The 57,671-nt window shown below is 61.7% G+C and carries 49 protein-coding genes (1 of these 49 running past the window's edge); 40 read left to right on the top strand and 9 right to left on the bottom strand.

All coding sequences use genetic code 11. From position 1 onward, the window contains the following. The 10 genes from AC1DS6_RS20140 to AC1DS6_RS20095 form a co-directional block, all read left to right on the top strand. Positions 1-1,467, top strand: partial view of a molybdopterin-dependent oxidoreductase gene (locus AC1DS6_RS20140; protein WP_441625002.1) — the final stretch only. It extends 1,551 nt beyond the left edge of the window; the window shows 1,467 of its 3,018 coding nt (coding positions 1,552-3,018); its start codon lies beyond the left edge, outside the window; the stop codon is at positions 1,465-1,467. A gap of 37 nt (positions 1,468-1,504) precedes the next feature. Next, the gene (gene fdh3B / locus AC1DS6_RS20135) at positions 1,505-2,173 is read left to right on the top strand and encodes a formate dehydrogenase FDH3 subunit beta (protein ID WP_441625000.1); all 669 of its coding nucleotides are present in this window, start codon (positions 1,505-1,507) and stop codon (positions 2,171-2,173) included. Next, positions 2,170-2,403, top strand: a complete 234-nt coding sequence (locus AC1DS6_RS20130) for a hypothetical protein (RefSeq protein ID WP_441624998.1) — start codon at positions 2,170-2,172, stop codon at positions 2,401-2,403. The genes fdh3B and AC1DS6_RS20130 overlap by 4 nt, the downstream gene beginning before the upstream one ends. A 40-nt stretch (positions 2,404-2,443) precedes the next feature. After that, entirely contained in the window at positions 2,444-3,652 is a 1,209-nt protein-coding gene (locus tag AC1DS6_RS20125) for a formate dehydrogenase subunit gamma (RefSeq protein WP_441624996.1), read from the top strand. Between the two features lie 48 nt (positions 3,653-3,700). Beyond that, entirely contained in the window at positions 3,701-4,102 is a 402-nt protein-coding gene (locus AC1DS6_RS20120; RefSeq protein ID WP_441624994.1) for a hypothetical protein, read from the top strand. 13 nt (positions 4,103-4,115) lie between these two features. After that, positions 4,116-4,658 carry a superoxide dismutase family protein gene (locus AC1DS6_RS20115; protein ID WP_441624992.1) on the top strand — a complete coding sequence of 181 codons (543 nt, stop codon included), beginning with the start codon at positions 4,116-4,118 and terminating at the stop codon, positions 4,656-4,658. 57 nt (positions 4,659-4,715) lie between these two features. Beyond that, a complete protein-coding gene (locus AC1DS6_RS20110) occupies positions 4,716-5,546 on the top strand; it encodes a formate dehydrogenase accessory sulfurtransferase FdhD (RefSeq protein WP_441624990.1) in 831 nt (276 codons plus the stop codon). Between the two features lie 203 nt (positions 5,547-5,749). Continuing rightward, entirely contained in the window at positions 5,750-6,316 is a 567-nt protein-coding gene (dcd, locus tag AC1DS6_RS20105; RefSeq protein WP_017230746.1) for a dCTP deaminase, read from the top strand. 152 nt (positions 6,317-6,468) lie between these two features. After that, entirely contained in the window at positions 6,469-8,733 is a 2,265-nt protein-coding gene (locus AC1DS6_RS20100) for an arginine/lysine/ornithine decarboxylase (RefSeq protein WP_045235955.1), read from the top strand. Positions 8,734-8,910: 177 nt separating this feature from the next. Beyond that, positions 8,911-9,891, top strand: a complete 981-nt coding sequence (locus AC1DS6_RS20095) for a quinone oxidoreductase family protein (protein ID WP_441624987.1) — start codon at positions 8,911-8,913, stop codon at positions 9,889-9,891. An 82-nt stretch (positions 9,892-9,973) separates the two neighbouring features. Here the strand turns inward: AC1DS6_RS20095 and AC1DS6_RS20090 are convergent, their stop codons facing one another. The 5 genes from AC1DS6_RS20090 to AC1DS6_RS20070 all read right to left on the bottom strand — a co-directional run bounded on the left by AC1DS6_RS20090 (position 9,974) and on the right by AC1DS6_RS20070 (position 15,380). After that, positions 9,974-11,713, bottom strand: a complete 1,740-nt coding sequence (locus tag AC1DS6_RS20090) for a TRAP transporter large permease (protein WP_441624985.1) — start codon at positions 11,711-11,713, stop codon at positions 9,974-9,976. Next, positions 11,710-12,252: a TRAP transporter small permease subunit gene (locus tag AC1DS6_RS20085; RefSeq protein ID WP_035863770.1), complete on the bottom strand. Its 543-nt coding sequence runs from the start codon at positions 12,250-12,252 to the stop codon at positions 11,710-11,712. Before AC1DS6_RS20085 ends, AC1DS6_RS20090 begins: the two co-directional genes overlap by 4 nt. Positions 12,253-12,457: 205 nt before the next feature. After that, positions 12,458-13,867 (bottom strand): argininosuccinate lyase, encoded by a 1,410-nt coding sequence (gene argH, locus AC1DS6_RS20080; RefSeq protein WP_441624983.1) that lies wholly within the window; start codon positions 13,865-13,867, stop codon positions 12,458-12,460. 107 nt (positions 13,868-13,974) lie between these two features. Beyond that, positions 13,975-14,712, bottom strand: a complete 738-nt coding sequence (locus AC1DS6_RS20075; RefSeq protein ID WP_441624981.1) for an anti-sigma factor — start codon at positions 14,710-14,712, stop codon at positions 13,975-13,977. Continuing rightward, on the bottom strand, positions 14,709-15,380 hold the full coding sequence (locus AC1DS6_RS20070; protein WP_441624979.1) for a sigma-70 family RNA polymerase sigma factor: 672 nt from the start codon (positions 15,378-15,380) through the stop codon (positions 14,709-14,711). Before AC1DS6_RS20070 ends, AC1DS6_RS20075 begins: the two co-directional genes overlap by 4 nt. 155 nt (positions 15,381-15,535) lie before the next feature. Between AC1DS6_RS20070 and AC1DS6_RS20065 the strand changes: the two genes are divergently transcribed. Continuing rightward, complete coding sequence (locus AC1DS6_RS20065; protein ID WP_428177847.1) at positions 15,536-16,153, top strand: ferritin-like domain-containing protein; 618 nt, start codon at positions 15,536-15,538, stop codon at positions 16,151-16,153. A gap of 167 nt (positions 16,154-16,320) precedes the next feature. Here the strand turns inward: AC1DS6_RS20065 and ppc are convergent, their stop codons facing one another. Further along, positions 16,321-19,326, bottom strand: coding sequence for a phosphoenolpyruvate carboxylase (ppc, locus tag AC1DS6_RS20060; protein WP_441624977.1), 3,006 nt, complete (start codon positions 19,324-19,326; stop codon positions 16,321-16,323). 79 nt (positions 19,327-19,405) lie between these two features. On the opposite strand from ppc, the gene hemC reads away from it, so the two are divergent. Genes hemC through AC1DS6_RS20045 form a run of 3 tightly spaced genes read left to right on the top strand, consistent with a single transcriptional unit; the run spans position 19,406 to position 23,797 of the window. Beyond that, positions 19,406-20,410 carry a hydroxymethylbilane synthase gene (hemC, locus tag AC1DS6_RS20055; protein WP_441624975.1) on the top strand — a complete coding sequence of 335 codons (1,005 nt, stop codon included), beginning with the start codon at positions 19,406-19,408 and terminating at the stop codon, positions 20,408-20,410. 9 nt (positions 20,411-20,419) lie between these two features. After that, positions 20,420-22,603 carry a fused uroporphyrinogen-III synthase HemD/membrane protein HemX gene (gene hemDX, locus AC1DS6_RS20050; RefSeq protein ID WP_441624973.1) on the top strand — a complete coding sequence of 728 codons (2,184 nt, stop codon included), beginning with the start codon at positions 20,420-20,422 and terminating at the stop codon, positions 22,601-22,603. 3 nt (positions 22,604-22,606) lie between these two features. Next, positions 22,607-23,797 (top strand): heme biosynthesis protein HemY, encoded by a 1,191-nt coding sequence (locus AC1DS6_RS20045; protein WP_045235965.1) that lies wholly within the window; start codon positions 22,607-22,609, stop codon positions 23,795-23,797. Positions 23,798-23,911: 114 nt separating this feature from the next. Here the strand turns inward: AC1DS6_RS20045 and AC1DS6_RS20040 are convergent, their stop codons facing one another. After that, positions 23,912-25,426: a cryptochrome/photolyase family protein gene (locus AC1DS6_RS20040; RefSeq protein ID WP_441625020.1), complete on the bottom strand. Its 1,515-nt coding sequence runs from the start codon at positions 25,424-25,426 to the stop codon at positions 23,912-23,914. 184 nt (positions 25,427-25,610) lie between these two features. Between AC1DS6_RS20040 and AC1DS6_RS20035 the strand changes: the two genes are divergently transcribed. The 7 genes from AC1DS6_RS20035 to AC1DS6_RS20005 all read left to right on the top strand — a co-directional run bounded on the left by AC1DS6_RS20035 (position 25,611) and on the right by AC1DS6_RS20005 (position 31,282). Continuing rightward, positions 25,611-26,318 (top strand): pseudouridine synthase, encoded by a 708-nt coding sequence (locus tag AC1DS6_RS20035; protein ID WP_441625018.1) that lies wholly within the window; start codon positions 25,611-25,613, stop codon positions 26,316-26,318. 105 nt (positions 26,319-26,423) lie between these two features. After that, positions 26,424-26,996: a YqgE/AlgH family protein gene (locus AC1DS6_RS20030; protein ID WP_035863791.1), complete on the top strand. Its 573-nt coding sequence runs from the start codon at positions 26,424-26,426 to the stop codon at positions 26,994-26,996. Further along, complete coding sequence (gene ruvX, locus AC1DS6_RS20025; protein ID WP_441624971.1) at positions 26,989-27,426, top strand: Holliday junction resolvase RuvX; 438 nt, start codon at positions 26,989-26,991, stop codon at positions 27,424-27,426. The genes AC1DS6_RS20030 and ruvX overlap by 8 nt, the downstream gene beginning before the upstream one ends. Continuing rightward, positions 27,423-27,950 (top strand): bifunctional pyr operon transcriptional regulator/uracil phosphoribosyltransferase PyrR, encoded by a 528-nt coding sequence (gene pyrR / locus AC1DS6_RS20020; protein ID WP_441624969.1) that lies wholly within the window; start codon positions 27,423-27,425, stop codon positions 27,948-27,950. The genes ruvX and pyrR overlap by 4 nt, the downstream gene beginning before the upstream one ends. Positions 27,951-28,051: 101 nt before the next feature. Further along, a complete protein-coding gene (locus tag AC1DS6_RS20015; RefSeq protein WP_276286380.1) occupies positions 28,052-29,023 on the top strand; it encodes an aspartate carbamoyltransferase catalytic subunit in 972 nt (323 codons plus the stop codon). 71 nt (positions 29,024-29,094) lie between these two features. Beyond that, entirely contained in the window at positions 29,095-30,369 is a 1,275-nt protein-coding gene (locus AC1DS6_RS20010) for a dihydroorotase (protein ID WP_441624967.1), read from the top strand. Positions 30,370-30,433: 64 nt separating this feature from the next. Further along, the gene (locus AC1DS6_RS20005; RefSeq protein ID WP_441624965.1) at positions 30,434-31,282 is read left to right on the top strand and encodes a lysophospholipid acyltransferase family protein; all 849 of its coding nucleotides are present in this window, start codon (positions 30,434-30,436) and stop codon (positions 31,280-31,282) included. Positions 31,283-31,306: 24 nt separating this feature from the next. Here AC1DS6_RS20005 and AC1DS6_RS20000 read toward each other — a convergent pair whose 3' ends face one another. After that, positions 31,307-32,143 carry a symmetrical bis(5'-nucleosyl)-tetraphosphatase gene (locus AC1DS6_RS20000; RefSeq protein WP_441624963.1) on the bottom strand — a complete coding sequence of 279 codons (837 nt, stop codon included), beginning with the start codon at positions 32,141-32,143 and terminating at the stop codon, positions 31,307-31,309. Between the two features lie 251 nt (positions 32,144-32,394). Here AC1DS6_RS20000 and rfbB point away from each other — a divergent pair, with 251 nt between their 5' ends. The 19 genes from rfbB to AC1DS6_RS19905 all read left to right on the top strand — a co-directional run bounded on the left by rfbB (position 32,395) and on the right by AC1DS6_RS19905 (position 56,071). Continuing rightward, a complete protein-coding gene (rfbB, locus tag AC1DS6_RS19995; protein WP_441624961.1) occupies positions 32,395-33,459 on the top strand; it encodes a dTDP-glucose 4,6-dehydratase in 1,065 nt (354 codons plus the stop codon). After that, on the top strand, positions 33,449-34,366 hold the full coding sequence (gene rfbD / locus AC1DS6_RS19990; RefSeq protein ID WP_441624959.1) for a dTDP-4-dehydrorhamnose reductase: 918 nt from the start codon (positions 33,449-33,451) through the stop codon (positions 34,364-34,366). Before rfbB ends, rfbD begins: the two co-directional genes overlap by 11 nt. Positions 34,367-34,376: 10 nt before the next feature. Continuing rightward, positions 34,377-35,255 carry a glucose-1-phosphate thymidylyltransferase RfbA gene (gene rfbA / locus AC1DS6_RS19985; protein ID WP_441624957.1) on the top strand — a complete coding sequence of 293 codons (879 nt, stop codon included), beginning with the start codon at positions 34,377-34,379 and terminating at the stop codon, positions 35,253-35,255. An 8-nt stretch (positions 35,256-35,263) separates the two neighbouring features. Continuing rightward, a complete protein-coding gene (gene rfbC / locus AC1DS6_RS19980) occupies positions 35,264-35,815 on the top strand; it encodes a dTDP-4-dehydrorhamnose 3,5-epimerase (RefSeq protein ID WP_477102992.1) in 552 nt (183 codons plus the stop codon). 82 nt (positions 35,816-35,897) lie between these two features. Next, the gene (locus AC1DS6_RS19975; protein ID WP_477102991.1) at positions 35,898-36,701 is read left to right on the top strand and encodes an ABC transporter permease; all 804 of its coding nucleotides are present in this window, start codon (positions 35,898-35,900) and stop codon (positions 36,699-36,701) included. Then, the gene (locus AC1DS6_RS19970; RefSeq protein WP_477102990.1) at positions 36,691-38,067 is read left to right on the top strand and encodes an ABC transporter ATP-binding protein; all 1,377 of its coding nucleotides are present in this window, start codon (positions 36,691-36,693) and stop codon (positions 38,065-38,067) included. Before AC1DS6_RS19975 ends, AC1DS6_RS19970 begins: the two co-directional genes overlap by 11 nt. A 3-nt stretch (positions 38,068-38,070) precedes the next feature. Continuing rightward, a complete protein-coding gene (locus tag AC1DS6_RS19965) occupies positions 38,071-41,703 on the top strand; it encodes a glycosyltransferase (RefSeq protein ID WP_477102989.1) in 3,633 nt (1,210 codons plus the stop codon). A gap of 4 nt (positions 41,704-41,707) precedes the next feature. Beyond that, entirely contained in the window at positions 41,708-42,673 is a 966-nt protein-coding gene (locus AC1DS6_RS19960) for a GDP-mannose 4,6-dehydratase (RefSeq protein ID WP_477102988.1), read from the top strand. Continuing rightward, entirely contained in the window at positions 42,670-43,695 is a 1,026-nt protein-coding gene (locus AC1DS6_RS19955; protein WP_477102987.1) for a GHMP family kinase ATP-binding protein, read from the top strand. Before AC1DS6_RS19960 ends, AC1DS6_RS19955 begins: the two co-directional genes overlap by 4 nt. Continuing rightward, positions 43,650-44,273, top strand: coding sequence for a D-sedoheptulose-7-phosphate isomerase (locus tag AC1DS6_RS19950; protein WP_477102986.1), 624 nt, complete (start codon positions 43,650-43,652; stop codon positions 44,271-44,273). Before AC1DS6_RS19955 ends, AC1DS6_RS19950 begins: the two co-directional genes overlap by 46 nt. Continuing rightward, positions 44,270-44,980, top strand: coding sequence for a nucleotidyltransferase family protein (locus AC1DS6_RS19945; protein WP_477102985.1), 711 nt, complete (start codon positions 44,270-44,272; stop codon positions 44,978-44,980). The genes AC1DS6_RS19950 and AC1DS6_RS19945 overlap by 4 nt, the downstream gene beginning before the upstream one ends. Continuing rightward, the gene (gmhB, locus tag AC1DS6_RS19940; protein WP_477102984.1) at positions 44,977-45,543 is read left to right on the top strand and encodes a D-glycero-beta-D-manno-heptose 1,7-bisphosphate 7-phosphatase; all 567 of its coding nucleotides are present in this window, start codon (positions 44,977-44,979) and stop codon (positions 45,541-45,543) included. Before AC1DS6_RS19945 ends, gmhB begins: the two co-directional genes overlap by 4 nt. A 106-nt stretch (positions 45,544-45,649) precedes the next feature. Then, complete coding sequence (locus tag AC1DS6_RS19935) at positions 45,650-46,405, top strand: glycosyltransferase (RefSeq protein WP_477102983.1); 756 nt, start codon at positions 45,650-45,652, stop codon at positions 46,403-46,405. Positions 46,406-46,418: 13 nt separating this feature from the next. After that, positions 46,419-47,501 (top strand): MraY family glycosyltransferase, encoded by a 1,083-nt coding sequence (locus AC1DS6_RS19930; RefSeq protein ID WP_477102982.1) that lies wholly within the window; start codon positions 46,419-46,421, stop codon positions 47,499-47,501. Between the two features lie 60 nt (positions 47,502-47,561). Beyond that, a complete protein-coding gene (locus AC1DS6_RS19925; protein WP_477102981.1) occupies positions 47,562-48,593 on the top strand; it encodes an acyltransferase family protein in 1,032 nt (343 codons plus the stop codon). A gap of 191 nt (positions 48,594-48,784) precedes the next feature. Next, a complete protein-coding gene (locus AC1DS6_RS19920) occupies positions 48,785-49,816 on the top strand; it encodes a glycosyltransferase family 2 protein (RefSeq protein ID WP_477102980.1) in 1,032 nt (343 codons plus the stop codon). 6 nt (positions 49,817-49,822) lie between these two features. Further along, positions 49,823-51,289, top strand: a complete 1,467-nt coding sequence (locus tag AC1DS6_RS19915; RefSeq protein WP_477102979.1) for a hypothetical protein — start codon at positions 49,823-49,825, stop codon at positions 51,287-51,289. A gap of 1,386 nt (positions 51,290-52,675) precedes the next feature. Further along, a complete protein-coding gene (locus AC1DS6_RS19910) occupies positions 52,676-54,421 on the top strand; it encodes an LTA synthase family protein (protein WP_477102978.1) in 1,746 nt (581 codons plus the stop codon). Between the two features lie 804 nt (positions 54,422-55,225). Then, positions 55,226-56,071: a class I SAM-dependent methyltransferase gene (locus AC1DS6_RS19905; protein ID WP_477102977.1), complete on the top strand. Its 846-nt coding sequence runs from the start codon at positions 55,226-55,228 to the stop codon at positions 56,069-56,071. A gap of 594 nt (positions 56,072-56,665) precedes the next feature. Here AC1DS6_RS19905 and AC1DS6_RS19900 read toward each other — a convergent pair. Beyond that, the gene (locus tag AC1DS6_RS19900) at positions 56,666-57,361 is read right to left on the bottom strand and encodes a methyltransferase domain-containing protein (RefSeq protein WP_477102976.1); all 696 of its coding nucleotides are present in this window, start codon (positions 57,359-57,361) and stop codon (positions 56,666-56,668) included. Positions 57,362-57,671: the final 310 nt, after the last annotated feature.

Below are 57,671 nucleotides of genomic sequence, written 5' to 3'. Positions count from 1 at the left end.
GACAAGCTCGACCTGCTGGTGATCATCGACCCCTATCCGTCGGCCACCGCGGCGATGGCCAATATGCCGCCGGCCGAAGGCGACAAGGTCAACCCGAACCGAGCGGTCTACCTGCTCCCGGCCTGCACGCAATTCGAGACCTCCGGGACCTGCACGGCCTCCAACCGCTCGCTGCAATGGCGCGAGAAGGTGATCGAGCCGCTGTTCGAGTCCATGCCGGACCACACCATCATGCAGGCCTTCGCCGATCGCCTGGGGTTTGGCAAGGAATTGTCGAAGAACTTCAAGCTGCTCGAGGTCAAGCGCGCGGGGCGTACCTGGATGGAGCCGGAGCCCGAGTCCATCCTGCGCGAGATCAACGCCAGCAACTGGACCATCGGCTATACCGGGCAATCGCCCGAGCGGCTCAAGTCGCATATGCGCAATATGCAGATGTTCGATGTGCGCACGCTGCGCTGCAAGGGCGGCAAGGATCCGGTGACCGGCTACGACCTGACGGGCGATTATTTCGGCCTGCCGTGGCCCTGCTACGGCACGCCGGAGCTTAAGCACCCGGGATCGCCCAACCTGTACGACACCAGCAAGCACGTCATGGACGGCGGCGGCAACTTCCGCGCCAACTTTGGCGTGGAGCGCGATGGCGTCAGCCTGCTTGCCGAGGATGGCTCATGCTCTAAGGGCGCGGACATCACCACCGGCTATCCCGAGTTCGATCATGTGCTGCTGAAGAAGCTGGGCTGGTGGGATGAGCTGACCGACGCCGAGAAGCAGAAGGCCGAGGGCAAGAACTGGAAGACCGACCTGTCCGGCGGCATCCAGCGCGTGGTGCTGAAGAACCATGGCTGCCACCCCTTTGGCAACGCCAAGGCGCGCGCGATCGTGTGGAACTTCCCCGACCCGATCCCGCAGCACCGCGAGCCGCTGTATTCCACGCGGCCCGACATGGTCGCCAAGTACCCGACGCATGACGACAAGATGGCGTTCTGGCGGCTGCCCACGCTGTACAAGTCACTGCAGCAGCGCAATATCGATAACAAGCTCTATGAGAAGTTTCCCATCATCCTCACCTCGGGCCGCCTGGTCGAGTACGAGGGCGGTGGCGAGGAAACTCGTTCCAATCCGTGGCTGGCCGAACTGCAGCAGGAGAACTTCGTCGAGATCAACCCGCGCGCGGCTTCCGAGCGAGGCATTCGCAATGGCGACTTCTGCTGGGTCAGCACACCCCCCGGCGCGCGCATCAAGGTGCGTGCCCTGGTGACGGAGCGCGTCGGCGTGGATACCGCCTTCATCCCGTTCCACTTCTCGGGCTGGTGGCAGGGCAAGGACCTCAAGGACTACTACCCCGAGGGCGCGATGCCGATCGTGCGCGGCGAGGCGGTCAACACCGCCACCACCTATGGCTATGACGCGGTGACGATGATGCAGGAAACCAAGACCACGATCTGCCAGATCGAACGGTTCGCCTGATTGCGACAGAGACTGAGATCAAGGGCAAGGAACGACCATGGCACGCATGAAATTCATCTGTGACGCCGAGCGATGCATCGAATGCAATAGCTGCGTCACCGCCTGCAAGAACGAGCACGAAGTGCCGTGGGGCGTCAACCGGCGCCGCGTGGTGACCGTCAACGACGGCATCGTCGGCGCCGAGAAGTCCATCTCGGTGGCCTGCATGCATTGCTCGGACGCGCCCTGCATGGCGGTCTGCCCGGTCGACTGCTTCTACCGCACCGACGACGGCGTGGTGCTGCACGACAAGGACGTCTGCATCGGCTGCGGCTACTGCTCCTACGCCTGCCCGTTCGGCGCGCCCCAGTTCCCCAGCGCCGGGACTTTCGGCGTGCGCGGCAAGATGGACAAGTGCACCTTCTGCGCGGGCGGCCCGGAGAAGAACGGCAGCGAGGAAGAGTTCGAGAAGTACGGCCGCAACCGCCTGGCCGAAGGCAAGCTGCCGCTGTGCGCGGAAATGTGCTCGACCAAGGCCCTGCTGGGCGGCGATGGCGACGTGATCGCCGACATCCTGCGCAACCGCGTGATCAAGCGCGGCAAGGGCGGCGATGTGTTCGGCTGGGGGACGGCCTATGGCAACAAGGGCGCCGCGCAGGGAGCCCCGGGCGCGCCCGCGGCACCGCCGCCTGTCGCACCAGCCGCGTCCGGAGCGCAGCCATCATGACCCGCTTGCTCATGATCCTGCTGGCCGCCGGCAGCACCGTGCTGGCCGCCTGCGGCGAACGCCCGCAGACATCCACCGCGGCGCACAAGAAATCCGACGCGCCGGCTTACGAGGGCGCGCCGGGCGATCCCTTCGTGGCCAAGGGCTGGACGCCGGGCGACAAGACCAGCTGGCAGAACCAGATCCACGAGCGCAACCAGAACCAGAACGAATACAACCGCACGCCATGACCCCGGCAACGCGAACCCCGGCCGAGCCGATGGAGGGCAAATGAAGCCGACGCTCAATCCTGGCTGGTTCCGCTACCTGGCGGGAGTGGCCTGCGCGCTGGCCTTGCTGGCGCCGCTTGGCGCCGCGCGGGCCCAGGCATCGTCGCCACAGGCCACGCCCGCCACGCCTGCCGCCGCGGTGACTGCCGACGCGAACAATCCGGCCACGCACCCGGTCCAGCCCTTCGCGGGCATCGCGTCGGAGAACATCTTCAATGTGCCCAAGCGCGATATCGCCGCCGAGGCGCAGGCCCAGCAGGCGCGCACGCAATCGCAGCCCGGCAATAACGCGCCGGTGTGGCGCGAGGTGAATTCCGACCAGGCGCACTACAGCAGCCTGCCCGCCAAGGAGGCCGGCGTGCTGATCCAGCGCACCGGCCAGAAGTGGCGGCTGTTCCGCAACGGCGTGATCACGGTCTGGGGTGGCTGGCTGATCGTCGCCGTGCCCGCCGCGATCCTGGCCTTCTTTTTCTGGCGCGGCACCATCCCGCTCAAGACGCCGCGTACCGGCCGCATGATCCAGCGCTTCACGCCGCTGGAGCGCGTGGTGCACTGGACCATGGCGATCTCATTCGTCACGCTGGCGGTTTCGGGCATCGTCATGTTGTTCGGCAAGCATTTTCTGCTGCCGCTGATGGGCCACACCTTGTTCGGCTGGCTGACCTACCTGCTGAAGAACGTCCACAACATCGTCGGGCCGGTCTTCACGCTGGCCGTGATCGTCGGCTTTGTGATCTTCGTGCGCGACAACCTGCCTGCCCGCGAGGACTGGCAGTGGCTCGCCAAGCTGGGTGGGCTCGTTTCCGGCAAGCATGTGCCAAGCGGGCGCTTCAACGCCGGCGAAAAGGCATGGTTCTGGGGTGGGCTGGTGCTGTTCGGCCTGATCCTGTCCGCTTCCGGCTGGGTGCTCGACATGATCGTGCCTGGCATGGATTTCTACCGTGCCACCATGCAGATCGCCAATGTGATCCATGGCATCGCGGCGGTGCTGATGATGGCGATGGCCTGCGGTCATATCTACATGGGCACCATCGGCATGGAAGGCGCCTACCGCGCCATGCGCGACGGCTGGGTCGACGAAGCCTGGGCCAAGGAGCATCACGAACTCTGGTACGACGATATCAAGTCCGGCAAGATCCCGGCGCAGCGGGCGGCCGAGCCGCAACCCGGCGAGCGTGCCGGTGGCCGGGCCAGCACCGGCGAAGCCTGAGCGAACGCGGCGCCGCGCCACAGATCCCGAGGAAGAGGAATCAGACCAATGAAACGCATCCTGCTGCTGCTCGCCCTCGCACTTGGCGGCACGGGCGCCCTGGCCAAGCTGCCGCCCCCTACCGAAGCGCAAAAGCTCAAGGCCGACGAGGCCAAGGCACGTGCAGCCTGGGCCGACAAGGTGGCCGCCTACCAGCTCTGCCGTTCACAAGACAAGACGGCTGCGTACTATTTCAACGATATGAAAGCCAAGGGCAAAGAAGTACCGGCCGGCGCGGCAGCCCCGCCGTGTGCCGATCCGGGACCATTTGTGGCGGCGGCGCCCGCCACCGGGGAGGCCGCCGCTACCGCCGGCGGCCCGTCCACCGCCCCTGTCGCGGCACCTTCGGATCACAAACCGGCCGCAGCGCCGGGCACCGGAGCGGTACAATCGCCCCGGACATCACCGTGAGAGGAGGTTCGGCATGAAGCATGTACGCGTACTTTTCGGCCTGGCGGTAGCGGGAACCCTGGCAGGCGGCCTGGCCGGCTGCGCCGGTACGGGAATGGGAGATGGTTCGGACACCGCTGTCGCCGCGCTGGCATCCAAGAGCGGCACCGCGACGCAGGGCAGCGTGACATTCACCCAGCGCGCCAACACGGTGCTGGTCAAAGCCGATGTGACGGGCTTGCCACCCAATACCGAGCATGGTTTCCACGTGCACGAGAAGGGTGACTGCTCCACGCCCGACGCCATGAGCGCCGGCGGTCACTTCAACCCGACGGCCAAGCCGCACGGATCGATGTCGATGCCCGACCATCATGCCGGCGATATCAACAACCTCAAGGCCGACGCCAGCGGGCGCGCCCAGGCCAGCTTCGAGCTGGCCGACGTGACCGTGGCCCCCGGCCCGAACAGCGTGGTGGGCCGCGCGGTGGTCGTGCATAAGGACCCGGACGACTACAAGACCCAGCCTACCGGCAACTCCGGCGGCCGCATCGCCTGCGGCGTGATCGCCAAGTCCTGACGGACGGGGCAGGGCAGCGCCGCCCGGTCGCGCTGCCCATCCATTTTTCCCCTACCCATGCCCCTGCGTCCCGAACTCACCCATGCTTGCGTTCCCCTGATCGAAGAAGTCGAGGTGGTCGATGAGCAGGGGCGCGTGCGGCCGGCCTTCCTGCCGGGCGAGCGTCCGCTCACGGTCTACCTGGACAAGCGGGAGCTGGTGACGCTGATGACGCTGGGCGGTGCGCCCGAGGCACTCGTGCTGGGCTACCTGCGCAACCAGCGCCTGGTCGAGTCGATCGAGGATATCGCCGCGATCCAGGTCGACTGGGAAACCGAATCCGCCGCCGTCACGACCCGCACGGGCGTGGACCGTATCGAGGAGCGTACCTCCCGCCGCGTGGTGACCACCGGCTGCGGCCAGGGCACGGTGTTCGGCTCGCTGCTGGACGAGGTCGACAATATCCGCCTGCCGGACGACGCCACCCTGGACCAGGAAACGCTCTACAGCATCGTCGATACCATCCGGCTGCAGCAGTCGGTCTACAAGCAGGCCGGCTCGGTACATGGCTGTGCGCTGTTCCGCGGGCGCGAGCTGTTGATGTTCATCGAGGACGTGGGCCGGCACAACGCCGTGGATGCCATCGCCGGCCTGATGTGGCTGGAGGATATGAGTGGCGCCGACAAGGTTTTCTACACCACCGGCCGGCTGACCTCCGAGATGGTGATCAAGGGCGCCCAGATGGGCATTCCCTTCCTGCTGTCGCGCTCGGGCGTGACCCAGATGGGCTACCAGATGGCCCGGCGCGTCAACCTGGCCCTGTTCGCGCGGTGCACCGGACGTCATTTCCTGCTCTATACCGGCCGCGGGCGCTTCCGGCACCAGTTACCGGAGCAGGCTACCGCCTGAGGCGGGGCTCCGGGCCGCCTGTCCCAGCCATGTGCCGCAGGGACGGGTGCTATTGCGGCGGGGGCGCCGGTTTTTGGTTGTACAATGCGGCCCATCGCAAGGCCCCGGCAGGTCCGGCGCGCCTGTGAGCAAATGCGAGCAGTGTTCCCGGTCAGTCCTGACCGCGCCCGAGCCTGCCCTCATTTGTTCATCCCGATACCCCTATGAGCATCAAATCCGATAAGTGGATCCGCCGCATGGCGGAACAGCACGGCATGATCGAGCCGTTCGAGCCCGGCCAGGTACGGGAGGAAGACGGCCGCAAGATCGTGTCGTACGGCACCTCGAGCTACGGCTACGATATCCGCTGCGCCGACGAATTCAAGATATTCACCAATATCAACAGCACCATCGTCGATCCCAAGAACTTCGACGAGAAGTCCTTTGTCGACTTCAAGGGCGATGTCTGCATCATCCCGCCGAACTCCTTCGCGCTGGCCCGCACGATGGAGTATTTCCGCATTCCGCGCAGCGTGCTGACCATCTGCCTGGGCAAGAGCACCTACGCGCGTTGCGGCATCATCGTCAACGTGACCCCGTTCGAACCGGAATGGGAAGGATATGTGACGCTGGAGTTCTCCAACACCACGCCGCTACCCGCCAAGATCTACGCCGGCGAAGGCTGTGCGCAGGTGCTGTTCTTCGAAAGCGATGAGATCTGCGAGACTTCCTACCGCGATCGCGGCGGGAAGTACCAGGGTCAGCAGGGTGTCACACTGCCGAAAACCTGATCGCATACAATGCGCGCGTTGCGGCACGACCGGTAGCACAGCAGGCGAGCCGGGCCGCGCGCGAAGCCTGAACGTCGAGCCACATGCCGACCCAGGGGGATGAGTCCCCGGGCCATGTGGCTCAAGTCCTTCTTGCCGTCCAAGGATGCCAAATGAAATTCCGCTTCCCCGTCATCATCATCGATGAAGACTTCCGCTCCGAGAACATTTCCGGCTCGGGCATTCGCGCGCTGGCGCAGGCCATCGAGCAAGAAGGCATGGAGGTGATGGGCCTGACCAGCTATGGCGACCTGACCTCGTTCGCGCAGCAGTCCAGCCGTGCCTCCTCGTTCATCGTGTCGATCGACGACGATGAGTTCGTCAGCGAGGACGACCGGCCCGAAGCCGCGGCCATCGAGAAACTGCGTGCCTTCGTCAACGAAGTGCGCCGCCGCAATACCGACCTGCCCATTTTCCTGTACGGCGAGACCCGTACTTCGCGGCATATCCCCAACGATATCCTGCGCGAGCTGCACGGCTTCATCCACATGTTCGAGGACACGCCGGAATTCGTCGCGCGCCACATCATCCGTGAAGCCAGGGTCTACCTGGATTCGCTGGCACCGCCGTTCTTCAAGGCGCTGATCGCCTACGCGCAGGACAGCTCCTACTCGTGGCACTGCCCGGGGCACTCCGGCGGCGTGGCGTTCCTGAAGAGCCCGGTCGGCCAGGTGTTCCACCAGTTCTTCGGCGAGAACATGCTGCGCGCCGACGTCTGCAACGCCGTCGATGAACTCGGCCAGTTGCTTGACCACACCGGCCCGGTGGCGGCATCGGAGCGCAATGCCGCGCGCATCTTCAACTCCGACCACATGTACTTTGTCACCAACGGCACGTCCACCTCGAACAAGATGGTGTGGCATGCCAACGTGGCGCCGGGCGACATCGTGGTGGTGGACCGCAACTGCCACAAGTCGATCCTGCACGCGATCATGATGACGGGCGCGATTCCGGTGTTCCTGATGCCCACGCGCAATCACTACGGCATCATCGGCCCGATCCCGAAGAGCGAGTTCGATCCGGAAACCATCCGCCGCAAGATTGCCGCGCACCCGTTCGCCAGCCAGGCCAAGAACCAGAAGCCGCGCATCCTGACCATCACCCAGGGCACCTACGACGGCGTGCTGTACAACGCCGAGCAGATCAAGGAGATGCTGGCCACCGAGATCGACACGCTGCACTTCGATGAAGCCTGGCTGCCGCACGCGGCATTCCACGACTTCTATCGCAACATGCACGCGATCGGTAAAGACCGCCCGCGCAGCAAGGACGCGCTGGTCTTTGCCACGCAATCCACGCACAAGCTGCTGGCCGGCCTGTCGCAGGCCTCGCAGATCCTCGTGCAGGATTCGGACACGCGCAAGCTGGACCGCTATCGGTTCAACGAGGCGTACCTGATGCATACGTCCACCAGCCCGCAGTACTCGATCATCGCCTCGTGCGACGTGGCGGCGGCGATGATGGAAGCGCCGGGCGGCACCGCGCTGGTGGAGGAAAGCATCCAGGAAGCGATGGACTTCCGCCGCGCCATGCGCAAGGTGGAAGGCGACTACGATGCCGGCAACAACGGCGACTGGTGGTTCAAGGTGTGGGGCCCCGAGGCGCTGGTCGAGGACGACATCGGCGACCGCGAAGAGTGGATGCTCAAGGCCAACGAACGCTGGCACGGCTTCGGCGACCTGGCCGATGGCTTCAACCTGCTCGACCCGATCAAGGCCACCATCATCACCCCGGGCCTGGACGTGGACGGCGAGTTCAGCGATCGCGGCATTCCGGCGGCCATCGTCACCAAGTACCTGGCCGAGCACGGCATCATCATCGAGAAGACCGGGTTGTACTCGTTCTTCATCATGTTCACCATCGGCATCACCAAGGGCCGCTGGAACTCGCTGGTAACGGAGCTGCAGCAGTTCAAGGACGACTACGACCAGAACCAGCCGCTGTGGCGCGTGCTGCCGGAATTCGTCGGCAAGCATCCGCAGTATGAGAAGCTCGGCCTGCGCGACCTGTGCGACGCCATCCACAGCGTCTACAAGGCCAACGACGTGGCACGCGTGACCACCGAGATGTACCTGTCGGATATGGAGCCGGCGATGAAGCCCTCGGACGCCTGGGCCATGATGGCCCACCGCGAGATCGAACGCGTGGCGGTCGACGAACTGGAAGGCCGCGTCACCGCCATCCTGCTCACGCCGTACCCGCCGGGCATCCCGCTGCTGATCCCGGGCGAACGCTTCAACCGCATCATCGTGCAGTACCTGAAGTTCGCGCGCGACTTCAACAAGCTGTTCCCCGGTTTCGAAACCGACATCCACGGCCTGGTCGAGGAAGAGGTCGAAGGCGGCGGCAAGGCGTACTTCGTGGATTGCGTGAAGTAAGGCAAGTCGATGGAAAAAGGGCCTCGCATGCGCGAGGCCCTTTTTCTTTTCCCCGGCCTCGGCGGGCAGGCCGGCGCCACGCGCGAGATTGCGATAGAGTTGCGCTCTGTATCCTGGCTCGTGCCCCGCGGTAGTGGCCGGGACTGGACCTATCCAAGCAACTTCGACGGAGCGGAAATGGCATCAGCACGTGCGGTGGAATTGACAGAGTTCGGTGGTCCTGAAGTGATGCGCCTGGTGACGTCGGTGCTGCCGGCGCCGTCGGCCGGCCAGGTGCAACTGCGCCAGACCGCGATCGGTTTCAACTACATCGACATCTACCAGCGTGCGGGCAAGTATCCCTTGCCGTCGCCCACGGGGCTGGGCCACGAAGCCGCCGGCGTGGTCGAGGCCGTGGGCGAGGGCGTGACCGGCCTGCGCGAAGGCGACCGCGTGGTCTACATGCATGCCGGCATCGGCGCCTATGCCGACCGGCGCAACGTGCCGGCCGACAAGCTGGTCAAGTTGCCCGACGGCATTGACGACGTCACGGCGGCGGCAGTCTTCTTCAAGGCAATGACAGCGCAATACCTCGTCAGGAAGACGCATCGCGTGGCGGCCGGCGACATCGTGCTGGTGCATGCCGCCGCGGGTGGCGTGGGGCAGATTCTCAGCAGCTGGGCCAAGGCGCTCGGCGCCACGGTGATCGGCACCGCGGGCTCGCCGGCAAAATGCGAAGTCGCGCTGGCGGCAGGGTGCGATATCGCCATCGACTATTCGCAGCCGGACTGGGTGCGCCAGGTGATTGACGCCAGCGGCGGACGCAAGGCGCGCGTGGTCTACGACTCCGTGGGCAAGCACACCTTCATGGGTTCGCTGGACTGCGCGGCGCCGTTCGGACTGGTGGCGCTGTATGGCGCGGCCTCGGGGCCGGCGCCGGCCATCGAGCCCGAACTGCTCAACAAGAAGGGCTGCCTGTTCCTGACGCGGCCGTCGGTGTTCCCGCACAACGCCGATGCGCAGACCTTCCGCGCCAACGCGGCGGACGTATTCCAGGCCATCGGGCAGGGTGCGATCCGGGCAGCCGTCGGCGCGCGGTATCCGCTTGGGCAGGTGGCCGAAGCGCACCGTGCAGCGGAGGCGCGTGCTACCACCGGCGCTATCGTATTGCTGCCCTGATATTCGTGTCACGGCAGCAAGAAGGCCCCGACTCGCGGGGCCTTCTTGCTGCCGGCGGCCACGGCCGCCGGCGATTCCACTGCTATTTCTTCTTGTCGAACTCGAACTGCGGTGCGGCGGGTTCGCTCTCGGCCGGTGCTGCCGGCAACTCCAGCGTGCCACTGCCAGGACTGCGGGCAGGCAATGGCGCCGAGGCTGGCCCGCTACTCTCACCGCCCAGCGGGATCGTGACCTCCGCCGCGTTGGTATGGTGCAGCGACCCCTTGTCGAGGAACATCGTCACCATGCCCGGCCAGAACATCACCAGCGCCACCATGATCATCTGCAGGCCGACCCAGGGCAGCGCGCCCCAGTAGATGTCGGAGCTCTTCACTTCCTTGGGCGCGATGCCACGCAGGTAGAACAGCGCGAAACCGAAGGGCGGGTGCATGAAGGAGGTCTGCATGTTCACGCACAGCATCACGCCGAACCACACCAGCGCCGCGGTGGCCGCCGCTTCCGGGTTGCCGCCCATCGAGTCGGCGACGACCGGGGCCAGTACCTTGACCGCAACCGGCGCCAGCATCGGCACCACGATGAATGCGATCTCGAAGAAGTCCAGGAAGAAGGCCAGGAAGAAGATGAACAGGTTGACCACCAGGAGGAAGCCGATCCAGCCACCGGGCAGCGAGGTGAACATATGCTCCACCCAGGCGCCGCCGTCCACGCCCTGGAACACCACGGAGAAGCAGGTGGAGCCGATCAGGATGAACACCACCATGGCCGTGATGCGCGCCGTGGACTGGTAGGCATCGATGATCAGCGCGCGCAGCGCGCTTAGTTGTCCGGCACGCAGCAGCAGCCAGGCAATCACCAGGTAGACCACCGCCAGCGGGATGCGGAAGGCGTGCGAGCCAAAGGCGACGGTGCCGACGATGATGGCCACGCCGGTGGCGGCAAGGCCGATGCGGTAGATGGTGCGGTCGAGCTTGCCGAAACCGGGGTCGCGCAGCACCGCCAGCACCAGCGCGCCGACCGCGCCCATGGCGCCGGATTCGGTCGGCGTGGCGATGCCCAGCATGATCGTGCCCAGCACCAGGAAGATCAGCACCGCGCAGGGGATGATGCCGCGCAGGCATTTGCGCCACAGGGGCCAGCCGCGCAGCGTGCGTTCTTCCACCGGCACTGGCGGCAGCCAGTCAGGCTTGATGCGGGTCAGCACGAAGGTGTAGAGCGCGAACAGCGCGATCTGGATCACCGACGGGCCCCAGGCGCCAAGGTACATGCTGCCCACGTCGGCGCTGCCCATCGGGGTCTTGAGCTGGTCGGCCAGCACCACCAGCACCAGCGACGGCGGCACCAGCTGCGTGATGGTGCCCGACGCCGCCAGCACGCCGGTGGCGTACTTCATGTTGTAGCGGTAGCGCATCATCACCGGCAGCGAGATCATTGCCATGGCGATCACCTGGGCCGCCACGGTGCCGGTAATGGCTCCGAGGATAAAGCCCACGATGATGACCGAGTAGCCCAGGCCGCCGCGCACCGGGCCGAACAACTGGCCCATGGAGTCGAGCATATCCTCGGCCAGCCCGCACTTCTCCAGGATCGCCCCCATGAAGGTGAAGAACGGGATGGCCAGCAGCAGCTCGTTGGCCAGCACGCTGCCGAACACGCGGCTCGGCACCGCCTGCAGGAAGCTGACCGGGAAGTAACCAAACTGGATGGACAGGATGCCGAAGGCAAGACCCACGGCCGACAGCGAAAATGCGACCGGGAAACCGATCAGCATGAATACCACCAGGCCGCCGAACATCAGCGGCGGCATATATTCCAATGGAATCATTGCACCGGCCTCTCGTATTTCGATTCGATGCGCACCAGGCCCTTGAGGGCGGCAACGCGCTTGATCAGCTCGGATACGCCCTGCAAGGCAAGCAGGCCGAAGCCGAGGGGCACCACCAGCTTGATCGGGTAACGCGGCAGACCGCCGGAATTACCGGATTGCTCGAGGATGCGCCACGAGGGCAGGAACAGCGATTCCCACGACAGCCACATGAACAGCACGCAGGAAGGCAGCAGGAAGAAAATAATGCCGAAGATATCGATCCAGTGTTGCGCGCGCTCCGATACGTTGCCGTAGATCAGGTCCACGCGCACATGCTCGTTGCGCTGGAAGGTATAGGAGGCGCCGAACATCACCGCGATGGCGAACATATACCACTGCAGTTCAAGCGGCCAGTTGTCACTAAGGTTGAAGCCGTAACGCAGCAGGGCGTTGCCTGCGCTGATCAGGCACGACAGCAGGATCATGATGTTTGCAAGCCTGCCCGTGTGCTGATTCAACCTGTCGATCTGTCGTGACAGACCAAGCAAGTAATACATGGGTTGTCTCCCCTGTTTTTGCGGCAATTAGTTTATCTGTAACAATATGCTTCGGCGCTTGGGGCTAATACCTACCGCATTGCGCAAAAATAGAACCAGATAAAAAAAAGCCACCGGGCATGCGCCCTGGCGGCTTTTTTTCAAAGCATTACTTACGTGAAACTTACATTGGCATGCTGCGCTGCAGTGTCGCCAGTGCGTCCGCTTAAAGCGTCGCGCGTACAGCGGCAATGGCTGCGCGAACCTGCGCCGGCGCGGTGCCGCCGATGTGGTTGCGTGCCGCGACCGAGCCTTCCAGCGTCAGCACCTCGTGCACGTCGTCGCCGATCAGCGCCGCCTTGTCGCCCAGGCCGGTGACTTCGCGCAGCTCGGTCACGGTGAGGTCGGCCAGGTCGCAGCGGCGGTCGTCGCAGGCGCGCACCGCGTGGGCCACGGCTTCGTGGGCATCGCGGAAGGGCAGGCCGCGCTTGACCAGGTAGTCGGCCAGGTCCGTGGCGGTGGCGTAGCCCTGCAGCGCGGCGGCGCGCATGGCTTCCGGCTTGACGGAGATGCCCGGCACCATGTCGGCGAAGATGCGCAGCGTGTCGGCCACGGTGTCCACCGTGTCGAACAGCGGCTCCTTGTCTTCCTGGTTATCCTTGTTGTAGGCCAGCGGCTGGCCTTTCATCAGGGTCAGCAGGCCGATCAGGTGGCCGTTGACGCGGCCGGTCTTGCCGCGCGCCAGCTCGGGCACGTCCGGGTTCTTCTTCTGCGGCATGATCGAGCTGCCGGTGCAGAAGCGGTCGGCGATGTCGATAAAGCCCACGCGCGGGCTCATCCAGATCACCAGCTCCTCGGAGAAGCGCGAGATGTGGGTCATCACCAGCGCGGCGGCGGCGCAGAACTCGATGGCGAAGTCGCGGTCGGAGACGGCGTCCAGCGAGTTGCGGCATACGCCGTCGAAACCGAGCTGCTGCGCGACGAATTCACGGTCGATCGGGTAGCTGGTGCCGGCCAGCGCGGCGGCGCCCAGCGGCAGGCGGTTGACGCGGCGGCGGCAGTCGGCCATGCGCTCTGCGTCGCGCGTGAACATTTCCACGTAAGCCAGCAGATGGTGGCCGAAGGTGACCGGCTGGGCCACCTGCAGGTGGGTGAAGCCCGGCAGGATGGTGTCGGCGTTCTTCTCGGCCAGGTCCAGCAGCGCGCCGCGCAGCGCGCCCAGCAGGCCGATGATGGTATCGATTTCGCTGCGCAGCCACAGGCGGATATCGGTGGCGACCTGGTCGTTGCGCGAGCGGCCGGTGTGCAGGCGCTTGCCGGCGTCGCCGACCAGGGCGGTCAGGCGCGCTTCGATATTCAGGTGGACGTCTTCCAGGTCGAGCTTCCACTCGAAGTTGCCCGCCTCGATCTCGCCGCGGATCTGCGTCATGCCGCGCTCGATCTCGGCGCGGTCGGCTTCGGCGATGATCCCTTGCTTGGCCAGCATGGCGGCGTGCGCCAGAGAGCCCTGGATATCGAACAGGGCCAGGCGCTTGTCGAAGAACACCGAAGCGGTGTAGCGCTTCACCAGGTCGGACATCGGTTCGGAGAAGCGGGCGGACCAGGCTTCGCCTTTCTTGGCAAGTTGGGAGGTCATGGGCGGTAAGGCTGGGTTGGCTCGCAAGCCGGCGGCAGGCCGCGGGGCAAACGAGAAAAATCGGCGAAACCGGGATTATATCGCTGCCGGGCGTCTCCCAGCCTTGCCTAAAGCGTGTTGTCGATGACGCGGCCCTTGAATACCACGGGCCCGGTCGGCCCGTTGGGGTCGGGCGAGCCACCCGGCGGCTCCACGCTGATGGCCAGCGCCGGCACCTTGCCCACCGCCTGCGCCACCGCGAGGCGCAATTGCCGCTGGTGTCCGAGCACGCCGAGGGATTGCGGCTTGCCACCGTCCGGCAAGGCCCAGAGCTGCAATACCTGCTCGTCGCTCAGCGGCAGGTGATCCAGGCGGCGCAACGTCAGCGAATGCGAGCGGGCATCCCACGTCACAAGCACGGCGGCTTCGGCGCGGTCGTCGTTCAGCACGGCCACGGCGTTGACCAGGGGCGTGGTATCCAGCTGGCGCGCCATGCGCATATTGAGCCCGATCGCCACCGCGGCCACGGCAGCCGTCGCCAGGGTGACGCCGCGCCAGAAGCCTGGCACGTTCCACAGGCGCCGCCACCAGTGCTCCGGTATGCCAGCCTTGGCGGCCGCGTCGGGCATGGGCTGCCAGCCCAGCCGCTGCTCGATGCCGCACCACACCTTGTCGACCGGTTCGGCGGCGGGCTGCAGCTCCGCGATGCCGGACAGCCGCGCCTGCCAGTGCCCGATCGCGTCGCGGATGGCGGGTTCCTGCCGCGCCAGTTGCTCGAGCCGGCGGCGCGCGCCGCCGCGCAACACGCCCAGCGCGTACTGCGCGGCGAGGCGGTCGATCAGGTCGGGGTGGCGGCTGAGATTCATGACAGGCTTTCCAGGCACATGCGCAGCCGTTCCAGGCCGCGCCGTATCCATGACTTGATGGTGCCCAGCGGTACCTGCAACTGTTCGGACAGTTCGCTATGGCTCATGTCCTTCAGGTAGGCCAGCGAGATCGCCTGCCGTTGCGGCTGCTCCAGCCGTTGCAGGCACTGGTTCAACGCCCGCGCTTCCTGGCTGGCGAGCGCCAGTTCGGCCGGGCCGGCCGCATCGTCGGCCATCCACTCGCCCAGGCTGTCGTCCAGTTCCACGGTCTGGCTGGCGCGCGCTGCCGCCTGCCGGCGCAGGCAGTCCAGCGCCCGGTTGCGTACGATGGCCGTCATCCAGGTCATCGGGGCAGCCAGGTGCGGCCGGTAATCGCCGGCGTGATGCCAGATGCTGACGAAACTCTCTTGCACTACGTCCTCGGCCCAGTCATGTCTGTTGGTGATACGCAGCGCGAGGCCAAACAGTTTCGTGGCTGTTTCGTCGTAGAGCTGGCGCAGGGCTTGCCGGTCGCCCAGTGCCGCGGCTTGCAGCAAGGCAGCGAGCCGGTCGGCATCGGCCGGCCTGGGGGCAAAGGACGCGTTGGCGGAGGAGGACACCGTGGGGGATCCCTGGTGAAAAGAGGCAAGTGACGTTTCCGGATTATAGGCACGGCTTGCCGGCGGCATGGCATCGATCGCACCGGTTGTTGCATCCGATCGCGATGCCAGTGCGTAGAAGTGAAAGGCGCCGGCATTTCAACGGATTGCCCTTCGATAACGCAACGCAATCGAGGCGCCACTTCACCCCAAGACAGGAGAACACCATGGAACGCATGCAGTCGATGACCGAGGCGGCGAAGCGCCAGGCAAGCGAGGACACGGAGAGCCGCATCCTTGTTGCGCCGGATGCGCGCCGGCGCGGCCTGCTCAAAGTCCCCGGCCTATTTGCGCTTGGATCGCTGGCGGTGATGAGCCTGGGCGAGTCGATGCCCGCCTGGGCACAGGCCCAGTCCGGCAGCACCAAGGACGATATCGCCATTCTGAATGTAGCCCTCGGGCTGGAATACCAGGCCATCGCGGCTTATCAGGTCGGCGCGGAGAGCGGCCTGCTGCAAAAGCCGGTGCTGGATACCGCGGTCAAGTTCCAGACGCACCACAAGGCGCACGCGCAAGTGCTGGCGGGCACCGTGTCCAAGCTGGGCGGCAGCCCGGTGATGGCGAAGAAGCCGGCCGAGTACAGCTTCCCGACCGACCAGCTCAAGACGCAGGCCGATGTGCTGCGCTTTGCCGCCGGGCTGGAAAAAGGTGCCACCGCGGCTTATCTGGGCGTGCTGCCAAATTTCCATAACCGCGAGCTGACCAAGGCCGCGGGCAGCATCCTGGGCGATGAGGCGATGCATTGGGCGGTGCTGCTGTCCGTGCTCGGCGAAGATCCGGTGCCGGGCGCGTTCGTTGGCTGAGCCGCAGGCGGGGGGTGTGGGCTCGCTTGCCGCCCTGGCCGGGAGATAAGCTGCTGTAAGGCAAGCCATGCTCTGCGCCGTCCGGCCTGCGGGCCGGACGGGTTCTCCCGCCATGGTGCCAGTCACCATGGCGGGACTTTTTTGCAACGCCAGGGCGTCGCCTTGCTTCAGCCGCTGTTGCGCAGGCCCGCGGCCACGCCGTTGATGGTCAGGTGGATGCCGCGCCGCACGCGGATGTCGTCGCCATCCTTGCCCGAGCGGTAGCGCTTGAGCAATTCAACCTGCAAGTGGTTGAGCGGGTCCAGGTAGGCGAAGCGGTTCTTGATCGAGCGGGCCAGCAGCGGGTTGTCGGCCAGGCGCTCATGACGGCCGGTGATCAGCGCCAGCATCTCGCAGGTCAGGTGCCACTCGGCGCTGATGCGCGCGAACACGCTCTTGCGCAGCGCGGGATCCTCGCAAAGCTGCGCGTAGCGCGAGGCCACGGCCAGGTCGGTCTTGGCCAGCACCATGTCCATATTGGACAGCAGCGTGGAGAAGAACGGCCAGCTCTTGACCATGCGGCGCAGCGTGGCGACGGCCGCCTTGTGCGCCTTCTCGTCCAGCGCCTCGTCCAGCAGCGCCTTGACCGCGCTGCCGAAACCGTACCAGCCCGGCAGCAGCAGGCGGCACTGGCCCCAGGAAAAGCCCCAGGGAATCGCGCGCAGGTCTTCGATGCGGCGCTGCTTCTTGTCCATCAGCTTGCGCGAAGCCGGACGCGAACCCAGGTTCAGGTCGGCGATCTCGGTGATCGGCGTGGTGGCGAAGAAGTAGTCCTTGAAGCCCGGGGTCTCGTAGACGAGGGCGCGATAGGAGCTGAAAGCGCGATCGGAGAGCTGTTGCATCACCGCTTCGAACGTGACGAGGTCCTTGGGCGCGTTCTGCGTCGGCAGCAGGGAGGCTTCCAGCGTGGCGGCGATCACCGTTTCCAGGTTGCGCCGGCCGATCTCGGCGTTGGCGAACTTGCTGTTGATGATCTCGCCCTGCTCGGTCAGGCGGATCTGCCCGTTGACCGTGCCAGGCGGCTGCGAGAGGATGGCCTGGTAGGTCGGGCCACCGCCACGGCCGACGGTGCCGCCGCGGCCGTGGAACAGGCGCAGCTTGACGCGCCGCGCCTCGAACACCTGCACCAGCGCCAGCTCGGCCTTGTACAGCTCCCAGTTGGAGGTGAGGAAGCCGCCGTCCTTGTTGGAGTCGGAGTAGCCCAGCATCACTTCCTGCTCGCCGCCGTGATGGGCGATCACCGAGGCGAAGCCCGGCAACTCCAGCAGCGACTGCATGATGCCGGCGGCGTTGCGCAGATCCTCGATGGTCTCGAACAGCGGGATCACCATCAGTTCCGGGCGTGCCGGGTCGGTCTTGCTGCCCAGCGTGCCGCGCAGCATGCCGGCTTCCTTCTGCAGCAGCATCACTTCGACCAGGTCCGACAGCGTCTCGGTGTGCGAGATGATGTAGTTGCGGGCCACGCGCGCGCCGTAGCGGGCGCGTAGCTCGCGGGCCATGTTCAGGATGGCCAGCTCGCTGCGGGTCTGCTCGGAATAGGTATGCCAGGGCAGGGTCAGCAGGCGCGGCTGGCGCAGCTCGGCCAGCAGCAGCTCCAGCTTGCGCGCTTCCGTCAGGGCGGCATAGTTGGCCTCCACACCAGCGGCGGCGAACAGTTCCGTGATCACGGCCTCGTGCACGTCGGACACCTGGCGCATGTCGATCGACGCCAGGTGGAAGCCGAACACGGCGATGGCCTTGGCCAGCGCGTCGATGCGGGTGCGTGCCAGCGCCTCGCCGTGGTGGGCGCGCAGCGAGTCGATCACGACCTGCACGTCGGCGCCGAAGGACTGCGCGTCGGCATAGGGCGCGGCGTCGGCCACCGGGTGGCGCGGCGCGGCCTGCCCGGTGACGGCCAGGCAGGTTGCCGCCAGGCGCGCATAGATGCCGATCAGGGCGCGGCGGTACGGCTCGTCGGCGCGGTGCTCGGAATGGTCGGGCGAGGCTTCGGCCAGCGCCAGCAGTGCCGGGCTCGCTTCCACCATCAGGCTCGACATCGACAGCTCCGCGCCCAGCACGTGGACTTCGTCCAGGTACCACTCCAGGATCAGCGCGGACTGCTTGCTGGCAGCCTGCTCCAGCGTGTCGGCGGTGACGTTGGGGTTGCCGTCGCGGTCGCCGCCGATCCACGAGCCCATCTGGAAGAAGGGCGCGAGCTGGGTCGAGGCGGCCGGCGCGGCCTTGTTCTTGCGCGTGGCGGGGAACACCGCGGCGATGTCCTCTTCCAGTTCGCTCATCAGCTGCGGGATGCCGCGCAGGAAACAGGTACGGTAGTAGGACAGTGCGTTCTCGATCTCGTCAACCACCATCAGCCGCGTATTGCGCAGCATGCGGGTCTGCCACAGCGTGGTGACGCGGGCGCGCAGCAGTGCGGTGTTGTGGTCGCGCTCGCGCGCGGTCATCGGCAGATCGCGCTCGGCCAGCAGGCGGGCGATCTCGCGCTCGGCGTCGAGAATACTCTTGCGCTGGACTTCGGTCGGGTGGGCGGTCAGCACCGGCACGATCAGCGCTTCGTCGAAGAACTTGCGCAGCGTCTTGCCGGTCACGCCGGCCGCGTCGATGGCCTGCAGCGCGTGCGCCAGGCTGCCCGGCTGCGGCGGCGAGCCGGCCAGTGCGTGCACGCGCCGGCGGCGGTTGTGGTGCTGGTCCTCGGCGATATTGGCCAGGTGCGAGAAATAGCTGAAGGCACGCACCACCGAGTTGGTCTGGTCGCGCGACAGGCGCTTGAGCAGCCGGTCCAGCTCGGCGCCGGCGGCGCGGTCGTTCTCGCGGCGAAAGCGCACGGCGGTCTGGCGGATGGTCTCGACCACCTCGAAGGCGGCGTCGCCTTCCTGCTCGCGCAGGCACTCACCCAGCAAGCGGCCCAGGAAGCGGATGTCCTCGCGCAGGGGGACGTCCTTGTCACTGGCGCGCCGCGCCGGGGCGCTTGCCGCAGGCTTCGCGACGGCGGTGCGCTTGCGGCCGGCGGTCTTGGCAGATGGAGTGGCTGGGGTACTTGCGGGAACCAAAGCGGAAGCTACTACGGTATCGGGGGCGTCTGCCCGGCTGGCGGTTGGCTTACGCCGGCCGGCGGGGCGCGCAGCTTGCTGCGTCATGCAATCTCCTGTCGTCTCTTATTTAATGTGTGCTGTCTATTGGCCCGGAGCCGCTTGGGGTGCGTGCTAACATTCGCGGATGCAAGCATCCGTTCCCCCGTCTTCCTCCAGCGCCGCACCGCGCAAGCTAGTCATCGCCTCCCGCGAAAGCCGTCTGGCTATGTGGCAGGCCGAGCATGTGCGTGCTGCGTTGCAACAATACTATCCCGCGTGCGATGTGTCCATTCTCGGAATGACTACGCGCGGAGATCAGATTCTAGACCGTACCTTGTCCAAAGTCGGCGGCAAGGGCCTGTTCGTAAAGGAACTCGAGATCGCGATGGCCGAAGGCCGCGCCGACCTCGCCGTGCACTCCCTGAAAGATGTGCCGATGGAGTTACCTGAAGGCTTTGCCCTGGCCGCCATCATGGAACGCGAGGATCCGCGCGACGCGCTGGTTTCGGCCCGCTTCGGCTCGCTCGAAGCCATGCCAGCGGGTACCGTGGTCGGCACTTCCAGCCTGCGCCGCGAGGCCGCGCTGCGCACCCGCTACCCGCATCTTGTGATCCAGCCGCTGCGTGGCAATCTCGACACCCGGCTCGGCAAGCTCGATCGCGGCGATTATGGGGCCATCATCCTGGCCGCCGCCGGCCTCAAGCGCCTGGGCCTGGGCGATCGCATCCGCGCCGTGCTCGATCCCGTCAGTTCGCTGCCGGCCGCCGGGCAGGGGGCACTTGGCATCGAGATTCCGGCCGGGCGTCCCGAGCTGGCCGCCTGGCTGGCGCCACTCAACCATGCGCCCAGCGCGCTGGCCGTTACCGCCGAGCGCGCCGTGTCGCGCATGCTGGGCGGTTCCTGCCAGGTGCCGTTGGCAGCCCACGCAAGCTGGGATGGCGCAACGCTGAAGATCGAGGCCTTCGTGGCGTTGCCCGACGGCAGCCGCTGCGTGCGGGCCCGGTCCGAAGCGGTGGTCGAGGGTGCCGATGCACCCCACCAGGCGGAAGCGCTCGGCAAGGCCGTCGCCCAGGATCTGCTGGGACAAGGCGCAGCCGAGATCCTGGCGACGCTGGCGGATCCCGCCTCCCATCAAGCTCCTCCTGCCTGAGACCGGCCCATGCCCCGCCCGACTGTCGTTGTAACACGACCCGCCGGGCAGTCCCGGCAACTCACCGAGGCCTTGTCGGCCGCGGGCCTGGACGTGCTTGGCTTTCCCCTGCTGGCGATCGGCCCCGCGGCCGACGATGCACCCTTGCGCGCGGCGCTGGCGCAACTGGCGGACTTTGCGCTGGTGGTCTTCGTCAGCCCCAATGCGGTGGCTTTCGCGCTCGACGCGCTGGCCCAGATTCAGGACAAGCCCGTACCGCAATGGCCTGAATCCGTGCCGGTGGCCGTGGTCGGCCCAGCCAGCGTGGCCGCACTGGCCGAGCGTGGCATTGCCGCGCCTGCCTGCCGGGTGATCGCGCCCGCCGGCTGCACGACCGGCCATGAGGCCGACAACGGTGATGCCGCCAATGGTGGCGAAGGCGCCGAAGCCCGCTTCGATTCCGAGGCGCTGTGGCAGCAACTCGAGGCCCAGCTTGACGCCGGCGCCCTGCAAGGGCGCCAGGTCTTGATCATCCGTGGCAACGGGGGACGCGACTGGCTGGCCGAACGCCTGCGCGGCGCGGGCGCCGAGGTGCGCGCGGTCGAGGCCTACCAGCGCTCCGTCCCCACGCCCGGCAGCATGCAATGGCAGGCCGTGCGCGACGGCCTCAAGCCGGGCGCGCCGCCGCAGGCGTGGCTGCTGACCAGTTCCGAGGCGGTGCGCAATCTCGATGAAATGGCGCGCCAGGCACTGAGCCCGCAAGAACTGGCTTGCCTGCGCCAGGTGCAGTGCATCGCGCCCCATGCGAGAATCGCCGAACAGGCCCAGGCCCTGGGGTTCTCGCACCTGCTGCGCGCGGCGCCGGGGGACGATGGTCTGCTGGCGGCTTGCCGCCAGTGGGCGCAGGCGCATGCCGGTCCGCCGGAGCCGATGCCCGCGCCACCGGTCGCCCCGGCGCCAGTCCCGGCCGTGGCACCGCCGCCGGTGCTTGCGCCGGACCCGCAAATCAATCCACCGCCCGCAACGTCAACGAAGGTCGATCGCGTGACGCAAGACAATACCGCTCCTCCCGCCTCCAGTCCGCCCCCCGCGGCTGGCGCCCCGCTGCCCGTCCGCGGCACGCCTCGCATCAACCCGTGGTGGGTGCTGCTGCTCCTGTTGATCCTCGCCATTGGTGGCGGGTTCTGGTGGTTGCAGCAGCGCGTCGACCACCTGACCCAGGAGTTGGCGCGGCGCCAGCAGAGCAACGATGCGCTGGTGCAGGAAACCCGCGTGCTGTCGCGCAATGCGCAGGAAACCGTGAAGGAGTTGCAGGCCAAGGTTGGCGCGCTGGACGGGCAGGTGGGCGAGGCGCGCGACAAGCAAGCCGCGCTGGAGCAGGTCTACCAGGACCTGATGCGCAACCGTGACGATTGGGAGATCGCGGAGATCCAGCAACTGCTGACCAACGCGGGCCAGCAACTGCAGCTGACAGGCAATGTGCAGGTCGCGCTGGCGGCGCTGCAAAGCGCCGATACGCGCCTGGCGCGCACTGACAAGCCGCAATACAATCTGCTGCGCCGGGCCATCGCACGCGATGTGGCGCGCATGAAAGCCGTGCCGGATACCGACCTGACTGGCGCCGCCATCAAGCTCGACGAAGCCATCAACCAGATCGACACGCTGCCACTGCTGTCGAGCGAGCGCATGCTCGAGCGCAGCGAAGCCGATGCGCGCAAATCGGACGCAAAGGCGGAGGTGGCCGAAAAAGCGGAAAAAACCGATAAGGCCGATACGGCCGCAAAGCCAGCCACCGGCAAGGGCGCCAGGAATGCCGCCAAGGCCGAGCCGGCACCGGCCGGCAACACGGTCGGCAAATGGTTTGGCGGCCTGTGGGCCAGCGTGCGCGACGAGTTGATGCAGGTTATCCGCATCCGGCGCGTGGACGATGCCCAGGCCTTGCTGCTGACCGGCGACCAGGGCTGGTTCCTGCGCGAGAACGTCAAGCTGCGCCTGCTCAATGCGAGGCTGGCGCTGCTGTCGCGCAACGAACCGGTGTTCCGCAATGACCTGGCGGCCGCGCAAGCCATGCTGGGGCGCTATTTCGACACCAAGTCGCGCCGCGTTCAGGCCGCGCTGACCCTGCTCAAGCAGGCCCAGGCTGGTGCCGTCACGGTGCAGTTGCCGACCATGGCGGAAAGCCTCGGCGCGCTGCAGGCGCTCAAGAAGGAGTAGCGCATGCGGCTTCTTTTCTGGGTGGCTATCCTGTTTGGCGGCGCGGTCGGGCTGGCGCTATTCACGCAATTCAACCAAAGCAACGTGGTCCTGTTCTACCCGCCTTACCGGGTCGAACTCTCGCTGAACCTGGCACTGGCGCTGCTGCTGCTGACGTTCTTCGTGGTCTGGACCATCCTCACCACCGTGCGGCACCTGTCCGAGATGCCGGCGCGCGCCGCCGCGTATCGCGAGCGCAGCCGCATGAACCGGGCGCAGGCCGCCTTGCGCGAGGCGATCGAGAACCTCTTCGCCGGCCGTTTCGCCCGCGCCGAACGCACCGCGCGTGAAGCCCAGGCCTGGCCCGAGCAGGCCCAGACCGCGGCGCTGATCGGCGCGCGCGCGGCACACCGCATGCAGGAAACCGAGCGGCGCGATGCCTGGATGGCGCAGGTGACCGATCCCGAGCGCGAACAGGCGCGGCTGGTGTCGATGGCCGAGTTGTTGGTCGACGCGCGCGATGCCGACGGCGCGCTGGAAACCATCGCCCAACTGCAGGCGCAGGGCGCGCGCCAGATCCACGTGCAGCGTATCGCGCTGCGGGCTCACCAGCACCTGAAGAACTGGACCGAAGTCCTGCGCCTGGCGCGCTCGCTGGAAAAGCGCAATGCGCTGCATCCGGTGCTGGCGCTGCGTCTCAAGCAGATGGCCTGCGAAGCCCTGTTGGAAGAGCGCCGCCACGACGGCGACGCGCTGCATGATTTCTGGCGCTCGTTATCGACCGACGAACGGCGTGCGGCCCGCATCGCCGAACCCGCGGCGCGCTATTTCGCTGCGCTGGGCCGGCAGGATGAGGCGCGCAAGATTGTGGAGGATGCGCTCAAGGCCAACTGGGATAGCCGGCTGGTATTGCGCTACGCGGAGTGCGCCGAGCCGGGACGTGCGCTGCCGCAGATCCAGCAGGCGGAGAAATGGCTGGCGCAGCATCCGGTTGATGCGGACCTTTACTTCACGCTGGGTGTGCTTTGCCTTGGAGAGAAGCTGTGGGGCAAGGCGCAGTCGAGTTTTGAGCGGGCCTTGCGCTATGCGGATGTGGATTCGCAGCGCCGGCTGCGGGTCCGGGCGCATCTGGCGCTGGCCAAGATGTTTGAGGAAACCGAGCGGCCCGACGAGGCGCAGAAGCACTATCGGGAGAGTGCGATTCTGGCGGCGTGAGGGTTGGGTTGGGGGTGTTCCTCCCCTCTCCCTGAGGGGAGAGGGAGAGACCGCCGTCGTCATGGCAGATGGTTTTGGCCCAGCCAGTCGGCTTCGTTCCGCGTCGCGGGTTTTTCAGGCCGTCCCAATCCTGGCCTTTTCCTTCACCACCGCATACCGCGCCAATGTCTCCTTCCGGGCAACGTCATGCTGGACGATGGGCCGCGGGTAGTGTTCCCCGAGCCTGACACCGGCCGCCAGCAGCACGTCCTCCGAAGCCGTCCACGGCGCATGTATGTACTTGTCCGGCAATCGCGCCAGTTGCGGCAGGTACTTCCGGATGAACCGTCCCTGCGGATCGAACTTTTCCGATTGCGTGGTCGGGTTGAAGATCCGGAAGTAGGGCTGGGCATCGCAGCCCGTGGACGCGGCCCATTGCCAGCCGCCGTTGTTCGCCGAGAAATCGAAGTCGTTCAGCTGGTCGGCAAAGTACTGCTCCCCTCGCCGCCAGTCCACACCCAGATCCTTGACCAGGAAACTCGCCGCCACCATCCGCAGCCGGTTGTGCATGTAACCGCTTTGCCGGATCTGCAGCATGGCCGCATCCACCAGCGGATAGCCGGTCCGCGCGTCGCACCAGGCCTGGAAATAGCGCTCGCCGGTCTCGCCGCCGAGCCAGCGGATGGCGTCATAGGGTGCGTGGAAGGCATGGCCCGCGGCAACGCGCGGATGGTGGTGCAGGATCATGAAATAAAAATCCCGCCAGATCAGTTCCGATAGCCAGGTAGCGGCGCCCGCGCTTTCCGCGCCGCCGCGCAGCGTGGCAGCGTGGGCGGCGCGGGCCAGCGTCCGGATCGACAGGGTGCCAAAGCGCAGGTGGACCGACAGGTAGCTCGGGCCGCGCAGGGCGGGGAAGTCGCGCCGGCGCGCGTAGTCGCCCATGCGGCCGCAGAACTCGTCGAATAGCGCGTGGGCGCCGGCGCTGCCGGCGGGCATGGCGATCTCGGCGAGGTTGGAGGGAGCGAATCCCAGTGACGCCAGTGCAGGCAGCGGCCGCGCATACGGCCGGGGTACGGGAGCCAGCGTTTTCAGATATGGCTCGACCGGATAGGGCTTGAGGTCGAACGGCAGCAGCGCCTTGAGCCAGGCGTTCTTATAGGGCGTGAATACCGAGAACGGCTTGCCCTGGCCGGTCAGGATCTCATCCCGCTCGAAGATCACCTGGTCCTTGAAGGTGAAGAAGGCGCAGGACTGGTCCGCGAGCGTTTGCCGCACCTCGGCATCGCGGGCCTGCGCGGCGGGTTCGTAGTCGTGGTTGGCGAACACGGCTTCGGCGCCCAGTTCGGCCGCCAGCGCGGGAACGGCCTTGCGCGCGTGGTCGTGCAGCACGATCAGGCCGCCGCCAGCGGCGCGCAGGGCGGCATCGAGGGGTGCCAGCGAGGCGAGGATGAATGCCACCCGGCGGTCGGCGGCCAGGCCGCGTGCCAGCAGCGGATCCAGGATCTCGCGGTCGAATACGAACACGCACCATACCTGGCGGCAGTGCTTGAGGGCATAATGCAGCGCCGCGTGATCGTCGGCGCGCAGGTCGCGCCGGAACCAGGCCAGCCCGCGCGCGAACCGCCGGTCGATCCGGTAGGGCTGGCGCATATCGGCGGTGGGCGAGGGCAAGATCGGACGCTCCGGAAACGGGTGGAAGAAGCCTGTTACCCTACCATACCGGCAGGGGTGCGCCGCACCGCGGACAGCCCCCCGGCAAACCGGGCAGAGGCGCCGTTCCGGCGGCGCCGCACCAGTAATCCAGAATTCAGATATCAAGAAGCAAGCCATGGCCATGACACTCGACCGCATCCTTCAATCCCAGGGCTTCGGGACCCGCCGCTATTGCGGCGACCTGATCGGCGCCGGCCTGGTGGAGGTCGACGGCGTCCTGTGCGAGGATCCGGCCGCAAAGTTCGAAGTCGACGGACTGCGCCTGACCGTGGACGGCGAGGAGTGGATCGGCCACACCAAGGCCTATCTGCTGCTGAACAAGCCGGTGGGCTACGAATGCTCGCAACGGCCGCGCCACCATCCCAGCGTGTATAACCTGCTGCCGGTGCCGTTGCGCCAGCGCGAGGTGCAGGCGGTGGGGCGGCTGGACCAGGACACCACCGGCCTGCTGCTGCTGTCGGACGACGGCCAGTTCATCCATGCCCAGACTTCGCCCAAGAAGAAGGTACCCAAGGTCTACGAAGTGACAACAGCCGAGCCGGTCACCCAGGCGCAGGTCGATGCCCTGCTGGCGGGCGTGAAGCTGGACGACGAACCCGTGTCGATCGCTGCCGCCGCCTGCGAGGCCACCAGCGAGCGCAGCCTGCGCCTCAGCCTGACCGAAGGCAAATACCATCAGGTCAAGCGGATGGTGGCCGCGGCCGGCAACCATGTGGAAGCCCTGCACCGCAGCGCCATCGGCGGGCTCGTGCTGGAGCCGACGCTGGCGCTGGGCGAGTGGCGCTGGCTCACGCAGGAAGACCTGGCCGCGCTCACGCGCAAGGAGTAGGGAACAGGGCCGGCAGGAAAGCGCACCGGGAAGCGTCGGGATGCTGCAATGCGGCATCCGCGAATCTTTTCCGGAAGGATGGCAACGATTTGATAAAATGCAGGGATGGCGACGCTGGAAGCCCCAATCAATCTCACCAATCAGTTCCTGATTGCCATGCCCGGCATGGCAGACCCGACTTTTTCGGGTTCCGTCGTCTACTTGTGCGAGCACAATGACCGCGGCGCGCTGGGCCTGGTGATCAATCGGCCTATCGATATCGATATGGCCACCTTGTTCGACAAGATCGACCTCAAGCTGGAGATCCAGCCGGTGGCGCAGCAGCCCGTCTACTTCGGCGGGCCGGTGCAGACCGAGCGGGGCTTCGTGCTGCACGATCCGGTCGGCATCTACGTCTCGTCCCTGGCCGTGCCGGGCGGACTGGAGATGACCACCTCAAAGGACGTGCTGGAGGCCGTGGCCAACGGCAGCGGCCCGCACCGCTTCCTGCTCACGCTCGGCTATGCCGGCTGGGGCGCGGGGCAGCTCGAGGAAGAACTCAGCCGCAACGGCTGGCTGACTGTCCAGGCCGATCCCGAAATCATCTTCAGCGTGCCGCCCGAGGAACGCTTTGCCGCCGCCATCCGCCTGCTGGGCATCGATTTCACCATGCTCTCGGGCGAGGCCGGGCATGCCTGAGGCGGGGGCGGCGCCAGCGCCGCGCCCGCTGCCCACCGACGGCACCGTCCTGGCATTCGATTACGGCGAAAAAAAGATCGGCGTCGCGCTTGGCAACTTTGTCACGCGCGAGGCCCGTGCGCTTGTCATCATCCCCAACATCACCGTGGAAGGCCGCTTCGAGGCCGTGACCGCGCTCGTCAAGGAATGGGCGCCGGTGCAACTGGTGGTGGGCATGCCGGTCAACCCGGACGGCACCGAGCAGCCATCGATGCGGCTCGCGCGCCGCTTTGGCAATCAGCTGCACGGCCGCTTCGGGCTGCCGGTGGAGTGGGTGGACGAGCGCTACACGTCGATCGCCGCCGAGATGGCCGGCGCCCGCAAGGGCGCGCTCGACGCCGAAGCCGCCAGCATCATCCTGCAACAGTACTTCGACCAGCATCCGCTATGACCCAGACTTCCTCTCCCGACGCCGAGGCGCTCTACCATGCGCTGCGTGACCAGGTGCAGGCCGCGCTGCCCGCCGCCGAACGCGCGCAATGGTCGGTAGCCGGCATCTACTCCGGCGGCGCCTGGATTGCCGAGCGGCTCGCCGCGGACCTGCAACTGGCGGCCCACGGCGTCATTAACGTCGCCTTCCACCGCGACGACTATGCCAAGAAGGGCCTGCATAGCCAGGCCCAGCCGACCACGCTGCCCTTCGACGTGCAGGACCGCAAGATCCTGCTGATCGACGATGTGCTGGCCACCGGCCGCACCATCCGCGCCGCCGTCAACGAATTGTTCGACTATGGCCGCCCCGCGCGCGTGGCGCTGGCGGTACTGGTCGATCGCGGCGGGCGCGAGCTGCCGGCGGCCGCCGATTTCGTCGCCGCGCACGTCGACCTGCCGCCCGGGACCACGCTGGTCCTGTCGCACGAGGGTACCGGCGCGGACATGCGCTTTGCCTTTGCCAACGAGGCCACCGGCAACTAAGCCTGCCCAGCCAGACACGCGCCCGGCGCCCCGGTAACGGGGCGCCAGAAACACACGCTCCAGACCAGTCAATCGCCACCGCCCGGCCCTTTCTACCTGCCATGATCAAGACGTTCCGCAACCCGCAACTGACCAAGAACGGCGAGCTCAAGCATTTGCTTTCGATCGAGGGCTTGTCGCGCGAGATGGTCGCGCACATCCTCGACACTGCCAGCCAGTTCGTCTCGCTGTCCGACTCGGACCGCGATGTGAAGAAGGTGCCGCTGTTGCGCGGCAAAAGCGTGTTCAACCTGTTCTTCGAGAACTCCACACGCACCCGCACCACCTTCGAGATCGCCGCCAAGCGGCTATCGGCGGACGTGCTGAACCTGAACATCAACGCCTCGTCCACCAGCAAGGGCGAATCGCTGCTCGACACCATCAACAACCTGTCGGCGATGTCGGCCGACATGTTCGTGGTGCGCCACGCCAGTTCCGGCGCACCCTACCTGATCGCCGAGCATGTCGCGCCGCATGTGCATGTCATCAACGCCGGCGACGGCCGTCACGCGCACCCCACGCAGGGGCTGCTCGACATGTACACCATCCGCCATTACAAGAAGGACTTCACCAACCTGACGGTCGCGATCGTGGGAGACATCCTGCACTCCCGCGTGGCGCGCTCCGACATCCATGCGCTGACCACGCTGGGCGTGCCTGAAGTGCGCGCCATCGGCCCGCGCACGCTGCTGCCCTCGGGGCTGGAGCAGATGGGTGTGCGCGTCTTCCACAATATGGAAGAGGGGCTCAAGGGCGTGGACGTGGTGATCATGCTGCGCCTGCAGAACGAGCGCATGAGCGGGGCGCTGCTGCCGTCGGCGCAGGAGTACTTCAAGGCCTACGGCCTGACGCCGGAGCGCCTGGCGCGGGCGAAGCCCGACGCCATCGTGATGCACCCGGGCCCGATGAACCGCGGCGTGGAGATCGACTCCGCCGTGGCGGACGGCCCGCAATCCGTGATTCTCAACCAGGTGACCTTCGGCATTGCGGTACGCATGGCCGTGATGGGCATCGTGGCCGGAAACCACGACTGATAGCGAGCGCCCGGCCGACAAGGTCCAGGCAAGCCAGAACAACCGAATACAAGCCAAGCAAGCGACACGATATGAAGATCCACATCAAGGGCGGCCGCCTGATCGACCCGGCCGCGAACGTCGATGCGCAGCAAGACCTTTACATCGCCGCCGGCAAGGTCGTCGGCGTGGGCAGCGCGCCGGCGGATTTCCATGCCAACAAGACCATCGACGCGACCGGGCTGATCGTCTGCCCCGGCCTGGTCGACCTCTCCGCGCGCCTGCGCGAGCCCGGCTATGAATACAAGGCCACGCTGGAATCCGAAGTGGCGGCAGCCACCGCCGGCGGCGTGACCAGCCTGGTCTGCCCGCCCGATACCGACCCCGTGCTCGACGAGCCCGGCCTGGTCGAAATGCTCAAGTACCGCGCCCGCACGCTCAACCAGACCCACGTCTACCCGCTGGGCGCGCTGACGCTGGGCCTGAAGGGCGAGACGCTGACCGAGATGTCGCAACTGACCGAGGCCGGCTGCATCGGCTTCTCGCAGGCCGAGGCGCCGATCCGGAATACCCAGGTGCTGCTGCGCGCGCTGCAGTACGCGCAGACCTTCGGCTTCTCGGTATGGCTGCGCCCGGAAGATCCCTACCTCGGGGGCGGCGTGGCCGCCAGCGGCGCGGTGGCATCGCGCCTGGGCCTGTCCGGCATGTCGGTGATTGCCGAGACAGTGCGCCTGCACACCATCTTCGAGCTGATGCGCAGCAGTGGCGCGCGCGTGCACCTGTGCCGGCTGTCCTCGGCCGCCGGCATCGAACTGGTGCGCCAGGCCAAGCGCGAAGGCCTCGCGGTGAGTTGCGACGTCAACATCCATCACGTGTCGCTGACCGACATGGATATCGGCTACTTCAACTCGCAGATGCGCTTCTCGCCGCCGCTGCGCAGCGCGCGTGATCGCGACGCCATCGTGGCAGGTCTTGCCGACGGCACCATCGACGCCCTGTGCTCGGACCACACCCCGGTGGACGACGATGAAAAACTGCTGCCCTTCGCCGAGGCCTCCCCCGGCGCCACCGGGCTGGAGCTGCTGCTGCCACTGACGCTGCGCTGGGCCGAGGAGCACAAGGTCCCGCTGTCCAAGGCGCTGGCCCGCATCACCGCCGAACCGGCCCGCGTGCTGGGCCTGGCGGCCGGCACGCTGAGCGCGGGCAGCGCTGCCGATATCTGCATCTTCCATCCCGAGCAGGAGTGGAAGGTCGAGCGGCGCGCTCTCAAGAGCCAGGGCAAGAATTCGCCGTGGCTGGGCTACGAGATGCGCGGCCGCGTGCGTGCCACGCTGGTCGGCGGCCACGTCGTCTACGAACTGCACTGAGCGTCATGCCGGGCCGAGTGGACACGGGCAAGACGATTCACGCAGGCCCGCCGGCGGGGATTGCATGATCTGGCTACGGAAAACCGCTTTGATCCTGCACCTGCTGCGCGGCCTGGTCACCTGCGCCGTGCTGTTCCCGTGGCTGGGTGTCGAGTCGCGCCAGTGGCATATCCGGCGCTGGTCGCGCCGGCTGCTGGGGATCTGCGGGATCACGGTCGAGGTGCAGGGGCTGCAGCCTGGGCAGGCGCCGCCGCATGGCGCCATGGTGGTTTGCAACCACATTTCGTGGCTGGACATCTACGTCATCAACAGCTGGCAGCCCGTGCGCTTCGTGGCCAAATCGGAGATCCGCGACTGGCCCGTGATCGGCTGGCTGTGCGCGCAGACCGGCACCATCTTTATCGAACGTGCGCGCAAGCGCGATGCGCACCGCGTACTGCATGCGATTACCGACGTGATGCTGCAGGGCGACCTGGTTTGCGTGTTTCCCGAGGGGACGACCACGGATGGCGCCAGCGTGCTGCCCTTCCACGCCAACCTGATGCAGGCGCCGATCTCGGGTGGGCTGCCCGTGCAGCCGGTCGGGTTGGCCTACCTGGATGCCGCGACCGGCCAGCCGACCACCGCACCGGCATATATCGGCGACCTGACCCTGCTGCAGACACTTGACGCCATCTTGCGGGCGCCGCCGATCATCGCCAGGCTGTGCTTCGCGCCAGCCCTGACCGCCACCAGCGCCAGCCGGCGCGAGCTGGCCGAGGCCGCCCGGGAAGTGGTAACCCACCTGAGTCAGGGTGCGCAACAACATGCCGCCGAGCTGGCGGGGCAGGTCAATGGCGGCGCTGGCAACAAACGTGCCTTCGGTGAAGTGGGTGAGGGGGCGGGTTCACCCGAGCCGGCTGCCACGCCGTAAGCCAGCCCGTGCGCGGCCGCTGGCTCAGGCGAGCGGATCGCAGTATTGCGGGCAGTCCACCTGGATCAGCGAGCGCTGCGCCGGATCCGTCGCCAGCCGCGCCGCCGTGAGCTTGCCGCCCCAGACGCAGCCCGTGTCCAGCGCCATGAGGTTGGGGCGCATCACCAGCCCAAGCGTGGACCAGTGTCCGCAAACCACGGTGGTGTCTTCGGTCAGGCGGCCGGGGACGTCGAACCAGGGCATATGGCCCGTGGGCGTGCCGCCGGGACCTTCCTTGCTCTTCAGGTCCATCACCCCTTCCGCGCTGCAGAAGCGCAGGCGGGTGAGGGCATTGACCACGACGCGGTGACGTTCGATGCCGCGCAGGCCTGCATCCCATCGAACTGCCGCGTTCCCGAAGATGTCGGCCAGGAAAGCCTTCCAGTTGGGACCGCGCAGCGCTTGCTCCACTTCGGACGCCAGCTCCATGGTCTGCTCGGCCGTCCACTGCGGCAGTACGCCGGCGTGCACAAGCAGGAAACCGTTTTCACGGATGGCCAATGGGCGGTGCCTTAGCCATGTGAGCAATTCATCGCAATCCGGGGCTTCAAGAATGTCGTCCAGGGTGTCGCTGCGGCCGCGCTTGCGTACACCGGCGGCCACGGCCAGCAGGTGGATATCATGATTGCCGAGCACGGATTCGGCGCGCTCGCCAAGCTGACGGACCAGGCGCAGCGTGCGCGCCGAGGCCGGGCCGCGGTTGACCAGGTCGCCTACGAAGCGGAGCTGGCTGTCGGCCGGCAAGCGCTGAAAAAGGAGTTCGTCAAGCGAACCCGCGCAACCCTGGAGGTCGCCTACAGCAAAATGATGCGTATTGTTCACAAAAATAAATTGCCTGAATGATCACACATGTAAACTGATCCGAATTGGCAACATTGTGCGGAAATTTTCGATGGGACGTTACAACAGGCTACAAAAAGATGCCTGTTCCGGGTAAGGCCCTGCCCCCGGTCGGATAGAATACCGCCACTTCTGCAGGTACTTAAGATCCCGCCGTCCCCACAATGGACCAAGGCGGGCGCTCGGCATTGGTCGGGTCCTCGAAATATATCGATAGGCAGGGAGCACAACTTTTGTCTCATATTCTTGTTACGGGCGGTGCGGGGTTCATCGGTGCCAACTTTGTTCTGAACTGGTTCGGCACCGGGGCTACCGACGGCATTGTCAATGTCGACAAGCTCACCTACGCAGGCAACCGCAAGACGCTTGCCTCGCTGGATGGCGACGCTCGCCATGTCTTCTCGCAGACGGATATCTGCGACCGCGCCGCGCTCGACCAGTTGCTGACGACCTACAAGCCCCGTGCCGTGGTGCATTTTGCCGCCGAGAGCCATGTCGACCGCTCCATCTATGGTCCCGGCGAGTTCATCCAGACCAATATTGTCGGCACCTTCACCCTGCTCGAAGCCGTGCGCGCCTACTGGAGCGCGCTCGATGACGAAGCCAGGGCATCCTTCCGCTTCCTGCACGTCTCCACCGACGAGGTCTTCGGTTCCCTCGAAGCCGGCGATCCGCAATTCTCCGAGACCACGGCCTACGCGCCCAACAGCCCCTATTCGGCATCGAAGGCTGCATCCGACCATCTGGTACGGGCCTACCACCACACGTATGGCTTGCCGGTTCTCACCACGAACTGCTCCAACAACTACGGGCCCTATCATTTCCCCGAAAAGTTGATCCCGTTGATCATCGCCAATGCGCTCGGCGGCAAGCCCTTGCCGGTTTATGGCGATGGCCTGAACGTGCGCGACTGGCTGTATGTGGGCGACCACTGCGCTGCCATCCGCGAAGTGCTGGCGCGAGGCCGCTTGGGCGAGACGTACAACGTGGGCGGCTGGAACGAGAAGACCAATCTCGACGTGGTCCACACCCTTTGCGACCTGCTCGACGAACTGCGCCCGAAGGCGGCCGGTTCCTACCGGGATCAGATCACCTTCGTCAAGGACCGTCCGGGCCATGATCGGCGCTATGCCATCGATGCGCGCAAACTGGAGCGCGAACTCGGCTGGAAGCCGGCCGAGACATTCGAGACCGGCATGCGCAAGACCGTACAGTGGTATCTGGACAATCAGGGCTGGGTGCAAGATGTGATGTCCGGTGAATACCGGAACTGGGTGGCAAAACAATATGCCGCATAAGGCGCAAAATATTCCTACCCTTCTTGTAACAGGAAGCAACGGCCAGGTCGGATTCGAACTCCGCCGGAGCCTTGCGCCGCTTGGCAATGTGATCGCACTGGATCGTGCCGCTTGCGATTTCTCGCGTCCGGACACGCTACGCCAGCTGATTCGGCAGTACCGGCCCGATGTGATCGTCAATCCTGCCGCCTATACCGCGGTGGACAAGGCCGAGACGGACGCCGACGCCGCGTTTGCTGTCAATGGCGCCGCGGCCGGCGTGCTGGCCGAGGAGGCAAAGGCGCTTGGCAGCTTGCTGGTGCACTATTCGACCGACTATGTGTTCGATGGCCGCAAGGCGGGCCCCTATGTCGAGCTGGATGCGGTTGACCCGCAATCCATCTACGGCAAGAGCAAGCTGGCCGGCGAGCAGGCTATCGCGGCGTCCGGTGCCACTGCGCTGGTGCTCCGCACCTGCTGGGTGGCGGGCGCCCATGGCGGCAACTTCGCCAAGACCATGCTCAAGCTGGGCCGCGAGCGCGATAGCCTGCGTGTGATTGCCGACCAGTTCGGCGCGCCGACCACGGCAGCGCTGATTGCCGACGTGACCGCGCAGATCATTGCCCGCCACTGGCTGGCGGGCGATCGCGCCGCCTTCCCGGCCGGCATCTATCACCTGGCGGCCGGCGGCGAGACCACCTGGCACGCCTATGCTACTGAAGTGTTGCGCTATGCGGCATCCAAGGGCGTAGCATTAAAGGCGGATCCCGAGAGCATTGTGCCGATTCCGGCTAGTGAGTATCCACTACCAGCTCCTCGGCCCGCCAATTCGCGTCTTGACACGAGCAAGCTGCGCGAGACCTTCGACATCCATCTTCCGGATTGGCAGCAGGGAATACATTTCCTGCTCGACCAGATCCTTTCCTGATCTCAGCACCATGCGCAAAGGCATCATCCTGGCCGGGGGTTCCGGCACGCGGCTTTATCCGATCACACGCTCGGTCTCCAAGCAATTGCTGCCGGTGTACGACAAGCCGATGATCTACTATCCCTTGTCCACGCTCATGCTGGCAGGGATTCGTGACATCCTTGTGATCTCCACGCCGGAAGATACGCCACGCTTCGCCGACATGCTCGGCGACGGCAGCAAATGGGGCATCAACCTCCAGTACGCGGTCCAGCCGTCGCCGGACGGCCTGGCGCAGGCCTTTATCATCGGCCGCGACTTTATCGGCAACGATCCCTCCACGCTGATCCTGGGCGATAACATCTTCCATGGCCACGACCTGGTGGGCCAGCTTGGCCGGGCCGGCGGCCAGGACGCGGGCGCCACGGTGTTCGCTTATCACGTGCACGATCCGGAGCGGTACGGCGTAGTCGAATTCGACGACAACTTCCGTGCGCTATCGCTCGAAGAAAAGCCGCTGAAGCCACGTTCAAATTATGCCGTTACCGGGCTTTACTTTTATGATCGGCAGGTCTGCGACATCGCGGCCGATATCAAGCCGTCAGCCCGGGGTGAGCTCGAGATCACTGACGTCAACAAGCGCTATCTCGAGATGGCGCAGCTCGACGTGGAGATCATGGGGCGCGGCTATGCGTGGCTCGATACCGGCACGCATGACTCGCTGCTGGAAGCGGCCAGTTTTATCGCCACGCTGCAAAACCGGCAGGGCCTGATGGTCGCTTGTCCGGAAGAAATCGCGTATCGCAGCAAATGGATCGATGCCGAGCAGGTGGCGGCGCTGGCCAAGCCGCTGTCCAAAAACGCTTATGGACAGTACCTGCAGCGCATTGTCTCGGAAGCGATCAAGTAAGCAAGACCATGAACCTGACAGTCATCCCTACAGATATCCCTGAGGTGCTCGTCCTCGAACCCAAAGTGTTCGGCGACGATCGAGGATTCTTTTTTGAAAGTTTCAATGCCAAGGCGTTTGAAGCGGCGACCGGGCTCAAGCGCGAGTTCGTCCAGGACAATCACTCGCGCTCCGCGCGCAATGTGCTGCGTGGGCTGCATTATCAGATCCAGCATCCGCAGGGCAAGCTGGTGCGGGTGACGTCGGGCGAAGTGTTTGATGTGGTGGTTGACCTTCGACGCGGCTCGACTACGTTCGGCAAGTGGGTTGGTGTATCGCTTTCCGCTGAGAACAAGCGTCAGCTGTGGGTGCCGGAAGGGTTTGCCCACGGTTTCATGGTGACTTCAGAATCCGCGGAGTTTCTCTACAAGACCACCGACTACTGGTATCCGGAACACGAGCGCAGTCTGGCTTGGAACGATCCTGCCCTAAGGATCGACTGGCCGCTCGACGGTGAGCCCGTGCTCGCCGCAAAGGATGCCGCCGGGAAGTCGCTGGCAGATGCCGAGGTATTTGCATGAGCAGAATGCGAAGCGGCGACGTTCGTCGCCAGGCCCAGGCCGGTAGCAAGCAAGGATTCATGGCATGAAGGAAAAGCCAAGTATGCACCCGCTGGTTGTGGTGCAGTCCCTCCTTGCAAACCGCAGTATCATCACCCAGTTCGTAAAACGCGAAGTCGCAGGGCGCTACAAGGGCTCGTTCCTGGGCCTGCTGTGGACCTTTATCAATCCGCTGTTGATGCTGCTGATCTACACCTTCGTCTTCGGCGTGGTGTTCAAGTCGCGCTGGCGCCCTACGTCAACCGATCACCTGGAATTCGCCGTGGTCATGTTTGCCGGCGTGCTGGTCCATGGCCTGATCGCGGAATGCCTGCAGCGCGCGCCTACCCTAGTGGTGAGCAATCCCAATTTCGTCAAGAAGGTGGTGTTTCCGCTCGAGACGCTGCCTTGGATTGCTATTGGATCGGCGCTGTTCCATACGCTAGTGGCATCCGTGATCTTGATGGGGGCTATCTTCATCTGGCAGGGGCATGTGCCTCTTACGGTGGTTTTTGTGCCGGTCATCCTGCTCCCTTTCGTGATCCTGATCTCCGGCCTAGTGTGGCTGCTGGCTTCGCTGGGCGTGTACCTGCGCGACCTGGGGCAAATGATGGGGATCGTTACCTCGCTGCTGATGTTCATGGCGCCGGTGTTTTATCCGCTGCAATCCGTGCCGGAACGCCTGCGGCCATTTCTCTACCTGAATCCCGTCACCTTTATTGTCGAGCAAGTCCGAAACGCGGCAATCTGGGGGACAAATATCGACTGGCTCGGCTGGCTACTTTACCTAGCGGTCGGTTATTGCGTGGCATGGGCCGGGCTGGTGTGGTTCCAGAAGACACGCAAGGGGTTCTCCGATGTCCTCTAATCCCGTGATTCGCGTCGGCAACCTTGGTAAGCGTTATGAAATCTACGCGCAGCCCAAGGATCGCCTCAAGCAGATGGTGATGCCGCGCCTCAAGCGCCTAGTCGGCATGCACCCGCCGGAATACTTCCGTGAGTTCTGGGCGCTACGCGACGTGAGCTTCGATGTACAGCAGGGCGAAACCGTTGCCATCATCGGCCAGAACGGCTCGGGCAAGTCGACCCTGCTGCAGCTCGTATGCGGCACGCTCTTCCCCACCATGGGCGATGTCAGCGTCAACGGCCGGATAGCGGCGCTGCTCGAACTGGGTGCCGGCTTCAACCCGGAGTTCACCGGAGAGGAAAACGTTTACCTGAGCGGTCTCCTATACGGGATCGAAGAAGGCGAATTGGCCAAGCGTTTTGACTCCATCGTTGCCTTCGCCGAGATAGGCGACTTCATCAGCCAGCCAGTGAAGACCTATTCCAGCGGCATGTACGTGCGTTTGGCATTTGCGATTGCCGCGCACGTCGATGCCGACGTGCTGGTGGTGGACGAAGCGCTTTCGGTGGGCGATGTGCGCTTCACCCAGAAGTGCATGCGTTTCCTGCGCGAGTTCCAGAAGACCGGCACGCTGCTGTTCGTCAGCCACGATGTCGGCGCGGTGACTAGCCTTTGTTCGCGGGCAATCTGGCTGGACCACGGCGTGCTGAAGATGGATGGCAACGCCAAGGAGACGGTCGAGGCTTATCTGGCGGCGCAGCATGCGTTGGATCGTGGCGAGCGTGGTGAAGTGGTGAAGCTTGCGTCTTCCAAAACCGGGGCGAATGCAAAAAAGGCGCCGAAGGACGTGGTGGACCAGCGCTGGGAGGCATTGCGGGCGCAGGGCGGAGGAAACCGTATTGAAGTGTTCGAGTTCGCGCCAGACTCATCGGAAAGTGAATTTGGTGCCCGAGGGGCGACGATAGAGCACGTGTCGCTTGTCAACGAGACGGGCGAGCAGTTATTGATGGTTCATGGCGGCGAGACTGTTGAGCTACGGATATCAGCTGTTGCGCACCAGGCCCTGGACGGATTGATTTTCGGGTTCTATTTGAAGGATCGCCTTGGGCAGCGCTTGTTTGGAGACAATACTTTCATGACGTACTCGGAAAGTCCCATTTCCGCTGGGCAAGGGAAGTCCTACACGGCCGGATTTCGTTTCAGGTTACCGCTTTTGCCTGTAGGTGCATATTCGTTCGATGTGGCGATTGCCACTGGCGATCAGCAGGATCACACGCAGCAGCATTGGATACATGACGCGCTTGCGATACGCGCTGCCGAGAGCACCGTCAGTCACGGCTTGGTCGGTATTCCAATGCTTGATATCGCAATTACCCAGGAAGGATAGACAGTGCTTGATTTCACTGGCGAACGCTTTATCCCATCAGAAGGCGGTGTGATTCGATACGAACACATGCATCGCTACGGCTGGTCTCTACAGATTGTTGCCGGGCGGGATGTACTCGACATTGCTTGCGGCGAAGGCTACGGCTCTGCCCTGATGGCTTCCAGGGCGCGCAGCATTCTTGGCGTTGATATTTCTAAGGACGCGGTGGCACATGCACGCGCCCGCTATGGCGCGCAGCCTAACCTCAGGTTTGAGGTCGGCAGCGTCACGGCCATTCCATTGGGCGATGCAAGCGTGGATGTGGTCATTTCCTTTGAGACCATCGAGCATCTAGCCGAACAAGCCGAGATGATCGCGGAGATTCGCCGCGTCTTGCGACCCGATGGCCTGCTTGTGATCTCCTCTCCGAACAAGAAGGTCTATTCAGATGATCGCGGGTATGTCAACACGTATCACGTGAAGGAGCTCTATTTCGACGAGTTTGATGCACTGCTGCGTCAGCGTTTCCCCTATGTAGAGTATTTGGGGCAGAGACTCGCGACAAGCTCCCTGATGGTGCCCTTAACCGGTAGTGAACCCGCGTATCAAGCGTTGACCATGGCTGGGGAGCGGATATCCACCTCGACGGTCGAAGCCGACAGGATCATGTATTTTGTAGCTGTCTGCTCAGCCAACGCGCTGCCCGAATTGAGCGGGAAGGCTTCTATCTATTTTGAGGACGGTATTGATCTTCACGAGCAAGAAGAGGCGATGCGGCGTTGGGCATCCAGCCTAGATAAAGAAGAGAAGGTCCTGCGGGAGCGACTGGGTCAGCTTCAGAAGGAGTTCGACGAAAGAAGCGAATGGGCGCTCGCTTTGGATCGAGAAGTGATTACTTTGCGGGACGAGTTGGGCAGTCTCGCTGCGACAAAGGATGGCGCAGGAGCGATCCAGGCAGCCGAGACTGCCAAAGACCTCCAGCAGCAGATAAGCGTTCTTGATGCGAAACGTGAAGATCTGGAATTGCAATGCGCCGAGGCTGACCGGCGGAGTGCAGAGGCGCAGGGCGAGTTGGGACTGGCCGAGCAAAAATACTCGGCTGCCCAGCAGCAGGCAACGGAACTCCGGTACCAAGTCGAACATCTTCAGCAGGAGTTGAAACACGCCTTGCAAGAGGGCCAAACCCTTGGCGGGGGCGCGCCTATATCTCTTGATCAGGCGCAAACCGGCGCAGTCGCGCCTGCAACGGAGGCTGCGGAGGTGGCCAATCGTCTGGCGGCCATTGCGGACGACTGTAAGCGTATCGGCCTTGAGCGCGATACAGCGAATCAACGAGTGCAGGAACTGCTGGATTCGACCTCATGGAAGGTGACTGCCCCTATGCGGGTGTCAAAGCGATTGTTGCGCGGTGAAATCGAGCCGCTTATGGTGCCGTTGCGCAAGCACGTTGTGCGCGCGGGTCGCACACTCTATCGGTGTGCCCCGTTGCCCAAGCGCTGGAAAGACAGGCTGGTCAACGCGGCGTACAGACTGGGCGGCCCCTTGTTCGAGGGTGTGGTCCACTACGAGATCTGGCGTCGACATCAAGAGGGGATGACGCTCGTGCCCCGTGGCCTGGGGCCTGTGGCGCCCGAGGATGTTGCCGACGTCCTGGCCTCTACACGTTTTGACCCGGTCGACGATCCAGTTGTGTCGATCATTATTCCGACCTACGGCAATATCAGCCACACCCTCTCGTGCCTCCGGTCTATTCAAGCCTGTTTGCCAAAGGCAACGATCGAGGTTCTGGTCGCTGAGGATGTGTCCGGCGACAAGGAGATCCTGCGGCTGAAGGATATCCCGGGACTCAGGTTCTACGTAAATGAAGTTAACCTTGGTTTCGTTCGCTCGTGCAACCATGCGGCGAATCAGGCACGGGGAAAGTATGTCTACTTTCTGAATAACGATACCGAGGTCATGCCTGGGTGGCTTGACTCAATGTTGGCCGTGTTTGAGCGCGAGCCGGATTGTGGCATGGTGGGCTCAAAGCTCGTCTACCCTGATGGCCGACTTCAAGAGGCGGGTGGCATCTTGTGGCGCGATGGGTCTGCGTGGAATTTTGGCCGACTGGATGATCCACAACGCAGTGTTTATAACTATCTAAAGGACGCTGACTATTGCTCTGGAGCATCCTTGCTCATCCCGACGGATCTCTTCAGGGAACTCCGAGGTTTTGACGAGTTGTATGTGCCAGCCTATTGCGAAGATGCGGATCTCGCCTTCCGCGTGCGTGCAAGGGGCTTGCGTGTGCGCTACCAGCCAGAGTCTGTCGTTATTCACTACGAAGGCATATCGCATGGCACGGATGTTTCGACGGGCATCAAAGCGTATCAAGTAAGCAACCAGAAGAAGTTCCTGGAGCGTTGGCACACCAAGCTTCAATGCGAGCATTTCCCGAATGGCGAGGGCGTTTTCCTCGCGCATGATCGTTCGACTTTGCGCAAAACGGTATTGGTGATCGATCACTATGTGCCGCAACCGGATCGCGACGCGGGATCGCGCACGATGTGGCAGTTCATGCAACTCTTCCAGAGGCAAGGCATGAACGTTAAGTTTTGGCCCCAGAACCTCTGGTATGACCCCGAGTATGCGGCGCGCCTTGAGCAAGCTGGAGTGGAGATTTTCCATGGGCCGGAATACTCAGATCAGTTTGAACAGTGGATTGAGCGCAATGGTGACTATATTGACTACGTGCTGCTGAGCCGGCCGCATGTATCGATCCACTTTATCGATAGTCTCCGTCGTTTTTCGAAGGCGACGATTCTCTACTATGGGCATGATGTTCATCATCTCCGACTGCAGGACCAGCTCAAGCTTGAGCGGAGTTCGTCCATCGAAAGCGAGTTGGCCAGCGTGCAGCGCTGGGAGCATAAGCTTTGGAGCCTAGTGGATACCATCTACTATCCAGCGGACGGTGAAACTGCGTATGTGCGCGAGTGGCTGTCCGAGCATCATGGTAAGGCAAAGGCACTGACGATTCCCGTCTATGCATTCGATAGTTTTCCGGATATGCCATGGGGTAATTTGGCTTCTCGAAAGGATCTGGTTTTTGTCGCGGGTTTTGCACATGCGCCAAATGGCGACGCCGCCGAATGGTTCGTTCGTGATGTTCTGCCTAAGATCCAGGCGGCTGTTTCTGATATCCATCTATTCATGGTTGGATCGAATCCGAGTGAAAAGGTGAGAGCACTTGCAGGCCCCTCTGTCACCGTAACCGGCTTCGTTTCCGACGAGGTTCTCGCTGATTTCTACCGCCGCAGCCGAGTTTCCGTAGCGCCCTTGCGTTTTGGGGGCGGGATGAAGGGCAAAGTGGTGGAGGCGATGCGGTTTGGGTTGCCGTGCGTTACCTCCGCTGCGGGTGCCCAAGGTCTGGCGGATGCGGAAGCGTTCCTTGCTGTCGCTGATGATCCCACCTTGTTTGCGGAGCATGTGGTCCGTCTCCTAACTGACGACACTGCCTGGTTGAACGCTTCGAAGCAGTCTCAGCGTTTTGCCAAGGATCGTTTTTCGGAGGATGCCCTGTGGAGGATTGTGGCGCAGGATGTCGACCCGGCCCCTTATTCAAACGTCGAGGCACGTCAGCCGCAGCACGCTGGCGGCCAAATAGTGAAGGCATGAAGCTATGAAGATTCTGATCCTTGGTGCAACAGGTTTTGTCGGTAGTTATCTGATGGAGCGCGGGCGTGCGGCTGGCCATGAGGTAACGGGCACACACTACCACGCTACGATCGATACGCGTGACTGGTCTGGTTTTGCGGACCATCTCATGCGCTGCGACATTCGTTACCGGGAGCAGGTAGATGCGGCGATAGCGAAATCCAGACCGGATGTCGTGTATCTACTTTCGGCGCAGAGCTACCCCGCCTTATCGTGGTCGGCGCCAGCAGAAACGCTCGAAACCAATGTTGTTGGCACAGCCAACGTATTCGAGTCTATCAAGGCGGCAGGCATCGATCCCGTCGTCGTCGTTGCCTGTTCCAGCGCACAGTATGGCGAGGTCGAAGCCGATGCCATTCCTGTGAAGGAAACGCATCCAATGCGCCCCATGCATCCCTATGGGGTCAGCAAGGTAGCGACCGAAATGCTCGCCTTGCAATATTGGGCGAACAACGGCATTCGTAGCGTCTGCGCACGTATTTTCAATACGACCGGCCCGAGAAAAACCGGGGACGTCTGTGCTGATTTCACCTATCGGGCGGCTCGTATTGAGGCTGGCCAGATACCGGCCGTGCTTCGAGTGGGAAATCTGGAGACGCATCGCGCCATTACCGACGTTCGGGATCTTGCTCGTGCACTTGAATTGTTGGCGGAGCGAGGTGCGCCAGGCGGTGTCTATAACGTGAGCGGCTCGCGAACCTATCAGATACGGGAAATTGTCGATCTAATCGCGGCGGCATCCACCATCAAATTCTCGCTAGAGACAGATCAATCATTGCTTCGACCCAGCGACGAAAAAGTCATATTCGGCGATTCGACGCGCCTCATTGAGGCCACTGGCTGGGTTCAGGAAGTCTCGATCGCGCAGACGGTTGGCGATATGCTTGCCTATTGGCGCCGAAGCCTCTCAGCAGCAGAGGGTGTCGTATGATCATTCGGTCACGAGCTCCCCTTCGATTGGGTCTTGCCGGCGGCGGCACAGACGTGTCGCCATACTCGGACCGGTTTGGTGGTCACGTTCTAAACGTGACTATCGATAAATACGCGTATGCGACTATCGTTCCGCGGGAAGATGGCAAGGTGGAATTTATTGCCGCTGATACTGATTGCAATTGGACCGGCTCAGCTTTGCCAGTCCTTGATCGCGTGGCAGGTTTGGACTTGCATGCCGGTGTTTATAACCGGATCGTTCGGGACTTCAATCATGGAGAGCCCATAGCGATCTCTGTGACCACGCATTCCGAGGCGCCCCCAGGCTCTGGCTTGGGGTCGTCCTCTACGATGGTGGTAGCTCTTGTGCACGCATTCTGCGAGTTACTGGCACTCCCTTTGGGCGAGTATGAGATTGCACATCTGGCCTATGAAATCGAGCGTGTCGATCTAGGCATGGCTGGTGGAAAGCAGGACCAATACGCGGCGGCATTCGGCGGGCTTAACTTCATGGAGTTCTATGGCGATCGTGTGATTGTCAACCCGCTACGCATCAAGGCCAATATCAAGGCGGAACTGGAGTCATCTCTGGTTCTGTTTTACACCGGCGTCTCGCGCGAGTCCGCGCGAATCATTGCTGCGCAAGCGGCTGGTGTCACCAGTAATGTCCAGAAGTCAGTGGACGCGCTACATCGGGTGAAGGAAGAAGCGACCCTGATGAAGGAAGCCGTTCTCAAGGGAGATATCGAAGCCCTAGCGTCATCCATGCGAACTGGATGGGAATCCAAAAAGCAGACAGCCGATACTATAAGCAACGCCTCTATAGACCGGATCTATGATGCTGCGATTGCGGCAGGGGCGCTGGCGGGAAAAGTGTCCGGAGCGGGGGGCGGGGGGTTCATGATGTTCTTTGCGGACCCAGCCCGCAGGCCGAACGTGATGCGTGAACTGGCTAAGTTCAACGGCCAGGTCTTTACATGCAATTTTACGGAGAGTGGAGCTCAATCGTGGAGGAAGGCGTGAATAATTTTGTACGAGTGGAAATCGACAAAGCGATTGATATCTTCACCAAGATCCGAGAAAGCGATGCGCTACTCGGCAACGTCGAACGCTGTGCGCGGGAGATTTGCCAAGTGCTGCGGCAGGGTAACAAGGTACTGTTGGCAGGCAATGGTGGCAGTGCCGCCGACGCTCAGCATATTGCGGGCGAGTTTGTTAGTCGGTTCAACTACGACCGGCCCGGGCTGTGTGCCTTTGCACTGACGGTGGATTCCTCCGTCATGACTGCGATCGGAAACGATTATGGTTATGACAAACTCTTTGCCCGGCAATTGCAGGCTGTCGGCGCCAGGGGCGATGTGTTCTGGGCCTATTCGACTTCAGGGAAATCTCCCAACGTGATTCTGGCGATGGAGGAGGCTCGCAAAGCCGGCCTGTTGGTCATTGGGTTTACTGGGCAGCGAGGGTGGCAAAGGCCTGAGTTGTGCGATATTTCCATCGAAATTCCGTCTATGGAGACACCAAAGATTCAGGAAGGTCATTTGGTGCTCGGTCATATCATCTGTGGCCTGGTCGAATCCGAGATGTTCCCTCGCCCATGAAAGCGATCCTCGTTCTTGCCGGCGGTTTGGGTACGCGTTTGCGCAGCGTAGTTGGCGATATGCCTAAGCCTCTGGCCGATGTGGCAGGGAAGCCATTCCTTTGGTGGCTTTTGCGGCAACTGGAGTTGCAGGGCGCGGGAGACGTATATCTGTCAGTTGGATATCGACATGAAACAATCCGGTCCTATTTTGGTGATCGTTTTGGCGGTATGCGATTGCATTATGTTGTCGAGGAGGAGCCATTGGGTACCGGCGGTGCGGTGCTCAAGGCGATCACTCAGATGCCCGGCGAAGAGATTCTCATCCTCAACGGCGATACGCTTGCTGTCGTCAATTTGAATTCGCTATTGTTCGAGGCCGAGGCCTCAGGGGCGGACGTCGTGCTGGCGGTGGCTGAGGTTGCCGATGCCGCGCGCTATGGTACGGTGGAGATGGAGCCCGGCAGCCGCTGTATCAAGGCATTCCTGGAGAAGGGTCGAGTCGGCGCAGGTGCAATCAATGCGGGTGTCTACGTATTGCGCAAATCTGCCCTTACGGAGCTCCCACTGCCGGCTAAGTTCTCCTTCGAGCAAGATTTTCTCGGTAGATATATCGACGCATTGCACCTGATTGGATATGCCGGAGTCACCGATTTCATTGATATCGGGATTCCCGAGGACTATCAGGCTGCGCAGACGAAGGTTCCGCGACTTGTGACAGGAGCATGATGGGCGTTGCGGCTCTTTTTCTTGACCGGGACGGCGTCATCAACGTCGATAAGGGATATGTCCATCGCCCCGAAGACTGCGAGTTCATACCGGGAGTGTTTGACCTTGTTAGACGCGCTAATGCCGTGGGCCTGAAAGTTTTCGTCGTCACGAACCAAGCGGGGATCGCACGGGGCTACTATGACGAAGCTCAGTTTCATGCCTTTACAGCGTGGATGCTGGCTCGTTTTGCGAACGAAGGGGCGGTGATAGACAAAGTGTTCTTTTGTCCTCATCACCCTACTGCCGGAGTTGGTAGCTTCTTGAGAGTCTGCACGTGCCGCAAACCTGAGCCCGGTATGCTGCTGGCGGCGCGTGATGAATTCGACATCGACATGGCGCGCTCGTCGATGGTGGGGGATACCCTATCCGACATGCGGGCGGCTGAGCGTGCTGGTGTGTCTCGACGCTGGTTGCTTGTCCATGGGCCTGGGCTGACCATTGGGGGGGCGTCGGGAGAGGGTGCGGAATCAACATTTGTTGCAATTAATGGGCTCGATGAGGTCCAATTGGGGGCTCATTAAGAAGCGCAGTACTCGGCGCAATCAACGACGAGTGCGCGGCACGGTTGAACAGGCTTTGTAGACAATATTCGATTGTTCAGTCAGACCATCGAGGCTGAAGGGTTGCATGGAAATTACTTTCTCTATCGTCAGTCACGGGCAGTCAGAATTGCTGCCCCCACTGCTGGAGCAATTAGTGGAATTGTCCACTGCGCTACCAATGCAGGTGATAGTGACGGAGAACATCCCCGATCGGCGGCCCCAAGTTCGGGATAGCGCCGGGTGCCAAGTGACTTGGAAGGTAAACAAGTCACCCAAAGGGTTTGGTGCAAATCACAATGCGGCGTTCGGCGAATGCCGGACGCCGCTGTTCATGGTACTCAATCCAGACGTCCGCTTTCCGTCGGACGCGGGCCTTGAAACGCTGATTGCGGAGGTCCGTGCCAAGCCCGGTGTCGCGGCGCCTTGTGTCCTTTCGCCAGATGGGCGCGTCGAGGATAGCGCGCGCCAGGTGCCGAGCATCCTGCGTCTAGCCATGCGTCGCCTGCGGAGGCTAAGTAAGCCTGACTATGCAACCTCGCTTCGTGTCCAGCAGGTGGATTGGGTGGCTGGCATGAGTATGCTGTTCGATCGCGAGAGTTTCGCCCTAGTTCGAGGGTTTGATGAGCGATATCATCTTTACTGTGAGGATATCGACATTTGCTTGCGTTTGCATCGACTTGGAAGGGCGGTGTCCTGGGTGCAATCAGCTCATGTAATCCACGATGCCAGGCGGCAGAGTCACCGGGATCGACGCTACTTGATCTGGCATATAAAGAGCCTGATCCGCCTTATGGCATCTCCCTGCTATTGGCGTTTTCGGCTGACGGGCTTCGGCAGATAGGCTTAGAGATCACATGTTCGACTTCTTTTGGGTTCCTTTGACTGTTGCATTGGTAAGTGCAACAGCAATCCTGATGCTCCGCCCTTTAGCCGAACGCGGTGGCCTGTTGGACAGGCCGGGCGGGCGGAAGCGCCACAACGGGGACGTACCGCTCGTTGGTGGAATCGCGGTTACGCTTGCGGTTTGGGTGGGGGCCTTTATGTTCATGCGCGAACAAGGCCACTATGTTGCGTTCCTTGGGGGGGTTACCATCCTCGCCGCGGTTGGGGTTGTGGATGACCTACGCGGTATGACGCCACTGACGAAACTCGGTTTTCAGATCTTTGCTGCAATCCTCATGACATCATGGGGCGGCGTCTTTTTGATTTCACTCGGAGACCTAATGGGCAAGCGTGAAATCGAGCTTGCGAACTGGGGGATACCGCTGACGCTATTCGCCGTGGTCGCCGTGATTAATGCAATGAACATGATGGATGGGCTGGATGGTCTGGCCGGCGGCCTCGCCTTTATCGTCTTTGCATGGTTTGCCTACTTCTCGGGCGAGGTGGGTAGCAATTCGGCACAGAGGCTTTCCGTCGTGTTCTGTGGTGCACTGCTTGGCTTTCTGTTCTTCAATATGCCAAACCCGCTCAGGGGGAAAAAGCGGGTATTCCTTGGAGATGCGGGCAGCCTAATGCTCGGCTTCTCCATTGTCTGGTTCGCGGTCGAACTATCGCAGCCTGCCTACAATGCCGGGCGCCATGTACCACCGGTCGTGATGCTCTGGGTGGTGGGCTTCGTCCTGATTGACTTGCTTGCGGTAATTGCGCGACGCGTGGTTTCTGGTCGAAATCCGCTATCCGCGGATCGAACACACCTGCACCACATTCTCGGGCGAATGGACCTGAGTCCACGGTTGGTTGTCTGGGTCATACTCGGCAGCAATGTGCTGTTAGGCATGGTCGGCGTTTCGGCATGGAAACTCGGCATGCCGGAGAGTTGGCTTTTTCTTGCGTTTCTGGCGGTTGCGATCATCCATGTCTCAATCATGCAGAATGCCGCACGCTTTCTTCGACGTAGCCGGAGATTCCTGGCGCGCAGGAAGGCCATGCGCTGATTTTCCCGTCGATGCGCATTGCTGCGCTGCGGTGTGGTTCTTAATTTTCGGAGATCCATCTTGTTTCCTTTGGGTTTTGGTGCCTGGCGCTTTCTCTTGGCCTTTCTGGTTGCGATTTCCCATTTGTATGCGGGAATGATTCATGGTCCCGCGGCTTACGCGGTCTGGGGCTTCTTTGTCCTGAGCGGGTATCTGATGACGCTCGTCTTGACAACCAAATACGGCTTCAGTCCGGCGGGCTTGAAGGACTACGCGTTCAACCGGTTCCTGCGGATATTTCCCAGCTATTGGCTGGTGAGTGCGATTGGGGTCGTCACGATTCTCTATATGCGGAGTCGCGGGGTTGACCTGCTCGGTCTGAATCCGGAATTCCAGTTGCCGCAGGACACGCAAGGCTGGGCCTTTGTCGTCACCTTGCTGCCAGTATTCAATCGTTCCGGAATGCCTGTTCCGGTTTCAAGCGCTTTAGCGGTTGAGGTCGGCACTTATATATTGATTCCGCTGATGGCCATTAGCCGTCCGGCCGCATGGCTGGGCCTGTTGCTGTCTTTCTTCCTGAATGCCCACTATGGATTTGCATCGGCGAGTTTTGGCGCGCGCTACTCCGAGTTCCTTACGGGTTTGCTGCCTTTTGCAGCAGGTGCTTTGGTTTGTCACTATAGGCATGCTTTGTCGTACCTAGTTTTGCCCAGACTGAGTGTGCTGGCGTGGCTTGCGCATTGCCTGATCTGGCTGTATTACGATCCATGGCCGTGGACTTACGGCCTCTACAGTTCCACGCTTTTGTCTGCATGGGTCGTGCTTTCCCTGGCTGGAGTTAGGGGAGGGAAATTGGACGGTTGGCTTGGCGATCTGTCCTACGCGGTTTATCTCATCCATACAACTGCAGCGGCTTGGTTCTTGCCCGCTATGGGCCCTTCGAGATCGATGCCGTTCTTTCTGGTATCGTTCGCCGTCACACTCGCCCTTTCAACGTTGCTGGTGATATTCGTGGAACGACCACTAGCGTTCCGCAAAAAGCGCGCAAAGAATCCTGTCCCTGAGCAGATGGGCACTGCTGCAGTTCCAGAGGCTAGCAAGGTGCCTGGTTGATGTGCGCTTAGTGGACGGTCAGCAGCAGCGCCATCTGAGTGATCGTCATTTCGGTCACGCGATGATGACGAGGGCTGTGGCAAGACGTCCGGCCTTTTAGGCCGATTTTTTGATGAGCTGGATCACTAGAGATCGCTCAGATTGACGAACGGCTGGATTGCATCGATCCAGATAACTTATATCTGTTTGGTATGGAAATTTCTGATGGCAACCTCTCGTATGGGCAAACGGAGATCCGGAAGCCGCTGATCTCGATCGTCGTTCCCGCATATAACGAAGAGGCCGTGCTCGGCGCTTTCTATGCCCGAATGAGTGCTTTGCTCGATGAGTTACACAACTATCGTGGCGAAATAGTCTTTGTCAATGATGGTAGTAGGGACCGTACGCAAGAGCTGATTGACGAGTTTGTCAAAAAAGACAGCCGTGTCAGCAGCGTGGACCTGTCACGAAATTTCGGCAAAGAGATCGCCATGACCGCAGGCCTTGACCACGCCAAGGGAGATGCGGTGGTCGTCATTGACGCAGACCTGCAGGATCCTCCCGAGTTGATTCACGATTTCGTTCGTGAATGGCAGTCGGGCTACGACGTGGTGTATGCAAAGCGTACTCATCGCGATGGCGAGTCGTGGGTGAAGAAGGTCACGGCGGCCGCTTTCTATAGGCTCATGGAGAAGTTGTCGCGAGTGCCCATCCCGCGCGACACGGGGGACTATCGGCTGATGAGCCGCCGCGCTGTTGATGCTTTGCTGCAGTTGCGCGAGCATCACCGATTCATGAAGGGCTTGTTCGCATGGATTGGTTTCCCGTCCATGGCTGTGGAGTATCGCCGCGATCCGCGCGCAGCAGGGATGACAAAGTTCAACTATTGGAAACTTTGGAACTTCGCTATCGAGGGCATTACGTCGTTCACGATTGCACCCTTGAAGCTCGCAACTTACTTGGGCTGCATGATCTCTGTGCTGGCCTTCCTTGCTGGCATATGGATCATTGCTAAGACGTTGCTCTGGGGGGATGTGGTTAGGGGATATCCGACCATGATGGTGACCATACTTTTCCTCGGCGGAGTGCAACTTTTTTGCATTGGGGTGCTCGGCGAGTATCTGGGGCGGATCTTTGGAGAAACCAAAGGCCGACCGCTGTACTTTGTACAGAAGTATTCAGCGGCCAAACTGAGCGAGCAACAGGTCGAAGCGCGTGCAATGAACAATAGCAGTACGTATTGAGAACTTATGACTGAGTACACAAGGAGCGCCTTCGTTAGGCTGGATGGAATTGGGCGGATGATGGAACTAAAATTTTTGCAATGTCCGTCCCGTGACCTGACGGCCTGCGTCGTCCTGGTACTGCTCGCGCCGATATTATTGCTGTTGCTGCTAGCGAATCCGGGGTTCTTTAGTCATGATGAGTTACAGAAAGTCGACCATATTCAGATGTTTGGCTTTCTCGATTACCTGAGACTCTATACTCATTTCCACGATGCAATTAGTCTTAGCTTTCCAGTAAGACCCGTTAGCTTTCTGTGGCAAGGACTCGTTTCGTTCTTCGTGCCTGGCTACAATTTTGTAGTGCATCTTGCTGACGTTTGGATGCACGCAGCAATATGCGTGCTACTGTTTCTCGCGATCAAGAGGGTTCACGGGGATCGGCAGTTCGCTTGGATAACGGCGTTGATTTTTCTCGCCAGTCCTTTGGTGGTGTTCTCTGTAGGCTGGCCCGCGGCATTAATGGATCGCCTATACGTATTGTTTGGTCTGATTGCTTTGATTTTTGCGGATAACTACATCAGCAAATCAGGCGGTTGGGGATCGCTTATTGTCATTGTTTTGGCATCCACCTTGGCAGTGCTTTCAAAGGAGACGGCGGTCATTCTGCCGGTGCTTCCCCTGTTTTACTTTATTAGTGCTGGAGCAAGCCGCAGCACTAGGCGCATCTTTCTGGCTTCGCTGGTCTGGGCTTTGCCAATCGCGGTCTTCATGATCTATCGATTGATTGCGTTGATGCATTATACTGCGCCGGCAGGTAGTAACCCTTACGCCGTGTCCCTCCAGAATATTCCTGATGGCATTTTGGTTTATTTTGCCTATCCTTTCCTCTACCAGTTGCTGGAGGCGGGAAATTGGGTCCTGCTGGGGCGCGGCGAATTTGTTGCGGCAACCGTTCTGCACCTCATCCTGCTCCTGTTGCTGTGGCGAACGGTGGGTATTCGTTGGTGCTTCGCATATCTCGCGGGCTATTTTTTGTTTGTCCTGCCTGTTTTGCCTATCCAGACGAAAGGCGCTCATTACCTCTATGGCTCCGGTGCCATACTAAGTTTGGGATTAGCGGCATTGTTTACCCTTGGGCGAACGGATGATCACGGCCATTACGTCGTGCGCGCGGGGGGACTACTGCTCTTGATGTTGACGGTGGTGCACAGCTTTATGGGGCAGAGGTTTATATACGATCTCGGCGTTTGCGTGGATTCAGCCACCAAGACGCTGGAAAGCGCCTATCTCGCTACAGGGAAGCCGAGGGAAATGCATGTATCTGTGGAGGCCGGGGCTCAAGGGCACGTGCTTCATCGGATTGCAACGGGAAGAAGTCGACTTGGTAACTATGGCCCCGTGAGCGTAAAAATCACGGACGCGACTGCCCCCGACGACAATGGTGCGGCATATCGCTTCAACAGGGAATGTCTGGTCTATCCCTCCCGCTGATGCGACTCCGATCCCGCGGGTTAGATGGGCAAGGATTCTTCAATTGCCGACTGCGGCGCCTGAACGGCGGCCAAGGATCTGCTCTCCATCGTTAGATGCTTCGTCTGATCAAATCCTGACTACAGTCTGGATATACCGCTATGCGATTCTATCGAGAACCACGAGAGCAATAATACGCTTATCCGGACGATTCTCGCATCGATGGCGATTAACTATCGTGCCCTCGGTAGGGCTGGAGTGCAGGATATGTCGATCACCTGGGCGCACTGCCGTAGTCATTACTGTCGTGGGGGCGTTACGGGAGCCTAGTGGAATATGTTCTGAAGAGTACGCGCTTCAGTATGACTTGAACCATTGATGGTGTGTTTGGTAGGGACAAACTCACCATCAATGCTCTGCTACACATCCCGCCACCTGAAGTAGAGATGTATGTGATTCTGACGCTGCTTGGAGTCTTTCGGTCACTTCGATCAGGGACGACTGCCCTACTAGCGAGCCCGCTGCCGTTATGTGCGGATCGCCTCGGTGCTTAGTATCTTTCATATGCTGTTTCAATTTCTTTGGCCCTGAATTTAATTATATTTGCAGTGCAATGTTCCTTTTGGGCGCCGTGGTATATAGTGCCGCGCACTGGGTCAAGGAAAAAAGATTAGCACGGAATTTCCATTGTTCTCATGCTGAGCGCAACAACTGGAATGCCGCGATCTATCGTCTCCTATTTCCTTGTTGTCTGGCTCCTGGGGTAATTTTATTGCTAGGGAGCTAAGAGGGATTTATGCTACCAAATCTTTATTTACGGATGGCCCTGTCAGCAGGGTTTTGTTCATGTCTTGTCTGATTCGAAACCATATCTATTTGTGCTCTTGAACCTTCCCCCATTTTTGTTAGCGATAAAAGGTGGGTTGCTCAAATCATGATTTTCTAGATGTAACCAACCCACCAGAACCAGGATGTGTCGTCAAATTTGTCCAAATCGAGTTCATGGCAAGACTGGCGAAGTTGCCATGGCGACCGAGAGCCTATGCAATCCGGCTCGCGGTCGACTTCACGTCGCCTGCCAACTGTCCTGATACCTCCGAGCAGTAGATGCAGATGACAGTTCCAGATTCATGCATTCGGCATCAAGTGCTGACGTGGGCGCGGCGAGATGCTGCAAGTGCAGGCGGATGAATGGATATGCGTTCCATTACTGGGTGCAAAAGCGGTTGTTCATGCAGCCGGGTTCAGAATTCTTGATTTATGCCGATAAGATTGCCATGGAGGCGAGGTCTTGACGTGAAGATCTGCCTCTGCGTTGAATCGAGGCCTCGCGCCAATCGACGTACGGGTAATCGAATTTGGCCAACTTAGTGGTGTGAGGCGAGCGTCACTGGGAGTACCGTGAAGATGTCAAGGGATTTGAAAAAAAATATCCTGTGCGTGACCGAATGGACTATCCACGCGCTTGTTCTTTTTCTTGCGGTTGCTTATGTAAGCGGCTGGGAATGGACGTTATTGACCTTGCTGGAGGGGCAGGCAAGGCTCATACCCGCGTACGCTCTATATTACATCCTCCGTTCAGTAATTGGCGGGAATGTGTCGGTGGCAATTACGTCGCTGACGATCCTATTATTGGGAAGTATCAATAAAATCAAGATGGCTGCCAGTGGCGAACCCCTTGTATTTTACGATCTCCTCGCGGTGCACCAAGGAGCCCAACTCACCATCTACGCAAATAGGATGCTGGTGTGTATCGCGTTAGCTTTGGCGCTTGTACTGGCGTGGGCGTTCTTGAGTATTTTTAGAAGAAAGGGTCGCCTTTGGTATTCCTGGAAAGCCGGTTTGTTTGGCGTCGTGTTGGTGATCGTCAGTCTTTTTCCCTATTATCCGCAGACATTGAATTTGCGTGAAAGACTGAAATTCGGTTTCTCGGACATTGCGCAGATCCAATATCTCCCATGGGATATGCCGGCGAATCTCCGGCAGAACGGCATGCCCTTCCATCTGATCTTCACCAGCGTCAAGCACACGATTCGCCACTATTCTGCGGCCGAATTAGCTGCGTTTGAAACGAAATTAAGTTTCCGTAAAGTATCGAAACACCCATCTTCATGGTTGCCGAAGACGCTCGTTTTAGTGCTATGCGAGGCGTGCTGGGGCAGCAGATCGGAAGGGTACGCTGCATTTTCTACACTGCGAGAGCGAGGTTTCGATGCGGTTGACATGATCGCCCCTGTCTATGGTGGTGGTACGGTAAACTCAGAGTTCGAGATGCTTACTGGATTGCCAGCGAAGAAGCTTACGGGGATCGTGTACCAAGAATATCATAAGGAGATTTCAGCACAAGGGATCACTCTTCCTGCTGCGCTAAAGGCGCGCGGGTATGGGACGATCGCAATCCATAATTATCATCGAACGATGTGGCGCAGAGACCAAGTATTGCCAAAGCTTGGCGTAGACAGATTTATAGCTCTGGATAATATGGATTATGAGGGAAGTGAATATTTTCCGACCGATGATATATTATTCCGAAAGGTCGATTCGATTCTCGCGGAGAGGGTGGATCCGACATTTGTACTTGCGATTACGGTGTCCACACATGGCCCTTTCAAAGAAGTGGATGGCGATGGGGGTGGGGGTGATTACTCTCGTCGACTTCAGAGGTCGCTTGCCGAAGTCGAAAGATTCGCTCGAAATCTCGACGCTACGCATTCTGATTATCTAATGGTAATTTTTGGTGATCATAAGCCGGCCATTGCAAAATATTTTTTTGATAAAAAAATATTTCCGGCTAGCTTGTTTAGAAAGTTGGGTCACAGCAATGACGAATTTCGTTTTAAGTTCGGCGTTCAGGAATCTAAGGCGATAATCGGCCAGGTGCCTGTTTTGATTAAATCGAGTAAGGCATTCGGTGACTATAATGAGTTTTTGGAAAAAATAGACGGAAAGCCGCTTTTCTGTTTTATGCCAGAGCTTGATGCTTGGCTAAATTCGGACCTTGATCCTTCATTTTCCATGATGAAGAGGAATTGTGAAAGGGAGGGGTTGAGATATAGTAACTATAAAGATTTCTATCCGGAAATACTATATTATAGGAATCTTTTCATGCAGGCGAGACGTTCCAAGGATGTAGGTGTACGGGCATCAAATTGATTTGCTCGATGTTCGCCGAGGAGGGAAAATCCCCTAGCAGCTGGGTAAGGCGACGTGACCTGCGAGCCCTCTATATCTGGCTCGTGAATGTAGTGGAGTGCTTGGGTGGAGTCCGCGGATTGCGCCGAGGGGCGTAAGATTGGACATGTTTCCTGTTGCGGTCGCGATATGAGTGACAAGGCAGTGTTAAGTAATACAGTGTTTGGCTTGCAGATATACGCGGACGGTCGTCGGCGATTCACTCTGGCGAGGTGAAAACGTGCTTCAGCTTGGTGCTAGAGTGATTTGCGCGCTGATGCTGCGTAGCAGCGAGGCGCAATGAAGTAGCAGCTTCCTGAGGATCATGCGGAGTTGTGTCCAGCGCGGCACAGCCAGGGCTTCACCTCGAGCACCCCTGTGCTTGCGGAGTGCGTTCGCCATCTGAGCTGCTATGGCGATATTTATGCTTCATGTTGACGCTCAGTCCGCGTTGGCTGTTTATCTACTTCGGCCTAGCTTTTATACTGATTGGCAGTCTCGTCACGTTCGCTGCGCTTCCTGGGCATATTAATGTCGCGGGTGCGTCGCATAGTGTAGTGGTTGGCAGTACGCCACGTCTGCCACACTTTCGCCAGCGTGGCGTGCTGCTGTGTAGTGTTCTGTGGATTTCTGCTTACTGATAATAGTCTCAAGAACGCCTTTTCCGCGTTCACGCTGGAAGGGCCAATGATCGTGGCTGGATAGCTTGTTGTCGGTGGAACTGGAGCCTTTGGGGAAGCGTTCAGAAACTGTTACACTCGACGACCAACCTTTGGGAGCTGGTAGATGCTGAAGTTGTTTGGGGGGCGAGCATCCAACAAATTGCCTACTGCAGGTACGTCCGATCGGGTGTTTCCAATTATGGACTCCGACGCTTATTATGTCGCGGAAGCCGAAGTGCCTGGCTCTCCTCTCAATGGACTTTGCCCGGTCTGCGGAGAACATAGTTCGTTCGTTGATTTTACTGAGAATGTTCGCGAATCGGGCGCGTGCTCTACCTGTGGAGCGTCCAACCGTCAACGACAGGTGGCATTTGCTGTCCGTCGGCAGACACGGCGAGCCTTTGCAGGCCCTCTGTCTGAATTTGGCAGTGCTTTCGGTATTTACAATACCGAGTCAACTGGACCATTTCATGTGATTCTTTCAAGAAATCAGGGCTACGTCTGCTCGGAGTATTTCGGCTCAGAGTATCGCGGCGGCGATCTGGTGAATGGGGTTAGGCATGAGGATCTGCAGTCCTTGTCGTTCGCCGACGGCGCATTTGATCTCGTGCTCTCCAGCGATGTCATGGAGCATATGCCTGAGCCATATCGGGCTCATGCCGAAATCTTTCGTGTATTGAAGCCGGGTGGCAGACATATTTTCACCGTGCCGTTTTATCCTTGGGAAGCTCGGGATGAGGTGCGCGCGAGGCTGGTCGACGGCGAGATCCAGTATTTCGGTGAGAAGCTATACCACGGTGACCCGGTACGTCCAGGGGAGGGGATCCTTGTCTGGACGATTTTCGGCCTCGAGATGTTGGTACGCCTGGCTGAGATTGGTTTCAAGCCCTCGGTCTGGCGATATGACGAGCCGACACATGGGATTATAGGTCCTGGTGCAATCGTCTTTGAGGCGTTAAAGCCAGTTTAGCCGTTCCCGAAAAATAGCAAAGCCGTCTCGGAGCGGCTTTTTCACGCCCAAGCGTATTGGCTTTTCATTGTGCACCCAGCACGGGCGCGACCTTGGAGGTGCAAGTCACTCACGCACGTTGACCACAGGCAAAAAATAGAAGCGAAACTGCGCGAGGGTAGCCGCGCGCGGGGAGGAGGCGTGAAGCGAAGTCGAGAGCCGAGGGACACGAACTGCGTCGTAGGCGACGCCGAACACGGCGAGCAGGTATTGGACTGCAATGCTCGCGTCATCGAGGTGCAGGCTACTTCAGGAAAGATCGCGTTCTTACCGAGGGAGATCCCGCCTTGCGCCTGAAGGGCAGCTGTGAGAGACGGGAGGTCGGCAGCGGCCGTAGCAGTCAGGTAGACCCGATGCAAGGCCAAGCGAGAAGGACTGTCAAGAGACATGTCGTCTGGAGACGCAAGGCATTGGAAGCCCGGGAAACCGGGGCGCACGGTGGCGAGTCCTTACTACGGGCGTTTCTATCGTTCGAGGTGTGTCCTGGTCTTGCGGTACCTGAATGAAATTTTGGTCCAGTGGGCCATGCGAAAATACGAACTGTTTCGAGAAAGTCTAGCGGCAGTTCCAGCCGTTTCTTGCGACAAATGCTGTGGCCGCTGGGTAGCCGAATGCATGGATGGAAACATCCGAGAATCCTGCTTCCATTAAGTACGTCCAAGCATCCGCCCCAAATTCCGTTTGGACGGCAAGGTCATCCGTTGCTGTTTCCACGTTGCCATGGTAGCTCTTGGGTAGCCCTCCCCGGTCACGCGAGAGTCGACCGACAATGACGGGGACCGTGAAGCAAAGTGCGCCGCCCGGCTTGAGCACTCTGCGACATTCGGCTAGAGCATGGATGGGGTTTTGAACATGCTCGAGGGTGTCTGAATGGATAACAACATCGAAGGTTCTGTCGCCAAAGGGCATGGCATGCATGTCCACTTCAGGGTAAGCGCCGAAGACGTAGTTGCCAAACTGTCTCAATATTGGTGTCAGCTTGCCCGCTTCGTTGATCTCCAGGATCGACAGTTTCGTTCCCACCTCTGTGCGGACTACGTCGCGCAGAAAGCTATTGGTCCCCAAGTACGCGCGCAGTGAATTGGCAAGAGCGATGGATCGTAGATTCGAGCCGCAAGAGTCGCAGACTTCGCCTTGCTGCCGATTGACATAGTCGGCCTCGGCAGAAGAGAGCTGCCATTCATTGATCAGGCCTGACCAAAGAACCTGATTGCTTGTGAAACTAGTTCCGCCACAGACACCGCACACCATATTACCGCTCCATCTGACCTCGTGGGCGCAATATTAACGCAAGAGGCGGTGCGAGAGGGGCCAGATACGAAAGATGCTTCCGCAAAAGCTGTGAGGCTCGCCGGGGGGCGGCATCTTCGCTGATGCAAGTTTATGTCGTTAGTTCCTTAGGTAGGCTAAGCTGTAATAGCCTAGACTAAATCTGACAGTGGTTGGTTATCCATGCCGCCGCACATCGGTGCGAAGGGCGTAGCCCAGAGTGCCAGTGTGCGGCGGAATCCACAAGGAGTCCGCCATGACTCAGGAACAGAAAGTCATCCGTGCCAAGGTC

Source organism: Cupriavidus sp. 05L310 (genome assembly GCF_056398185.1).
The sequence above is the reverse complement of the archived record's forward strand: the minus strand, read 5'-3'. Positions and strand labels throughout refer to the sequence as shown.

Coding starts and splice junctions, on each gene's coding strand:
- fdh3B (WP_441625000.1), top strand. CDS start 1,505: ATGGCACGCATGAAATTCATCTGTGACGCCGAGCGATGCATCGAATGC.
- AC1DS6_RS20130 (WP_441624998.1), top strand. CDS start 2,170: ATGACCCGCTTGCTCATGATCCTGCTGGCCGCCGGCAGCACCGTGCTG.
- AC1DS6_RS20125 (WP_441624996.1), top strand. CDS start 2,444: ATGAAGCCGACGCTCAATCCTGGCTGGTTCCGCTACCTGGCGGGAGTG.
- AC1DS6_RS20120 (WP_441624994.1), top strand. CDS start 3,701: ATGAAACGCATCCTGCTGCTGCTCGCCCTCGCACTTGGCGGCACGGGC.
- AC1DS6_RS20115 (WP_441624992.1), top strand. CDS start 4,116: ATGAAGCATGTACGCGTACTTTTCGGCCTGGCGGTAGCGGGAACCCTG.
- AC1DS6_RS20110 (WP_441624990.1), top strand. CDS start 4,716: ATGCCCCTGCGTCCCGAACTCACCCATGCTTGCGTTCCCCTGATCGAA.
- dcd (WP_017230746.1), top strand. CDS start 5,750: ATGAGCATCAAATCCGATAAGTGGATCCGCCGCATGGCGGAACAGCAC.
- AC1DS6_RS20100 (WP_045235955.1), top strand. CDS start 6,469: ATGAAATTCCGCTTCCCCGTCATCATCATCGATGAAGACTTCCGCTCC.
- AC1DS6_RS20095 (WP_441624987.1), top strand. CDS start 8,911: ATGGCATCAGCACGTGCGGTGGAATTGACAGAGTTCGGTGGTCCTGAA.
- AC1DS6_RS20090 (WP_441624985.1), bottom strand. CDS start 11,713: ATGATTCCATTGGAATATATGCCGCCGCTGATGTTCGGCGGCCTGGTG.
- AC1DS6_RS20085 (WP_035863770.1), bottom strand. CDS start 12,252: ATGTATTACTTGCTTGGTCTGTCACGACAGATCGACAGGTTGAATCAG.
- argH (WP_441624983.1), bottom strand. CDS start 13,867: ATGACCTCCCAACTTGCCAAGAAAGGCGAAGCCTGGTCCGCCCGCTTC.
- AC1DS6_RS20075 (WP_441624981.1), bottom strand. CDS start 14,712: ATGAATCTCAGCCGCCACCCCGACCTGATCGACCGCCTCGCCGCGCAG.
- AC1DS6_RS20070 (WP_441624979.1), bottom strand. CDS start 15,380: ATGCCGCCGGCAAGCCGTGCCTATAATCCGGAAACGTCACTTGCCTCT.
- AC1DS6_RS20065 (WP_428177847.1), top strand. CDS start 15,536: ATGACCGAGGCGGCGAAGCGCCAGGCAAGCGAGGACACGGAGAGCCGC.
- ppc (WP_441624977.1), bottom strand. CDS start 19,326: ATGACGCAGCAAGCTGCGCGCCCCGCCGGCCGGCGTAAGCCAACCGCC.
- hemC (WP_441624975.1), top strand. CDS start 19,406: ATGCAAGCATCCGTTCCCCCGTCTTCCTCCAGCGCCGCACCGCGCAAG.
- hemDX (WP_441624973.1), top strand. CDS start 20,420: ATGCCCCGCCCGACTGTCGTTGTAACACGACCCGCCGGGCAGTCCCGG.
- AC1DS6_RS20045 (WP_045235965.1), top strand. CDS start 22,607: ATGCGGCTTCTTTTCTGGGTGGCTATCCTGTTTGGCGGCGCGGTCGGG.
- AC1DS6_RS20040 (WP_441625020.1), bottom strand. CDS start 25,426: ATGCGCCAGCCCTACCGGATCGACCGGCGGTTCGCGCGCGGGCTGGCC.
- AC1DS6_RS20035 (WP_441625018.1), top strand. CDS start 25,611: ATGACACTCGACCGCATCCTTCAATCCCAGGGCTTCGGGACCCGCCGC.
- AC1DS6_RS20030 (WP_035863791.1), top strand. CDS start 26,424: ATGGCGACGCTGGAAGCCCCAATCAATCTCACCAATCAGTTCCTGATT.
- ruvX (WP_441624971.1), top strand. CDS start 26,989: ATGCCTGAGGCGGGGGCGGCGCCAGCGCCGCGCCCGCTGCCCACCGAC.
- pyrR (WP_441624969.1), top strand. CDS start 27,423: ATGACCCAGACTTCCTCTCCCGACGCCGAGGCGCTCTACCATGCGCTG.
- AC1DS6_RS20015 (WP_276286380.1), top strand. CDS start 28,052: ATGATCAAGACGTTCCGCAACCCGCAACTGACCAAGAACGGCGAGCTC.
- AC1DS6_RS20010 (WP_441624967.1), top strand. CDS start 29,095: ATGAAGATCCACATCAAGGGCGGCCGCCTGATCGACCCGGCCGCGAAC.
- AC1DS6_RS20005 (WP_441624965.1), top strand. CDS start 30,434: ATGATCTGGCTACGGAAAACCGCTTTGATCCTGCACCTGCTGCGCGGC.
- rfbD (WP_441624959.1), top strand. CDS start 33,449: ATGCCGCATAAGGCGCAAAATATTCCTACCCTTCTTGTAACAGGAAGC.
- rfbA (WP_441624957.1), top strand. CDS start 34,377: ATGCGCAAAGGCATCATCCTGGCCGGGGGTTCCGGCACGCGGCTTTAT.
- rfbC (WP_477102992.1), top strand. CDS start 35,264: ATGAACCTGACAGTCATCCCTACAGATATCCCTGAGGTGCTCGTCCTC.
- AC1DS6_RS19975 (WP_477102991.1), top strand. CDS start 35,898: ATGCACCCGCTGGTTGTGGTGCAGTCCCTCCTTGCAAACCGCAGTATC.
- AC1DS6_RS19970 (WP_477102990.1), top strand. CDS start 36,691: ATGTCCTCTAATCCCGTGATTCGCGTCGGCAACCTTGGTAAGCGTTAT.
- AC1DS6_RS19960 (WP_477102988.1), top strand. CDS start 41,708: ATGAAGATTCTGATCCTTGGTGCAACAGGTTTTGTCGGTAGTTATCTG.
- AC1DS6_RS19955 (WP_477102987.1), top strand. CDS start 42,670: ATGATCATTCGGTCACGAGCTCCCCTTCGATTGGGTCTTGCCGGCGGC.
- AC1DS6_RS19950 (WP_477102986.1), top strand. CDS start 43,650: ATGCAATTTTACGGAGAGTGGAGCTCAATCGTGGAGGAAGGCGTGAAT.
- AC1DS6_RS19945 (WP_477102985.1), top strand. CDS start 44,270: ATGAAAGCGATCCTCGTTCTTGCCGGCGGTTTGGGTACGCGTTTGCGC.
- gmhB (WP_477102984.1), top strand. CDS start 44,977: ATGATGGGCGTTGCGGCTCTTTTTCTTGACCGGGACGGCGTCATCAAC.
- AC1DS6_RS19935 (WP_477102983.1), top strand. CDS start 45,650: ATGGAAATTACTTTCTCTATCGTCAGTCACGGGCAGTCAGAATTGCTG.
- AC1DS6_RS19930 (WP_477102982.1), top strand. CDS start 46,419: ATGTTCGACTTCTTTTGGGTTCCTTTGACTGTTGCATTGGTAAGTGCA.
- AC1DS6_RS19920 (WP_477102980.1), top strand. CDS start 48,785: ATGGAAATTTCTGATGGCAACCTCTCGTATGGGCAAACGGAGATCCGG.
- AC1DS6_RS19915 (WP_477102979.1), top strand. CDS start 49,823: ATGACTGAGTACACAAGGAGCGCCTTCGTTAGGCTGGATGGAATTGGG.
- AC1DS6_RS19910 (WP_477102978.1), top strand. CDS start 52,676: ATGTCAAGGGATTTGAAAAAAAATATCCTGTGCGTGACCGAATGGACT.
- AC1DS6_RS19905 (WP_477102977.1), top strand. CDS start 55,226: ATGCTGAAGTTGTTTGGGGGGCGAGCATCCAACAAATTGCCTACTGCA.
- AC1DS6_RS19900 (WP_477102976.1), bottom strand. CDS start 57,361: ATGGTGTGCGGTGTCTGTGGCGGAACTAGTTTCACAAGCAATCAGGTT.